Raw genomic sequence first — 56,231 nt, 5'->3', positions numbered from 1 at the left:
ATATTGTTCCGAATGTACAGCTATACGGCTGAAATGTTTCCCGGGAAGCCTCTGACAACCTATGCTTGTGAATTGATCGGACGTACGGGAGGCACAGCGATGGGGCTTTCATACATTTTGTTTTTTATGTTTTTGACCAGCCGAAGCCTGCGCGATGAGACAGAACTGATTCGTATTTCTGTGCTGGAAAAGACGCCGAGCCTGATCGTGGCTTTTCTGATGATTTTGTGTGTGATCTATGTCCTCTGGCTTGGTTTCGAAGTGTTGGCACGTACAGGTCAAGTGTTGCTTGTTGTAGTGATGCTGGTCATTTTTTTAGGCAATACGTTACTCATCATATCGGGGAGCATCCACCTGGATGAGCTGATGCCCGTGATGATCGATGGTGTTAAGCCTGTGATTAGTTCAGTCGTTCGGGAACATTTGGCGTTTCCGTTCGGGGAGCTGATTTGCTTCATGATGTTTATCCCCTGTGTGAAGAAGCCGTCGCAGATGACCGGGGCAGGCTATGTGGGGATTATTGCAGGTGGCCTCGTTTTGGCTGAAGCTGCGATACTGAATGTAACGGTTATGGGGACGAACGTTACAGAGCGCTCCATCTTTCCCTTGCTGAGCACGTTTGCGAATGTACAGCTTTCAGAGTATTTGCAACGTTCGGATGTGATTATCCTGATGTCTATGATCATTGGTGATTTTTTCAAAATCGCCTTGTTCTTCTACGCCGTTGTGATAGGGATCTCCGATATTTTTGGACTGGCTTACCGTAAAACATTGCTTTTCGCCGGGTTCATTGTTTTGCTGTGGTCTCAGATAGAAACGCCCAGCTTGAGCGAGCATCTTGCCTTTGGGCGGCTGACCTTTATTTATATTCACCCGTTATTTGTTTACTTCTTTCCCTTGCTGCTCCTGTTGGCTGCTCTTTTCCGACGAAGCAGAGCTAGGGGAGGGAGCGGGGACTCTCAGAAGCCGTAACCACTGTGAGAAAAAGAAGTGCAGCACATGTCTGATTTGCTTTTTGCCCACAGATATGAAAATGAGCAGTAGCATGCCTGCCAGGACAATGTATTCGGAAGGCCGCATGGTGTGAAAAGCTGATAAAGCAGCCTCCCAAGGAGTTCGACTGCCGAATAGCCAGTTCACCAGCAGGTTCGTTCCGAGCATGAGCAGCAGGAAGAGCGTGAATATCCATAGCATTTTCATAAAATATACCTCCGGTCTGTATGAGCTGAATGTATGCCACGTATACATTGTGATGCAAATTGGCTCAATTTATCCGATCCCATTGACTTGAAATGAATTAGGATTTATACTTATTCTAAATTAATTTTTGTTGTGATTATAAGTTGAGAATAAATATAATCTGCGTTCGTTAAGGGAGATGCGGTATGAGAACTTTGAATTTAACTTCGCAGCGTCAAGCAGTGTACGATGTGGTCCGTGAGGCCCACGATCATCCCACTGCGGCTGACGTTATGAACCGGTTGATGGAGCGCGGATACAATCTTGCCTATGGAACGGTCTATAATTCACTGCGTTATTTGACGGATAAGGAATTAATCCGCGAATTGAAGCTGGGGGAAGCTGCCAGTCGTTATGACGGGCGAATGGATGATCATCAGCATATTATTTGTCAGGTATGTGGACGGGTAGATGAAGTGATGAGCGAGGTTCCACATGATTGGATCGAGACGGTTGCGCATGAAACGGGATATACCATCGCCCATGCCCATGTCGTATTCGGAGGAGTGTGTAAGGAATGCCAAAGCAAGCGAATCAAATAACGAATCGTTTCAAAGCAGCCGAGCTGCCTAAACGGGTGAAGGGTAACTGGACAACGATGTTATCCGCTCCCTCCGCCCCTGCGTTACAGACGGTTCCTTCCAATGAGCCGTTGTACTGCCCGACTACACGCCGCATCGTTCTGATCAGTTCGGTTCCGGGTGTCGTTCATGGTTTGGTACGTACGCTGTCAGACGCGTGCTTTGACGTGATGGTTTTCCATCGCTGGGAGCCTGAAGTACAACGTCATCTGGGAAGCGATCTGTTGATTTACGATTTGACCGCTACGGATACACGGAGTGAATTACTGGATATCCGTAATCGTCTTGAGGCGGAACAGATGAAAGACACACCCGTCATGTATGTGATTCAGGATCGGATGGCTGTACGTGCGCATGAGCTGCTTCCTTCGGAAGAAGTTCTGGTATGGCCGCTGGCTTCCAATCATATGGTTCATGATATTGAACGGATGATTGTACGTCATCCGGCAGCTTCCCGGCAGGCAGTGCAAGGCAGCCGTCGCACGGTGTTCAAGGATATCTGGATTGACCGTGATAAAATGTTAGTATATAAAGAAGAGAATCAATTGAATCTGACCAAAACGGAATACGACTTGCTCTTGAAGCTACTGGATGCTCAAGGCAAAGTTATTTCTCGTGAGCAGATGATGCATGATATCTGGGAGACGGATTTTGTAGGTGGCAGCAATGTCGTGGATGTGCATGTCAAAAGCTTGCGCAAGAAGCTGGGCGACCGGCCTGCGGAGCCTGAATATATTGCAACGGTAAGAGGTGTAGGCTACAGATTGGCGGATTGAGCTGAAGCGGATCAGGCCATGAATTGCCGCCGGATGGAGACATTCGGCGGATGAAGATAAATCCCTTTAAAGAAACTGACATAACGTGTGACGGTTGACTTTATCAGGAAGTGTACACTACAATCGGTAGTGTGAGGTGCTTCTTATGAAACGACTGAATTTTAAAACTGGCGAAACCGGACTCAACCGATTTTTCGGACCTCTGGAAGCCAAAATTATGGATATTTTATGGTCCACTTCGGATCAGAGCATCAAAGAAGTGCAGACCGCGTTGGAGGGGGATCGGGACTTTAATTTCAATACGGTGATGACCGTGATGAATCGTCTGGTGGAAAAGGGAATACTGAGTAAGAGTATACGTGGGAGAACGTCTTTGTATCGACCGGTTTTGAGCAGGGAAGAATTCAGGGATGAACAGTCCAAGGAGTTAAGCCACGAACTGGTGGATGAATTCGGTCCACTCGCTGTAAATCATATGATTGATGCTCTGGAGGTGGCTGATCCTATGCTGATCGAACGTCTGGAACAAAAAATTAAACAATGGAAAAAGGATATATAGACGATGTGGAAAACACGTTCTAAATTACTGTTTACAGCAGGCGCCTTTATTTCGGGTTTCGCCCTTATACAAATGGGTATGTACGCCGGGCAGCATATTTTCGGCTGGAAATTGGATTTTAACGTGTTTCAGATTTGTAGAAGTCTGTTGCAAAACTACGGGATTGGTTACATGGTGGATGCACTCAGTGGATTGGTCTTCCTTACCTTCGGCATTGCTGGTGTAGAAGCGATACGGCAGTGTATGGCCACAAGGGCGGCTTTCCGCAGACTGCGCCGGATGCGTGACCTGCCGCTGACGGAGACACTGGGTGAACGATATCGTGAACTGGGAGCCGACCGGATTTGGGTCATTGATTATGCCAAGCCTGCCGCTTTCACCATGGGATTGTGGAAGCCACGTATTGTGCTGTCCTCCGCATTGCTGTCAGTACTGGACAAGCATGAGGAGGAGGCAGTTGTATACCATGAGGCGTATCATATGAAGCATTATGATCCGTTGAAGACCTGGCTGCTGCAAATGTGTGCTACATTGCTGTTTTATTTGCCTGTGCTGCGTCATATTACCAAGCTTTACAAGACAGCCCGCGAAATTTTGGCTGACAATGCAGCTATTAACCGAACAGGTTCACCGATGGGAATTGGAAGTGCATTGCTCAAACTGCTAAGTATGACGCCCGCCAATGCCCAGCTGGTGAATTCCGCCGCTTGTTCCTCTTTTGCAGAAACGTCCATTAATTATCGGATCTCACGTATTTTGGACCCTCAGCAAGAGCCGGTAATCCAACTGCCCTGGCGTTCGATTATGTTTTCCGGTTATGTGCTGGTGATGCTGACGCTTATGTTTGGACTGGCTATAGTCTAGTTCTGGCAAGATATGTTCTAACGGGTGGCGCGCTCTGCGCTCCCGATTCTTCATACGTAATACACTACAGAGTGTAGTTTATTACATAACCATACTACAAATCTTAGAGGGAGATGAGTTTATGAATCAAACACTTACGAATATTGGATTGTTGCTGGTACGCATTTTTACAGGGGTCATTTTCATTGTTCACGGGTCACAAAAATTTCAGGGGTTAGACGGAACCTCGGGTTTCTTCCAAAGTATCGGGCTTCCCGGCTGGTTGGCCCCTGTGGTCGCTACAGTTGAGCTGGTTGGAGGTATTGCACTGGTTCTGGGTATCGGAACAAGAATCGCCGGAGCAGCATTGACGATCGTCATGATTGGTGTTCTGTTAACTGCTAAAAAAGGACAACCTTTTGGTTCTATTGAATTTGATCTTTTGGTTCTGTTCGCCAGTCTTCAGCAAGCGTTGGTCGGCGCACGTTTTCTTTCGCTAGATCAGTTGTTTAGTCGTAAAAAGCCTGAAAGTAATAGCGCCCAGGTCTAAATGATCATAAAACCGCACCCTTAGTCGCATGGGGTGCGGTTTTATTTTGCTTGTTTGTGAAAATTTTCTGTAAATCATTTGCTTCCTCTAACCGATATAGTTTTCATGAGTGTATTTTAAATACATAGCTTTTCAAGCAAAGGGGAAAAACACATGGAAAAAACGCGAAAGAGGAAGACCATTTGGACACTCAGGAGCAAGCTCAGTTTAGGTTTTCTGCTTATCTTGTTAATACCGAGTTTAAGTATTGCTATTGCGACCTACAAATCGTCCTACAACGCCGTTGAGAAGCAGCTCTATAGCAGTGTAACTCAGGGCGTAGCGACGGCTAACTCGATTATTGAATATGCAATCGCCAGTAAAATCAAAGATGTGCGTTATTTGGCGGAGCGTATGGACGGCTCCATGATTGATGGACGGAACAGCCCTCTGATTCAACCAAGGTTGATCGAATACAAAGGTTTGCATGAAGATGCGACGGATATTTTTGTCGGTACACCGGAGGGATTGATGATCCGCGGCGTACCCAAGGAGAACGAAGGGACATTTGATCCCCGCAAACGACCATGGTACATCGAAGCGATGAAGCAGCCCGGTAAGGTAATGATCACTCCTGTCATAATCAATTCATCGGGAATTCCTGTCATAGTGGTATCTCAAACGCTTTCCGACCAGTCCGGCGTTATCGGGATCTCTCTGAATCTGGAAAGTGTACGTAAACTGGCTTCCATCAAAGTGGGTCAGGAGGGATATATCGTCATTTTGGATCATACGAAAAAATTTGTGGTCCACCCTACGGCTAAACCGGGGACATCACCTCAGGACAGTACCCTGGATACGATGTATAATGCGCCAAGCGGGCACTTTAACTATATGCATGAAGATCATGAGAAGTATTTGACCTATGTAACGAATGAGGATACAGGTTGGAAAATCGCGGGTACATTCAATCATTCCGAGATTAGTGATGCGGCCGCAGGCATGCGTAATGTAACCATTCTCGTGCTGACAGCCTCGTTGGTAATTGCACTTATTGCTATTTTCCTGATCACCCGTTCGGTTCTGGTGCCGATCCGTAGGCTGCAAAAATCGGCAGAGCGAATCAGTGAAGGAGATTTGACGGGAGATCTGGAAACCGGAAAAACAGATGAGGTTGGCGAGTTATCTTCCCATTTTCAAACGATGGTGGACAGTTTACGCACGATGATCCGAAGCGTACACGAAACAACAGATCGGGTAAGTTCCTCGGCAGAGGAGCTGGCTGCGGGTGCAGATCAGACGACCAAAGCCATCGAGCATGTCACCATTGCTATTCAGGATGTAGCCGTAGGCAGCGAACGTCAGGTTCAGAGTGTAAAATATGGGTCCGGGCGTATGGAGGAGCTTGCCCGGCAGGCTGAGAATGTATCTGAGCGAATGATGGGCGTATCTGAGAATGTGAAGCGAAACGCCGAGTCAGCTCAAGAAGGCAGCAAGGCAGCTACGCAAGCTGTACAGAAGATGCATGACATCGACGAGACGGTTAATGATCTGGGACAGGCGATGGATTCTCTTAGCGAGCGCTCCGGTGAAATTGTGAATATTATCAGCGTTATATCCGGAATTGCTAAACAGACGAATCTGCTGGCACTGAACGCGTCCATTGAGGCGGCACGCGCCGGGGATCATGGTAAAGGGTTTGCTGTAGTTGCGACAGAGGTACGTAAGCTGGCCGAGGAATCGGCCAAATCGGCTACCTTGATTTCGCAGCGTATTGATGCGATGCAGGTGGATATGAACCATGCTTTGGCAGCTATGTATCAAGCACGGTCACGGGTTACGGAAGGCATTGATTCAGTAAGCACGTCGGAGCAATCCTTTGCAGAAATTAGCCATGCTGTGGAAAGAGCGATGGAGCAAATCAATGATATTACCGGAGTGACACAGGAGATGGCTCGGGGAGCAGTAGGTGTCGTTGGCATTATGAGTGACATTTCCCAAATTTCGAACGAGGCAGCGGGCAATACCGAGTCGATCTCAGCCGCTGCTGAGCAGCAGCTCGCCTCTATTGAGGAAATTGCTTCTTCCTCAGCGGATCTGAGCCAAATGGCAGAGGAACTGCGCGAACTGGTCGGACGTTTCCAAGTGGAAGGAAAAGATCAATAAAACGTTAAAAGCGCCCGGATACATGAGTTTATCTCATGTCCGGGCGCCTTTTTTGCAAGCATTTTGCCACAACTTCTTTGTTGTAGATTTAAAGATTATCTTTGGAATGACTTGCGACGATCCAGCCGAAAACGCATGCGGTGCGGACTGTCGGAAGTGCGTAGAGAACTTCTCTGATACATATTGTTGAGCAGCAATGCGAAAATGACCAGCAATGTCCCGTACAGCTCAAAATGGCTGATGGTATAGCCTTGGAAATACATAAGCACCAGTGTGGTAATCGGTACAAAGTTAATAAACAAAATTCCGTTCAGTGGTGACAGCATTCGGATTCCGGCATTCCAGCTCAGCAAGGCTGCCAGCCCCGGAAGCAGGATCATAAAGCTCATTTCATATTTGACCGACCATACATGCTGCCAGTCTGGTACCGCAACCCAGTTGAAGGCGGAGGCGGTTGCAACGACTACAAAGGAAACCAGAGTTCCGAGCAGGCAGGTTAAAGTAGAGTATCGAAGAGTGGACCACCCTGCAAAATGGCTGCCTCCCATGGAATACACGACCCATCCAATCACCCCTACAAAAATGAGCAGCAGCGGCAGCAAATGCTGTCCGGCGAGTGTGAAGAAGGCCCATTTTCCGTTCGTAATCACGAGTACAGCTCCAGCCAGTGCGATCATCATACTGATCAATGTGTATTTTGGCGGCATTTTGCGAGTCATGACCCATACCAGCGCAATGGAGATCATCGGCATCAGCACTTCCATAATAGATGCAACAATCGTACCTGCTGCACCCATCGCGTGCTGTCCCTGAAAAACGGCCATGTTGTAGATGGTAAATCCCATCGTACCGAAGAACAGCAACGTCTTGCCCTTGCCCTCAAAGCGAAATGCAGCCCGTCCCTCCTTGAGCCACAGCAGGACAATTAATATGAGCGTAACCGAGAAATAACGTAAAAATGAAAAGTACAGCGGATTGACTTGTTGCAACGCAATGTGCGAAACCGGAAACATGGCTCCCCAGGACATACTGGCGATCAGGCACAATAAAGATCCGGTCATGATTTGTCTATTCATGGTGAAAGAAAGCTCCTCCTTGCCGGCCACAGCGGACATATCTTATGGACACATCATAATGGATAGGGAACTGATGGTAAAATGATTGAAAATAAACGTTATCATCATTTAAAATGATGATAAGTGACAAGGCGCGTTAATTTTGATGGCCTTGCCCTTCACAATAAGGGGGAGCAGTAGTGGATCTGAATGATTTAAACATTTTCCAGACGGTGGCTGCTCAGGGCAGTGTCAGCAAGGCGGCAGCGGAGCTCAGCTATGTCCAGTCCAATGTAACGGCCAGAATCAAGCTACTGGAAAAGGAGCTGCAAACGCCTTTATTTTATAGACATAAGCGGGGCATGATCCTCAACGCGGAGGGCAAGCGTCTGTTGCAATATACGAAAAGCATTTTGTCGCAATTCGAGGAAATGAAACATGCGTTTCAGAGTACCTCAGCGCCTTCGGGGGTGTTGGAGATAGGGATCGTGGAGACGGTGATCGCTCTCCCGGCGATTTTACATGCTTACTATAGCAAGTACCCGGATGTCGAGCTGTCCCTCAAGGCAGGGGTTACCGAGCACCTGGTACAGGAGGTTGCGGAGATGAGGCTGGATGGTGCCTTTGTGACCGGACCGGTGAAGCATCCTCTCATTGAACAGTTGGATGTGTTTCAGGAAAAGCTGGTCCTTGTTTCCCAAGGAGATGACTTTTCCGTTGAGGATGTAACGACCCGTCCGCTCCTTTTATATAAAAAGGGCTGCGGCTACCGTGGGCGGCTGGAAACCTGGCTCAAGATGGAGGGTATTATCCCCAAGCAGATTATGGAATTTGGGACATTCGAGACGATTATCGGCAGCGTGGCGGCTGGCATTGGAATGACGGTTTTTCCTGAATCCTCGATCAGCGGGCTGGCTGCCCAGGGTCTGGTGCATTGTCATGCAATGCCTGAGCCGTACAACGAAGTGACAACGGTATTTATCCGTCGTAAGGAAGCCTATGTGACCAGTACCTTGCAGTCTTTTATGGATGAAATTATCGCCCAGACGGGGGCATAGCTTTATCGTTGGGGCTCGGGTACAATGAAAAAGATTTGATCTCATTTTTCTTCCTGAAGGAGGGCTACTATGTTCACAATATATCCGGCTGCTTCCCGATTCAGCTTCGATAAGGGATGGCTGCGGGGCAGTCACAGCTTTTCATTCGCGGAATATCAGGATGAGAACAATACAGCGTTTGGTCCCATGCGTGTCTGTAATGACGACGTGATCGCACCGGGACGGGGATTTGGGGCGCATCCGCACAGTGACATGGAGATTGTCTCCATTGTGCTGTACGGTGAGCTGCGTCATGAGGACAACCGTGGGCATGTGGCGGTAACGAATTTTGGAGGTATCCAGCGGATGTCCGCAGGCCACGGGATCATCCATACGGAGCACAACGCTTCGCAAACAGAGGATGTCAGTCTGCTGCAATTGTGGTTTAGCCCGCTTACGAGAGGACTGGAACCGTCGTATGAAGCTACTGCGTTCAACCCGGATCGTTTGCATGGTCAGCTTCTGCCTGTTGTTGCCGGGAAGCGTGTTCCAGGCACAGATGGCGAAATAGCTGCGATTAATCAGGATTTGACGATTTATTTAAGCAAGCTTCAGACCGGAGAGCGTGTGGAATTCACACAGTCCGAGGGGCGACGCGTGTTCTTGTTTGTTATTGAAGGCTCACTGCGTGTGAACGGTGAACATATGCTGAACGGGCGCGATTCGGCCCGCATTGAGCAGGAGCCGAAGCTGTCGCTGGAGGCACAGGAGCCTGTCTTTTATATGCTGATTGATTTGCCCTAAAAGGAGGTGCGCGCAATGGCGCAGCAGGAAACATGGCTGATCAAGCATGCCGTCACGGGTCGCAGCTTTGCTGACAGCCGCAAGCAGACTTTGGATTGCCGTTTGGAATCAGCGGACGGCGTGTTTCGCTTCACGCTTCAAGAGCTACCGCGTGAGGCGGCAGAGGTGATTGTGCGTTATAGTGGGGAACTGAATGTATTCCGTTTTGTAATGCCGGAGAACGGAGCTGTTGTGAAGCATTGGTATTACGTCACCCCGGAAAGCGTACAATACGATGATCAAACCGGCGAGCTTACGTTCGAAGCCGGTTCTGAGATTGAGTACCATCCTGACGAATATTGGGGAGATTAATCCCTAATTTATTCACTATTTTATAATGATGTTTTCGGAGACTCTGCATAAGTGCAGGGTCTTTTTGTCATCTGTTCAACATGCTGAGCCCGTTGGATACATAATCCTGTGCGGGTTGGTACATCCTACATGTTATATTACCTATCCGGCTCATTCGTAAAGGGGGAAATAACGATGAAGAAAGGACACTTTCCCAAGTTGCCGAGATTGCCATGGAGTCGAAGGGCGGTTCCGGCCCCAGACCGCAAGGCGCGAGATTCCCGTGCTCCCAAGGGCCAGCCTGAACCGCCGTGGCTGGAACAGCCGTTGCGGAGCAGTCTGGAAGACAATTTGACCGCATTGCGCGATATTTTCAAGGATTGCTCTGATGTTGTCTATCGCGAGCTGATGATTTCTCCTGACCGCAAAGGGCTGTTGGCTTATTTAGAAGGCACGGTGAAATCGGAAGACTTGCAGGATCATATCCTGCGGCCTGTCATTTTGGGCATGATGCTCAAGGACCCCGAAGTAAACGGCCAATTGGAGCCGCTGGATGAAACTCGTATTTCCATGTCCCAGACCAAAACGATGGATCAATGGAATAAGGTATCGGAAGCCATATTGGATGCCAATGCAGCTCTGTTCGTGGAGGGTACGCCCCGTGCTTATATATTCAGCGCCAAGGGAGGCGTTCGTCGTGGAGTGGAGGAGCCGCAGACCGAGTCGGTTATTCGTGGTCCACGTGAAGGTTTCACGGAAACGCTTCGCGTTAATACGGCACTGCTACGTTTCAAGCTAAAGACGCCGATGCTCAAAATGTACAGTATGACGCTCGGTACAGAGACTAAAACAAGCGTAGTGCTTACCTATATTGAAGGCATTATAGATCCTAAGCTGGTAGAGGATGTAAAGAACAGGCTTACTGATATTAAGATTGATGGTTTATTGGAGACTGGATATATCGAGGAACTGATTGAAGATCATCCGTTTTCGCCGTTTCCGCAAATGGAATATACGGAACGGCCGGATACCGTCACTGCGCAATTGCTAGAGGGACATTTTGCCATTTTTGTGGATGGGACACCTTTTGCCCTGATTGGGCCAGTGACGATGTGGCAGATGCTTCAGGCCAGTGAAGACTATTACGAGCGCTTTTTTATCAGTAATATGGTGCGCTGGATTCGTTTTCTTTTTCTCATACTGGCCCTCTTTCTGCCTGCATTATATGTAGCGGTCACGACCTATCATCATGATATGTTGCCGACGACGCTCATTTTGAGCATTGCGGCGGCGCGTGAATCCATTCCTTTCCCCGCCTTGGTGGAAGCATTGATGATGGAGATTTCCTTCGAGGCTTTACGAGAAGCAGGGATTCGTCTTCCCAAAACGGTCGGTCAGGCTGTCAGTATCCTCGGCGCGCTCGTCATTGGACAGGCATCCGTACAGGCGGGGATCGTATCAGCACCGATGGTCATTATCGTGTCGCTCACAGGTATTGCTTCGTTTACCATTCCGCGTTTTAACTTTGCGATTACGATTCGTCTGCTGCGGTTTCCGATCATGATGATGGCGGGGGCGTTCGGGCTGTTTGGCATCATTATCGCGACAACGCTGATTGCTACACATTTAACCAAGTTAACATCGTTTGGCGTACCTTATATGAGCGGATATAGTCCGTACAACCATATGGATCAAAAGGATATCGTCATTCGTGCGCCTTGGTGGAAAATGACCAAACGTCCTTCATGGATTGGAAAAGACAACAAGCGGGCGAAAGAAAAGATGAATGGATCGCCGACAACCGAGGAGGGATGGTGATGAAGCCTGAAGGCCCTGATACAGGGAAAATACGTAAAGTGGCTGTGATCAGCTGCCTGCTGCTCTGTTCGGTTCTTTTGGGGGGATGCTGGGATCGTCGTGAGGTGAACGACGTGGCCTTTGTGATGGGAACCGGGCTGGATAAGGAAGGCGATCAATACCGGATAACGATGCAGATTGCGCTCCCCGGGCAGCTCGGCTCCTCGGGAAGCACAGGAGGCGGGGGAGGGACAAGCGGAACCAAATCCTACTATTTGGAATCCAGAACAGGCCCCAGCTTTCGGGGCGCAAGTACCGAGGAACAGCGGGGCGTTTCACGAACGCTAAATTATTCCCATCGCCGGGTGCTGTTGTTCAGCGAGGAGCTTGCTCGGGAAGGAGTCAGCAATATGATGGATGTATTGGCACGTATCCCGCAGAACCGTCTGTCTTCTCTGGTGGTCATCACAAAGGGATCGGCGCTGGATGTGCTTCAGGCGGATGCACCAATTGAGCAATATCCGGCAGAAATGGTGCGCGAGCTGAACTACTCCTATATGAAAAAGCCCCGTTCTATCAAGCTGCTGATGAATTCTATTCTGCTGGAGGGCATTGACCCGGCTGTGCCAGTGATGTCCCTGGTGAGGAACGGCCCCTCTACCTTGAAGGACAAAAAGACGAATATTCAGGTTGATGGGTTGGCTGTATTTCGTAAGGACAGAGTAACCGGCATTATAGATAACCATCTAAGTCGTTTTTTGCTGCTGGGTATGGACCAGGCCAAGGATACGGAAGTATTTATAACCCCTCCCAAGGGAAGTGGCTATTTGTCCGTGCATCTCATCGAAAACAGCGTTCATATCAAACCTTATGTTCATGGGGATGATATCCGGATGACCATTCAACTGAACTGTAACGGAAATGTAAAGGAGAATGAGACGACTTTCGATATTTCCAACGAAGCAAACTTGAAGTGGCTGGAGCAGCAGGTAGTACGTAAGATCAAGGAGGATTTGGGAGAGGCTGTCCGGGTTATTCAACAAAAATATCGTTCTGATGTGCTTGGTTTGGGCCGGGTGATCATTACGAGCCTTCCTAATGAATGGAAACGGATTAAACCTCGCTGGGATCAGTTGTACCCCAAGGTGGAAGTTACCATAAATCCGATTGTGCATATTGAAAATATCGGTGCGGTTACCAAGCCATTCGGGATCAAGAAGGAGCAAATCCAGGATGAATAAAGTGTTTCTGCTGCCCTTGGTGCTGGCGATTATCTTCATGTATCTGATTGACCGTAAAAGCCTGAACGCCGCACCTGCTGTCAACCGCTGGATTTCACGTGTATTGTACGCCCTTAGTATCGGCATCTGGATCTACGGAACGTCGACAAAAAGTACTGTCTATGTGGCTACATGGCTGACCCGGTTCATTGATATGTGGCTGCCCCCTACGTTGTAACGAATGGTAATGATGCTTGTGGAAAAAAGGAGACGCACCTCATGAAACAATTCACAACCAGACAAATGGTGCTGCTCGGTGTGTTGCTGGAGACGAATATAACCTTGATACACGCTCCGTCACAAGCGGTGGCGTATGCGGAGCAACATGCCTATGGTACTTGTATCGTAGTAGCTGCGGTATTGTGCTTGCCAATTTGGGTATTGTTGAAGCTTGGGCAGCGTTTTCCCGATCAGGATCTGTTTCAAGCTATGGTCAGCTCCAGTCCGGTGATCGGGCGTGTACTGCTGCTCCTGTATTTTGCCCTGTTGTTGATCGTATTTGGTCGGGATCTGTGGATTATTAACGATTTGGTAAAGGCGGTTTTATTGCCGCAAACTCCTTTTTTCGTCATTTCACTTATGATACTGTTAACCGTCGTTTATATGGCTAAGGGCGGTATGAACATCATCGTGAACATGAGTGAGATTTTTATACCGATATCCATTTTGACACTGTTGACGATGCCGTTTTTCTTTGGCAGAAATATGGATTTCTCAGAGCTTAGGCCGTTTTTGCATCCAAGTATGGCCGGAATCATGAAAGGAAGCTGGTACATGTTTTCGTATATGGCGGACATTTTGATGTTGCCTTTTGTGCTTCAGGGAAAAAACTATCGCCCGCAGGGTGCATGGTGGGGCCATTTGATAGGGACTGCTTTTATGGTCTTCATTGTTATACTTATGCAACTTGTTATGGGTGTTCCGATTCTGGCGCGATTTTTCTATCCATCCTATGAACTGGCACGTCAGTTGTATTTAACGGATTTTCTGGATCGGTTTGATTTATTTGTAGGGGGATTTACGATACCCACCCTGCTTATAAAACTGGGGCTGGATCTGTATATTCTCAGTATGACTGTCAAACGTCTGTTCCCTCATGTACAGGGTGCTTTGATGGTTTGGCCTGTGGGCTTGCTGGGATATGTCTGCTCCTTTGTTGTTTTTTCGAACAGTATTCAAATTTATGATTTCAGCCGGGAGTGGACGGTAGTGATGATGTTGTTCTTTATCATTATGCCCTTGGTGCTATGCCTGCTGCTGTGGCCCAAGAGTAATGGGAAAGAACGGGGAAAGCGGAATGAAGCGAACCTTGGCCATGACCCGGTGCATTGATATGTAGATCCGGCTGCGCTGTAACGCGTGTCATGATGCCTGTGGGCAAAAGGAGATGTACCTGCATGAAACAGTTCACAACCAGACAAATCGTGCTGCTTGGTGTATTGATGGAGGTCAGTATTACCCTTGTACATGCTCCGGCGCAGGCAGCAGATTATGCGCATCAGCATGCCTATTGGACCTGTGCGGTTGCCGCCATTGTGTTATGCCTGCCGATCTGGGCGATGCTGAAGCTTGGGCAGCGTTTTCCCGATCAGGATATGCTTCAGGCCGTGGTGAGCTCTCATCCCGTGCTGGGGCGTATGCTGCTCTCGGTGTATCTCATCCTGTTCCTGATCATTTTTGCACGGGATTTGAGAATTATTACGGATCTGGTGGAGGTTGTGCTTTTACCACTGACTCCGCTAGTCGTGATTTCCCTGATTTTGCTGCTAACTTTAGTGTTTATGGCTAAAGGGGGGATTAGCACTATCGTAAATATGGCGGAAATCTTCGTGCCAATTTTGATTATGACCCTGCTAACCCTGCCACTATTTTTCGGTCGTAATATGGACTTTTCGGTGCTAAGACCGTTTTTACATCCGGATGTAGGCGGAGTTGCCAAAGGAAGCTGGCGCATGTTGGGTTATATGGCGGACATCATGATGTTGCCCTTTGTGATTTCCGGACGAAATTACAATCCCCGCAGTGCGTGGCTTGGACATCTGACAGGAACTGTTTTTATGATCATGATTGTGATGCTGACAGAGCTGATAACCGGTATTCCCATTTTGTCACGGCTGTTTTATCCTACGTATGAATTGGTACGTCAATTGCAGCTAACGGATTTTCTGGATCGGTTCGATTTGTTTGTAGCTGCTCTTACCGTGCCAACCTTGCTTACGAAAATGGGGTTCGATCTGTACGTTATCAGTTTAACTGTAAAGCGCATGTTTGCTCCTGCCTGGGGGAGTTTGATTGTATGGCCGGTCGGTTTGTTGGGGTATGTCTGTTCCTTTATGCTGTTCTCCAACATTGTCCAAATCTATGACTTTAGCCGGGAATGGACCGTGGTTATGATTATTTTCTTTGTGCTTATGCCCTTTGTGCTATGGCTGGTGATCAGGCCCAAAAGTAAAGAACAAAATGACGGTGATGAGCCATCTGGCGGTGAGCAGGATAAGAGGAAACAGGGGAGCCAGCAGGGAAGTCGAGAAAGACAAGCCGATTTATAAGCTTACTACATCTATCGGAAAAGTAATTCTTATTTGTCTTTTAGCCCCTTAATTGTATACTTGGTAGAAAGGAGTACGATTTCTACAAGGGGGGGAAACAGAATGGCCCAACGCATGGCAGGCAAGAGAGTTGCCCTTGCTGGTCCCCGTAAAGCAGACGAAATGGCGCTGCTGGTTACAAAAATGGGAGGCGAGCCGGTGCAGCGTCCGGCCCAGGGCACGGTTTTTCTGGACGATATCGAGCTGCGTAACGCTATTGTATCGTGGGTGAAGCAGCCGCCGGACTGGAACATTTTTACGACAGGCATGGGGCTGGATGCGCTGTTCGATATGGCAGAGGATATGGGTGTGGCCGAACAGATTATGGAGCTGTTACATTCCTCGAACATTGCAGCGCGGGGCTACAAAACGGTCAATGGACTCAAAAAGCGCGGCTTCACGCCCGCTGTACGGGACGAGGACGGAAGCTTGACCGGGTTGATGCAGGCTTTTGCTCCGTACGATCTGAAGGGGAAGGAAGTGCTGCTGCAGCTACATGGTGATCCGGCCCCCCGGCTGGTGAAGTGGCTGGACGAGCAAGGCGCAGTTACCCGGCAGGTGCTTCCCTATAAGCATATTCCGCCGGAGGAGGCAAATTTGCAAGCATTGCTACAGGATATCCTGAACCGCAATGTGGATGCAGTTACGTTCACTAGCGGTCCGCAGATCCGCTTTTTGGCTCAATATGCGAGGGAACAGAACCAGATGGAAGACGTGCTGGAAGCTTTTCGCCATGATGTGATCGCTGTGTCGGTAGGCAAGGTGACGGCGCAGTCCATTTTGGAGGAAGGGATCGAACGGATCGTGTTTCCAGTGGAGGAACGTATGGGCGCGATGATGGTGGAGCTGGGAAGATATTTTGAGCATAGCGCTTCGGCGCACGGCTGCGGTCTCGAAGTTGTGAACTGAAAACTAACCCATATCCTTGCGATAAAGGGTAAAATGAAGATAAGGGCCTACAGGGTCTTTATCTTTTTTTGTTGGAAATGCATCGACAGAAGTTTTTGTTATAGCGAAAATATTTATTTAATATAATGAAAAAGCCTCGATGCGGGATACCAGAACAGGAGCTGAGACGTTATGAATTCCATTTGTGTATTTGCCGGGTCCAGACCCGGACATTCATCGGTATATCTTCAGGAGGCAGGCAAGCTTGGAGAGGCTATGGTGAGACACCGTGTCCGTTTAATCTATGGAGGCTCCAGCAAGGGGCTGATGGGTGAGGTCGCAGATGCGATGCTGGCCGGGGGCGGTCAGGTCACCGGGATTATGCCGACCCTGTTATTCGATGCAGAGATTATTCACCGGGGAGTTACCGAATTTATTGAGGTGGCGAGCATGCATGAACGCAAAGCGGTGATGAGCGAAAAGGCTGACGCATTCATTGCCCTTCCGGGCGGATTGGGAACATTTGAGGAGCTATTCGAGGCACTGTGCTGGGCGCAAATCGGCATTCATCGCAAGCCCATCGGGCTGCTGAATGTGAACGGATATTTTGACCCGTTGGCGGAAATGGTGCGTCATAGTGTGCAGGAGGGCTTTACCGGAGTTGACCATCCAACGCTGCTGAGTATCTCTGCGGACCCGGACGAATTGTTGCATATGTTAAAAAATAAGGCAGAGAACTTGAAATAAAGCGTTTTTCATGCTTGCGCAACTGATTGAGCCAAGGTTATGATAAGACCCATAATCAAATAGCGGACAGACAAGGTGCCTTTGTGATAGCGAAGGGTAACAGGGAATCGGGTGCAAGTCCCGAGCGGTCCCGCCACTGTAAGGAAGAGGATTTTTTCAGACGTCACTCGTGAGAAAACGGGGAAGACGAAAAAATCTGTTGATGCCGAGCCAGGAGACCTACCTTGATCTGTATGCACCGTTAACCTTCGCGGAGAGGATGGGTGTACGAAATCAGGAAATCAGGCGCACGCTGCTTTTTCCATGTTGGTTGCAGGTTTGCGTGGATCTGAACGTGCAGAAGCGTTTCAAGCGTGAACAGGCAGATGGAAAGCAACGGCACGATGGCGGAAGACAAGAAGTGTCTTCTTATGCTGTGTCCGTCTGATGATACGATGCGTACATAGGAAACCCATCCGGGCAGGATGGGTTTTTTTGAGTTACAGGATGTCCATATATAAGTGAAATAGATAGAAGTGTGGAAAACATAGCCTAGATTTAAGAAGGAGGATAACGATGAGCCCATTAGGAAAATTGCTCGTGATTGGATTCGGACCGGGGGATATGGAACATATCACAAAACGAGCGCTGGACGCGCTGGCCGAGAGTGAGGTCATAATCGGCTACAACACCTATGTGGATCTGATCCGTCCGTTGTTGAACGGACAGGAGATTGTGCGCACAGGCATGACAGAGGAAGTGAGCCGTGCGCAGGAGGCGGTTCGACAGGCGGAGATGGGCAAGAAGGTAGCCGTCATTTCCAGTGGAGACGCAGGCGTATATGGCATGGCCGGGCTAGTGTACGAAGTGCTGATACAAAAGGGCTGGCGTCGTGAGGACGGGGTTGAGGTAGAAGTCGTGCCGGGAATATCGGCGATTCAGTCCTGTGCTTCGCTGTTGGGTGCGCCCGTCATGCATGATGCATGCACGATCAGTCTGAGTGACCATTTGACCCCTTGGGAAACGATTGTGAAACGTGTAGAAGCGGCAGCTTCGGCGGATTTTGTCATTGCACTGTACAATCCGCGCAGTGGTCGGCGTACACGCCAGATAGTTGAGACGCAGTCCATTTTGCTGCGCTACCGTGATCCGCAGACTCCGGTAGGGCTGGTCAAGAGTGCTTACCGTGACCGTCAGCAAGTCGTAGTGACGACGCTGGAGGACATGCTGAACCATGATATCGGTATGCTGACGACCGTCATCATCGGCAATTCTTCGACGATGGTGTATGACGGTCTGATCGTGACGCCGCGCGGGTATCAGCGCAAGTATACGTTGGGTGCGACCGAGCAGGCGCTCAAGCCGCATCAGCGGCTCCGCACGGAAGCGGAGCCGTGGTCGTTGGGCGCACAAGAGGATCGCGCGCTGAATGCGTCGCAGGCAGGCGCAGCACCCACAGTGCCAGCCTCTGCGGGTGCTGGCGGGACCGCGCCCGCGCCTTCCGCGAGCGGCGCTGCTGCGGTGGCAACGCAGGCACGCCCGCAAGCGGTGGCTGTCGTGCAGGCCGCGCCTGCGGCGCAAGCCGGGGCGGCCCCGGCATCGCTGGCAGCGGAGGCGCTGAGCCGCCTCGCTGCGGGCGGCAAGCTGCCGGGCGAAGCCAGCGCGCGCTGGAACGGGCAAGCGCCCGCCGTGAGCGCCGCCGGAACGGCAGCCGTGGCCGGAGCGGCGGCTACGGCCGGGACAGCGACAGGCAGCTTTGGCAAGCCTGCGCTGTTTGAGGTGGGCGTTTCCCCCGGCGTGGGAAACAAGAAGTTCACCGCTCGCCAGATGGCGCTGCTCGCGGAGGTAGCGGGTGATGAAGGCGAGCTGGAGTACACGCCGGATCACCAGATCGTGCTACGCGTGCCGTGCGCGGACCCGGAGGAGCTGGTAGGGCGGCTGCGGGATGAACGATTCATCGTGATGCCGATTGGCGATGTGTTTAAGGTGAAGGCGTGCGACTTCTGCAATATGGAGAAGGATGACGCTGTGCCTGTGGCAGAGCATCTACAGGTTGTACTGGGCGGATTACAGGCACCCAAGGAAACGAGCATTGCTTTGAACGGCTGCGGTATGGCCTGCTATGGAGCGGTGCTGGAGGATATCGGAATTGTCTATCGCAAGGGCGGATACGATCTTTTCCTCGGCGGCAAAAAATTTGGCCGCAACGCTCATGCTGCTCAACCTGTGGCAGAGGGCATTCCGGGGGATCAGATTACGGATATCGTTGAGAACGTCATCGCTGAATATAAGGAAAAAGGACATCCAAACGAGCGTTTCCATAAATTTTTCAAGCGTGTAGGCGTGGTAGCGGGTTTTCGGCATGAAGATGCGCCTGCAATAGTGGAAGTGAATGCCGTCTGTGGCGATTAATGGGCTAGAAAGCCTGTTTTTATGGATGTAAGCATATAGATAAAATAGGGCGTCTTGCAGGTCATCCCTATTTTGATGAGGAGGAAAATACAGTAGTGAATGCAATATTGTTGGTTGGACATGGAAGTCGGGACCCGGAGGGTAACCGGGAGCTGCTGGAATTTGCACAGGCGGTGGCAGATCGCGTGCCGGATATGTGTGTGGAAACCTGTTTTTTGGAGCTGACACGGCCCAGCATTGCTGAGGGTGTGCAGGCATGTGTGGAACAAGGGGCGACGCGGGTCGTGCTTGTTCCGATTATTCTGTTCGCGGCGGGACATGCCAAAATTGATATTCCGATGGCGATTGATCGTGCGAAGGCTAAATATCCTCAGGTGGAATTTGTATATGGACGTCCGATTGGCGTTCACGAAAAAATTGTCAGTATTCTGCAAAGCCGCTTGAAAGAGGCCCGTCCGGTTGCGGTTCCAGCCGGTATGGATAGCGCTGTGGAGGCTTCTGCCGAGGTGACGGATGAAGAAACGGCTGTGCTGGTGCTGGGACGCGGAAGCAGCGATCCGGATGCGAACAGCGACTTTTTCAAAATTACCCGTATGCTGTGGGAAAAACTCCCGTATACGTGGGTGGAGAGCAGCTTTATCGGTGTGACACAACCCTCATTTCCAGATGGCTTGGAGCGTTGTCTACGTCTAGGTGCCAAAAAAATCATCGTGCTTCCATACTTTCTATTCACGGGTGTGCTGATTAAGCGTATCGGAGAAATGACGGAGGAATTTGCGGAGTCTCATCCTGAATTACACGTGGAAATGGGCGGATATTTTGGGTTCCATCCACAATTGGTCGAGCTAGTGCTGGAGCGTGCCAACGAAGGCTTGGTTGGCAAGGTGATGGCCAATTGCGATAACTGCCAGTTCCGTCTGGAGGCGCAGGAGCACCACCATCATCACCACGACCATGATCACGATCACGGACATGACCACGATCATCACGATCACCATCATGATCATCACCATCATGACCACCATGCACATGGACACGATCATCATCATGAGGAACACTCACATGATCACAACCACGAGCACGTGCATGAGCATGTACATGCGCACAGCCATGATGACCATGATCATGAACACCACCACGATCATTCACATACACCGTCTGTGGTGAACGGGAGCGGCATTTCTGGCAGCGGGCAGGTGAAGGGCTCATGATATTCATGCTATGCGGAACGAGCGATGCTCGGGAACTGGCGCTGCAAATCCGTGACAACGGCTTCAAAGTATTGGCCTCCGTCGTAACAGAAAGCGCGGCAGCGAGCCTGTCCGAAGTGGGGCTGGACGTACGTACAGGCCGAATGACAGCCGATGAAATGGCAGCAGTGGTTCGGGAACAGGGAGTACAGGCTATCGTTGATGCCAGTCATCCTTTTGCAGAAGAAGCACATGCGAATGCCATGACAGCCGCCCGCGAGTCTGGGGTTCCTTATGTTCGCTATGAGCGGGCAGGGCTGGTGTATGACAATCATTCGTTACTTCACATCGTACCTTCCTATGAGGAAGCCGCATTGGAAGCGAAGCAGCTCAAAGGCTCTGTAATGCTTACGACAGGCAGCAAGACGCTCGGCACGTTCACCAAGCATTTGCTCGGAGATCCGGAGATTCGTTTGGTTGCCCGCATGCTCCCGCGTCTGGACAATATGGAGAAATGCGGCGAGCTGGGCATGGAGCAAAAAAATATTATCGCCATGCAGGGACCTTTTTCCCGCGAGATGAACGAAGCATTGTACAAGCATTTCGGCACGATGGTAATGGTCACCAAGGAAAGCGGACGCACGGGAGCCGTAGATGAGAAGGTTCAATCTGCGCTGGAGCTGGGGATTCATGTCATTTTGATTTCCAGACCGGAAGTGGAATTTGGCACCGTATTTGATCATTTTGACGGAGTGATCGACGCACTGCGCACAACCAAAGTGGACCCTTCGATCTGAACTATGACCCTGTGAATCTGATCGAGCCAGGTAATTAACAACCCAGTCAATCCGATAAATCCAGAACTTTTTCTGACGTGTATTTAAAATATAGTCATCTTAAAATGCGTATATAAACTAATTTTCCATAAAGGAGTAGTCGAAACGATGGATTTTAAAACAGATTTCAAACCGTTAACGGTGCAGCCGCAGGAGATTGAGGGCAAAAGCTTCGAGATGATCACGGAAGAACTGGGAGAGCATCCTTTTACAGAAGCGCAATATCCAGTCGTACAACGTGTGATTCACGCGTCTGCTGATTTTGAGCTGGGCCGCAGCATGGTGTTTCATCCGAAAGCGATTGAAGCCGGGGTTGCAGCCATTCGCGCAGGGCAGCAGGTCGTTGCTGACGTGCAAATGATTCAGGCTGGTCTGAGCAAGGATCGTATCCGTCAGTTTGGCGGAGATGTGCATGTGTACATTTCGGACCCGGACGTGATGGAGGAAGCAAAAAGACTGAATACGACACGCGCCATTATTTCGATGCGCAAAGCGATTCAGGCAGGTGAAGGCGGTATCTATGCGATTGGTAATGCGCCGACAGCGTTGCTGGAGCTGATTCGTCTGGTGAAAGAAGGAGCGGCCAAGCCAGGCCTGATTATCGGAATGCCTGTCGGCTTCGTATCGGCGGCAGAATCGAAGGACGAGCTGCGCAAGCTGGATATTCCGTTCATTACGAATATTGGGCGCAAGGGTGGCAGTACCATCGTCGTGGCGGCATTGAATGCGATCTCCTTAATGGCTGTCCGCTAGATGCGGTTGCCCGTTTGCTGTATCATGAAATGAATTGGAGCATGAACAGCATGAGAGGTTAAGGAGGAATGGGTATGGAAAAGGAAGCGGCGTCCGCCGACAGACCCAAACGGATGAAAAGTGGTGAAGCCCCCGCGCCGGACAAGCCGATGCGGTCAGGCTTTACAACCGGAGCCTGTGCGGCTGCGGTTGCCAAGGGAGCGGTGCAACTGCTCATCACGGGCATTCCGCCGAAGGAAGCGGTGATATCGCTGCCAGCGGGATTCGATCATGCGTTTGTGCTGATCGAGCCTGTGTTGGACGCGGACGAGGCTTCCTGCACAACGATCAAGGACGGCGGCGATGACCCGGATGCGACACATCAGGCGAGAATTATCGCGTCTGTTAGCTGGCGAGAGGAACCGGGCATTGAGCTCGACGGCGGTATCGGCGTGGGGCGGGTGACGAAGCCTGGCCTGCCTGTACCTGTCGGGGAAGCAGCGATCAATCCGGTGCCGCGCCGGATGATTACGGAGGCCGTCACTGACGTGCTTGAAGAGCATGGATCGGCCAAAGGTGTCCGTGTCGTCATCAGCGTACCGGACGGCGAAGAAATCGCCAAGAAGACGCTGAATGGGCGACTTGGTATTCTTGGCGGTATTTCCATACTGGGTACGCGAGGTGTGGTAGTTCCATTTTCCACGTCGGCTTATAAAGCCAGTGTCGTGCAGGCCATATCGGTTGCGCAAGCGATGGATTGCAAGGAAATTGTCCTGACCACAGGCGGCAGCAGTGAAAAATATGCAATGCAAATGTATGATCAGCTCACGGAAGAAGCCTTTATCCAGATGGGCGATTTTGTCGGCTTTGCGATCAAGCATGGAAAACGGCTGGGAATGAAGAAAATCATTCTCGTCGGCATGCCCGGCAAGCTGTCGAAGGTTGCTCAAGGTGTCATGATGGTTCATTCCAAGAGCGCCCCGGTGGATTTTGGCTTTTTGGCCGAGGTCGCGCGTGAAGCGGGTGTGGACGAATCGCTTGCAGCGGCGGTGGCTGAGGCGAATACAGCTACACAGGTGGCGGATATGATGACCGAAGCGAATGCGTTGAGCTTTTTTGAAAAGCTGTGCACCTATGGTTGTCAGCATTGTCTGGAGCATGCAGGTGGTGGAATCGTTGTAGAAATGGTACTGGTAACGATGAAAGGGAATGTGCTGGGGAGGGCGAGAGTCGGTGAGTAGAGTGATCCGTGTCATTGGTATCGGTGAAAATGGAGCGGCAGGTCTGTCGCAGGAGACGCTGGAGCGAATCAAGCGTGCGGACGTGCTGGTTGGCGGAGAGCGCCAACTGGCCTTTTTCAAGGCAGCCGCAGGGGAAAAAAGAACATTAAAGAGCGGCTTCTCCGCCGTGGTGGAAGAATTGGGACGTTTGCGTGAGGATAAGGATATTGTCGTGCTTGCGTCAGGCGATCCGCTTTTTTTTGGCATCGCAGGGTATTTGTCCGCCAAGCTGGGGGCTGAGCATCTGGATATTTTGCCGCATCTCAGCTCGGTTCAGTTGGCATTTGCACGTCTGGGAGAGAGCTGGCAGGATGCGGTGCTGGAAAGCATACATGGCCGTCCGATAACCGGACTGGCACAGCGGATCGACGGACAGCACAAGGTCGCGCTGCTGACGGACGATCAGAATCATCCCGCCGCAGTCGCTGCCTATCTGCTGCATTACGGCATGACGGAATACGATGCCTTTGTTGGCGAGCATTTGGGTGGACCGGATGAGACGTATCGGCATTATACGCTGGAAGAGATGGCGCAGGGAACGTTCCAACCACTGAATGTGGTTATTTTGCGCCGCCGTAAGGGTGCGGACGTGCTTGCGATTCGTCGGGGATTTGGCTTCGAGGATGCGGAATTTCACCAGCGCAAGCCGGAAAAAGGGCTGATCACGAAGCGTGAAGTACGCGTATTCAGCTTGTCCGAGCTACGTCTGACAGAGCGAAGCATCGTATGGGACATTGGCGCAGGGTCCGGCTCTGTAGCTGTGGAGTGTGCGCGGCTGGCGAAGTACGGGCAAGTGTTTGCCATTGAGAAGAATGAAAGTGATCTCGCCAATGTGGAAGCGAACAAGATCAAATTCCGCACCGATTTTCCGGTCATTCACGCCAAAGCGCCTGCCGGACTGGAAGAGCTGCCAGACCCGGATGCGGTGTTTATCGGCGGGAGCGGGGGAGAGCTGGCGGAGCTGATTCGGCTGTGCGCTTCCCGTCTGCGTACGGATGGACGAATTGTAGTGAATGCCGCAACGATTGAGACGCTGCATGACGGCATGAAGGCGATGCAAGAAGCGGGGCTGGAAACCTCGGTGACGTTACTGCAAACAGCGCGTAGCAAGCCAATTTTGAATATGACGCGTTTTGACGGACTGAATCCGATATATGTCATTACAGGGCGGCCGTCGGTAGAAGCGGCTGACGAGGTAGCAGGGGAGTAATTTGGTAGATCAAGAGGGGGAGAGACAGCATGAATACGGCGGCAACAGGAACACTTTACGGCGTAGGCGTGGGGCCGGGTGATCCCGAGCTGATTACGGTCAAGGCGTACCGCATGCTTCAAGAATGCGCAGTTGTGGCTTATCCGAAGAAACGTCGGGGAGGCAAATCGTATGCCCATGAAATCGTGGAGCTGTACGTAAACCCGGAGGAAAAAGAGATGCTGGGGCTCATTTTCCCGATGACCAAGGACCCGGTTGTACTGGAACGGGAGTGGAACAAAACGGTGGTTGCCTGCTGGGAGGCTCTGAGTCAAGGCAAGGATGTAGCCTTTGTCACCGAGGGGGACCCGAATCTGTACAGTACCTTTATTCACTTGGCGCGTCTCATGAAGGAGCTTCATCCCGAGGTGCCGATTGTATCTATTCCGGGCATTTCCTCCGTTTTGGGAGCAGCGGCGGCACTGGAGTTGCCTTTGGCAGACGGAGATCAGCAGGTCGGTATTATTCCGGCTACAAATGATAAGGAAGCGATGAAGCGGGCGATTGAAAATCACGATACGGTCGTGTTCATCAAGGTCGCCAAGGTGCTGGATCTTATTTTGGATGTGCTGGATGAACTGAATCTGGGGGATCGGGCGTCTGTTATTACCAAGGTCACTTCTCCTTATGAAATGGTATGGCGTAACGCACGTGAGCTGCGCGGACAGGAGCTTGAATATCTAAGTCTGATGGTGGTGAGCAAATGAGTTTGGAGCCGAAAGTATATATCGTAGGAGCGGGTCCCGGCGACCCGGAACTGATTACCGTCAAGGGTTCTCGGATTTTACGTACAGCCGATGTTGTGTTGTATACGGATTCACTTGTGAACGACGAGCTGATTGCCACGGCCAAGCCAGAGGCGCAGGTGCTGCAAAGCTCAGGCATGGATCTGGAGCGACAGGTCGAAATTATGAGCGAGGCTGTACAGGCTGGACGCAGTGTAGCTCGTGTACATACGGGGGACCCGGCAGTGTACGGCGCGATTTTGGAGCAAATGGTGCTGTTGAAGCAGCGCGGAGTTGCTTACGAAATCGTGCCGGGTGTCAGCTCAGTCTTCGCTTCTGCTGCCGTACTTGGCGCAGAGCTGACTGTGCCTGACCTGACGCAGACCGTCATCCTGACGCGTGCCGAAGGCCGCACACCTGTACCGGATCGGGAAAAGCTGCGCGACTTGGCATCCCATCACTGTACAGTGGCGTTGTTCCTTAGTGCAACGTTGGCGAAGAAGGTCGTTGTCGAGTTTCTGGCGGCTGGCTGGAGCGAGGACACACCTGTAGCGGTTGTACAACGTGCAACCTGGCCAGACCAAAAGATCGTGCGCACAACGCTCGCTCAATTGCCTGCCGATCTGCGCGCAGCGGGAATTACGATGCATGCGATGATTTTGGCAGGCTGGGCGCTCGATCCGGGGCTGGTGGACAAGGACGCGCATCGTTCCAAGCTGTATGATAAGTCGTTCACCCACGGCTACCGGAAGGGAGTGAAGCCTGGTGAGTAATCCATTTGCCGCTGTGGCGATCACGAAGCACGGAGTGGAGATGGTTCGTAACTTAGGAGCCAGCTTTCCGGGAACGGATGTGTATTACATGTCCAAGTTTGAGCGGGGCGACGAGCAAGAGCGCGGTATTGAATTGTTCGAAGGCTCAGTTAAGCTGATTTTGCCGGATTTATTTAAACAATATAACGGTATTATTTTATTTATTTCCCTTGGTGCGGTCGTTCGTATGATTGCGCCGATTCTCGTGGATAAAAAGGTAGACCCGGCGGTGGTCGTCATTGATGATCGCGGGGAGCATGTCATTAGCGTACTGTCCGGGCATTTGGGCGGTGCTAATGAACTGACCCGTCATGTGGCTTCGGTACTCGGCGCGCTCCCGGTGATTACGACCGCATCGGATGTGCAGGGCACGATTCCGGTGGACATGTTCGGTCGGGAATTGGGTTGGGTGGTCGACAGCTTCGACAAGGCAACTCCGGTGAGCGCGGCTGTTGTGAACGAGGAGCCTGTGGCGCTTGTGCAAGAGACAGGCGAACGGAACTGGTGGCGTTATGACAAGCCTGTGCCTGCCCATATCAAGGTATATGGTTCGATGGCAGAAGCGTCACAAGAGCCGTTTAATGCGGCCTTGCTCGTTAGCGACCGTCTGCTGGAGCCGGAGGAAGAGGAACAGTTCCTAACGAATGGCGTGCTGTATCGTCCGAAAAGTCTGGTGCTCGGCATCGGCTGTAATCGGGGTACTGCTGTGGAGGAGCTGGAGGCTGGCGTGCTGGACACCTTGAATGAGCTTCGCTTGTCTGTGAAAAGCGTGCGCAATATTGCCACCATTGATCTGAAAAAGGATGAAGAGGGCTTGCTTGCCCTTTGCTCCAAATATGGCTGGGAGCTGGTGACGTATACGCCTTCAGAGCTAAACACCGTACAGCTTCCCAATCCATCGGAAACGGTCTTCAAGTACACAGGAGCGTACGGTGTCAGCGAGCCTTCAGCTCTCTTGTCTTCCGGTGCAGATCATTGGCTGCTGGAGAAGAAGAAAAGCGGTAACATGACCATTTCCGTAGCACGGGTATCTTATGACTGACCGCAATAAGCAGGATGTGCAGACGGATCAAGCCGCTGGCGCGCGGAGAAGCCGTATCGTCGTGGCTGGAACAGGCAGCGGCGCGGGCAAGACGACCGTTACCCTTGGGCTGATGAAAGCTTTTGCCGATAGCGGTCTGCGGGTGCAGGGCTTTAAGTGCGGGCCGGATTATATTGATCCGACCTATCATACCGCCGCGACCGGAACGCCTTCGCGTAATCTCGACTCATGGATGACCTCGCCGGACACGGTGCGTGAAACCTTTATCCGCGCCTCCGAGGGTGCGGATATTTCCGTAATCGAAGGCGTCATGGGGCTGTATGACGGCAAGGACCCGCTCAGCAACACCGGGTCGACCGCCGAAATCGCCATGCTGACGGATAGCCCTGTGCTGCTGGTCGTTGACGTACGTAGTATGGCACGAAGCGCGGCCGCTATTGTACTAGGTTTCCAGCGTCTGGAGCCGAAGCTGCGCATTGCGGGTGTGATCGTGAACCGCTGCGGAAGCCAAGGGCATTACGGCATCGTCAAAAAGGCAATCGAGCAGGAGTGTGGCATCCCCGTGCTTGGCTGGCTCCAACGCGACGACGGGCTGGACATTCCCGAGCGTCATCTGGGCTTGGTCCCGGCTGTCGAGCGCGGTGAGCTGGAGCCGCTGTTTCAACGGGCGGCAGAGCTGATCCGCATGGGTACGGATTTGGACGCGCTGCGGGCACTGGCGGACTCGGCTCCGCCGCTGTCTTTGCCAGCGCAGCCGTTATTTGCCGCGGATCGGCTTTCGTCAGAGCCGCAAGCCGACGCCGGGGAACGTCCGGTTATTGCCGTCGCCCGAGATGCGGCGTTCAATTTTTACTATCCGGAAAATTTGGATTTACTGCGTCAGTCGGGAGCTGAACTTTCCTTTTTCAGTCCGCTAGCGGGAGAACGCGTACCTGAGGGTACAAGCGGCCTATATTTGGGCGGCGGCTTCCCCGAGGAGTTCGCCGCAGATATTGCTGCGAATACGGGCTTTCTGGAAGATATCCGCAACGCGGTAAACCGGGATATGCCTGTATTCGCCGAATGCGGTGGTTACATGGTGCTGGCGCGTACGCTTACAGATCGTTCCGGTGCTGTGCATAGCATGGCGGGGGTCATCCCGTCCGATGTGCGAATGCAGGACAAGCGGGCCGCGCTCGGATACCGGGAAGCAACTGCATTACAGGATTGTCTGTTGCTGGAGGCTGGAGAGACAATTCGGGGACATGAGTTTCATTATTCCGTGATGGTCTATGATGAATCAGCCTCCCGGTACCCTTATGCCTATCAAACCAAGGGGATGCGCGGGCTCCAGAGCGAAGGCTATGCGAAGGGTAACCTGTTGGCAGCCTACACGCATATTCACCTCGCCTCTTTTCCCAAAGCAGCAGCACGCTGGGTGGAAAAGTGCAGGGCATACGGTCAGTAATCCGCTATAGCACCCGTCGCAACTGTAGTCCCTAACAGGATAAATGAAGAATTTGATATGTACGCAAAAAGGCCGGTTCCCTTTATCACAAGGGTCCGGCTTTTCTAAACTTAGGCAAGATTCAACCTTACATTACATGGAAGCGTATTCATTACTCTTGTGATGATTCGTTCACATGAGCTTCTTCAACTGGGAAATCCTTCCCTGACTCACGCCTAGCATAGAAGCCAGTTGTTTTTGTGAGGATGCTGGATTCTCTTCCATAAGCTCTCTCATTTTTTCCAGAATAACATCTGTACGCTGATAAATCTTTTTCATATGCATATTTTGCTTGATTGGAGCCGAATTGGTTTCGGCCGAAGTGACTGGAAGCAAATCTTCCGTTTTCATTGCGGCTGCACATTCGTCACAAATAAACTGGTCCTTAAAATAGGTGTTTGTATCAACCGCACCGCAAAATATGCAATTGGTTGATTTGTACTTACGGAGCATGAGTGTCTGGTCTTCAATAAAAAACTCTAATGGATCGCCGATGTCAATCTCCATCGTCATGCGCAACTCTTTAGGAAGCACAATTCGTCCCAAGCTGTCCAAAGGCCGGGTCATTCCAGTCCTCTTCATTCATGCAACCTCCCCGGTTTTTAAGATTCATAGAATGTATAAGTTTTTAAGCAAAGCTTAACAATTCTACAACCGCAAGCATAAACTTCACTAAAAAGCGATCCAGCCTTTTAGAAAACGCATGGATACGCTTTTTTTCTTACGAGTATACCATAAACCGATTAATTCGCCAGCGTTCACGCATATAAATTTTTTGAGTATGTTTATTCCGATCAAATATATATGCTATAATCTTCTGCTAAAGGATTTCATAGCCCGCCTGTAGAATTATTTATATATGCCGTAGCTCGGATGATGATGGCGGTGTTATGCGCAACGGGTGAGGGCTAGTTGGAATTTTTGAGCCCAGAAACCACACAAATAAGAACAAATGACACGGGACATCGCCTTTAAAGTCCTTATATACAGATTAGCAAGGAGGATTCATCATGGAAAGAAGAAAAGCATTGTTGTTAGGAGATTATACGTATCCGGAGTTTCACCCGCTACAAGGGGTGGACGGAGAGATTAGTCATATTTTACAGGATTGGATGACGGTACAATGCAGCGAAAATCGTAAAATGCTGCTCAAGGAAAACCTGGCCTCATTTGATTTATGCATCTCGTACTGCGACAGCCGCAAGGAGGTTCTGTCTCCCCAGCAAACAGCAGGGCTGCTATCCTACGTCAGTGGCGGAGGTGGACTGCTCGTACTGCATAACGGAATTACGTTGCAAGGTCGGTATGAAATTGCACAGCTCATGGGGGCGCGTTTTTTGCGGCATCCTGCTGCGGGTCAGTTGTCCTTCAAGGTGACGGAGCCGGACCATCCGATTATGGAAGGGATTGAACCATTTGAGATCGAGGAGGAGCCGTATCGGTTTGATTTTGATCCGTTTACTAAAAAAACACTGTTGATGGAATACGAACACGAGGGCCAACGGTGGCCAGCAGCTTGGTCGTTGTCCTATGGCTTGGGTCGGGTCGTCTACTTGATGCCTGGACACAATCAGCCAAGCTTCCAGCATGAAGGATATCGCAAGCTGATTCTTCAGGCTGCCAAGTGGGCTGGACGCTTGCCGGGCTAACATAGCTGATGTCGTCAAACTAGGGAGGGGAGCTGCAGACTTTATGCGGTTCCCCTTTTCGGGTTATACTATAGGTAATCACAGGTAGGGGAGGATATATCATGAGCGATCTGTTCAAAAAAGCCATCTCATTGGGATTGGGCCTCACCATTGTCAGCAAAGAAAAGGTGGAAAAAGCCGTCGAGGATCTTGTGAACCGGGGAGAACTTGCACCCTCGGAATCCAAAGCGCTGGTTGATCGTCTGATCGAACGGGGCGCAGAGGAACAGGGACAGTTCAAAACGGTGATCCGCGAGCAGGTTAGCCGCATTTTGCAGGAGCTGGATGTACCTACCGAAAATGATGTCGCAAGTTTGGAACAACGTGTGGCATCCCTGGAAAAACAGGTAGCGGAGCTGGAAAAAGAAAAGGCGGCGCTTACGGGTTCGAGCGATGCTGAGGAAGGGAATCGACTGGATTAAAATGGCGGTTCGTATAAAGCACGCCGGTCGTTACCGGGAAATTGCCATGGCGCTGGCGCGTCATGGCTTTGGCTATATGGTGGAGGAAATGGGCCTGTTCCAGCTATTATCGCTGCCCCGCAAGTGGCTGACGAGAGAAACACCAGAGTCCAAAACGCTGGGCGAACGGATCCGACTGGTGCTGGAGGATTTGGGGCCTGCGTTCATTAAGCTTGGACAGTTGGCAAGCACGCGCACAGACCTGCTGCCGGAGCCGATTATCCGTGAGCTGGTCAAGCTTCAGGATCAGGTGCCGCCTTTTTCCTCTGAAACCGCACGTGGCATTTTGGAACAGGAGCTGGACACGTCATTGGAGGATATCATGGCCCGCTTTGACGATGTTCCGCTGGCTGCCGCTTCCATTGGTCAGGTGCATCTGGGGAAGCTGCACAGTGGAGAACTGGTCGCCATTAAAATCCAACGCCCTGGCGTTAACCGCATCATTCGGCGGGATCTGGATATTTTGAGGGAACTGACTGCAATGGCGGTCAAACGCTGGGAATGGGTGGAACGCTATCAGCTTAGCCAGATGGTGGAGGAGCTGGGCAGATCGCTCATTCAGGAACTGGATTACAACCATGAAGCCCGCAATACGGAGAAAATCTCGCTCCAGTTCGAGCAGGACCCGCATATTCATATTCCGAAAATATATTGGGACCATACCTCCTCACGTGTATTAACCATGGAGTTTTTGGATGGTACTCATCTGGGCAATCGCGAAGAACTATTACGTCGTGGATATGATTTGAAAGACCTGGCGCAGCGGCTGGTAAACAGTATGCTGCATCAAATATTTATTGAAGGTTTTTTTCACGCCGATCCTCATCCGGGAAATTTACTTGTCCTAAAAAATGGCAGTCTCGCTTATTTGGACTTCGGCATGACCGGGCGGCTGAGTGAAGAGATGAAGAATCATCTGGCCTCGCTCATTATTGCGCTGATGCGCAAAAATACCGATGCCATGGTTCGGGCAATCGAACGGCTGGGGCTGGTTGAGCCAGATACGGATATGAACGCGCTGCGTGCCGATCTGGATAAGATGCGCGAAGATTACTCGGACGTTCCATTCTCGCAGGTCAGCATTGGGGATGCCCTGAACGACCTGTTCGGCGCAGCACAGCGCCACCGGATCGGCATGCCTTCAGACGTCTTGCTGCTCGGCAAGTCGCTGCTGACGCTGGAAGGGGTAGTTGAGCATCTTGACCCTGATCTTAGTATTCTCGCTCTGGCGGAGCCTTTTGGCAACAAGCTGTTAAAGGAGCGCTTTAGCGGCCGTCGTATCCGGGGCAAGCTGCTGGGCGGTGCGACCGAGCTGGTCGAAACGCTGATGGAGCTACCAGGGCAGGCAAGGCATCTGGCTTCGATTATCAGCAAAGGCAAGCTCAAGCTGGAGGTCACCGTGCCGGAGCTGGAAATGCTCCTGCGCAGGCTGGATCAAATCAGCAATCGCCTGTCATTCAGCATTGTACTGCTGGCGTTCAGCATTATTATGGTCGGCCTGATTATCGGCTCATCGCTGAATCATCAGGCGACCATGCTGTGGAATGTGCCTGCGATTGAGATTGGCTTTGTCGTCGCACTCTTAATGGTTGCTTTTTTGCTATATTCTATTTTTAAATCGGGAAGATTTTAGATACCGATCGGAAAGGATGAGCCATGGATAATCATGAGATCAACACCATCCCCATTCATAGTTTCCAAATCACCGATGTGCCGTGGCACCGTCTGACGACCCCATATGGCAGGGGTACCGAGCTGCCGCAATTGATATCGGACGGAAAATATGATGACATTGCTAATCTGATTGAGCATCAGGGCACATTGTGGCAGGTTACGCCGTGGGCTCTGCTTTTCTTATTAAGAAATATACATGCGAGAAAAGTGAATGGTATCACGCTAGAGGAAGTAGAGTTATATCATGCAGTTATTGAGGCATTGGACATGGAGAATGCACAAGCCGACTCACAGAAGTCTGTCGAATCCCTGACCATGCTGTTGGATGAAAAATATTTGTGGCCAGAAGACACCGATCCTGAAGAAGATGAACTGGAATGGGAAGAGGAAGAAGCGCGAGGCTATGATCCGGTGGCCTTTTGGAGCTATTACGATTATAGCTTTCGGCTATTGAAACGGGCATTACCTGACTTTGAGAGCATGCTCCAGCATAGCTCCGACCCGGATATCTCTGACGCCCTATTGGAGCTTGTGCAGGAGTTGCAAAAATTTTAAATATAAGAAAACGAATCAAGCGAGCTGGTGTTCAGCACTCCAATATCAGGTGGACCATGCTGGAAACTAATTTTTGCTAAGGGGTGTTTCTGGTGGCAAAGAAATTAACGGATATACATCGTATACGCCTTCTAAGTCTCCTTCGGGATATTGGGTTCGACCCATCTAAGGTTACTATAGAAACTAAGGAAGGCGAAACCGAGGTTATTGATTTAGAGCCTTCATTACCTAAGGGACTGCAAGCTGTTTTGAAGTCGCGAGGCAGCTTAAGTAAGGAACAATTGCTTGAGATTGAAGAGAGCGTCAAGCAATCCAGGGAGAATTGGGAATAGATGGGGTACTTATTTGATACGAATGCAGCTATTGCCCTTCATAGACTTGATTCTTCCTTGGATGAAGTAATTCGACAGGCTGAGAAAGATAAAGAAAATATTTTCTTTTCAGCTATAACCCAGTCCGAGTTTATAGCTGGGTTACCTACTGATACCGACTTAAATTCGATACCTTTTCTTGGTGGGGATTTTATTTCAGTTGACTCAGAGATTGCAATTAAAGCGGGTCGTATCAGAAGAGAACAAAAAGATAAGTGTGGGAGAAAGCTTAAGACCCCAGACGCTTTGATTCTTGCCACAGCTATCATAAACAAATTGATATTGGTTACGGCGGATCAAGATTTGCAGTTCGCGGAGTTCGAGTATGAGGTTAGAGTGATAAATTTTAACAAACCGGAGTCTCAGGAATTGCGAAAATTTTAAATATAAGAAAACGAATTAAACGAAGGAAACAGGCGATATTCCAAGGAAACGCCTGTTTTCTTTTTCTAAACAGCCTCTTACCTGACTCGTTTCTGCGAACCCCTTGCGTTATAATGATGGACTGAACATAACGGGCGGGTTCGTGTGAGAGAAACGAGCCGAATCATAGGAGAGCCTATGCGATTGGCCGCTGGACGGAGACCCGGAACGACACCGGGCTGCGAGTCAACGCGCTGTTCTCCGTTAATAGGAGGCTGGAACGAGACTGTATGAATCTTAGACAACAATGGTTCGGTAATATCCGGGCTGATATACTTGCAGGTATGACCGTGGCGCTGGCGCTGATCCCGGAGGCGATTGCCTTCTCGATCATTGCCGGTGTCAATCCGATGGTCGGACTGTACGCCTCCATCTCAATGGCAATTGTTATTTCTTTTGCAGGCGGACGTCCGGCGATGATCTCGGCAGCAACCGGGGCTGTAGCGGTATTGGTCGTCGGTTTGGTGAAGGATCATGGCGTGGAATATCTGTTTGCGGCTACTATTTTGGCGGGTACTATTCAGGTGCTGCTGGGTGTTTTAAAAATAGGACGATTTATGAGCTTTATTTCGCAGCCGGTCATGACCGGGTTTGTGAATGCCCTGGCGATCCTCGTCTTTATGGCACAGCTCACCCACTTTCATGGAGCCAATTGGATTATGTATGCAATGGTAGCAGGTACGCTGCTCATTGTGTATATTTTGCCAAGGTTTGTGAAAAGCATTCCCGCTCCATTGACGGCAATCATTATCATGACGATCATCACGTATGCGTTCGGGTTAAATGTCAAAACCGTAGGCGATATCGGTACGCTGACCAGCTCACTGCCTTCATTCCATTTGCCGCAGATTGAGTGGTCTTTGCATACTTTGTGGATTTTACTGCCGTATTCCTTTACGATGGCGCTGGTGGGACTGCTGGAATCGCTGCTGACAGCCAGTATTTTGGATGAAATGACCGAAACGAAAAGCAATAAAAACCGGGAAGCCCGCGGGCAAGGAATTGCCAACTTTGTAAATGGCTTTTTCGGCGGTATGGGTGGTTGTGCCATGATCGGACAATCTGTTATTAATGTTAGCTCGGGAGGTAGAGGGCGTTTGTCCACCTTCACGGCAGGGGTGTTTCTGGCCTTTCTGCTGCTGGTGCTCGGCGGGGTTGTGAAGGAAGTACCGATGGGCGCACTGGTGGGAGTTATGTTTATGGTGTGTATCGGGACAGTGGACTGGAATTCGCTCCGAAATATCGCCAAGGTTCCCAAGGCGGACACATTTATCATGGTTACGACGGTCGTCATTGTGGTGGCTACGCATGATTTGTCCAAGGGTGTTATTGTGGGCGTGCTGCTGAGTGCCCTGCATTTTGGCTGGAAAATGGCTAAAATCCGCATCAGCGCGACAGAGGAAAACGATGAAAAGGTGTACCATGTTAGAGGTCCGATGTTTTTTGCTTCGACGACTCATTTTGTCGACCATTTTGAACCTTCGGATGATCCGAAGCGCGTGGTGGTGGATTTCAGTCAATCGCATATTTGGGATCACTCCGCGGTAACCGCCATTGGGAAGGTGCTGCAAAAGTACACGAAATCCGGTAAATTGATTACCCTGCGGGGACTGAACGAGGAAAGCCGCTTGATTGTGGAAAAGCTCGGCGGCCCTGTAGTTACGGAGCCACTGGTGTGATAAATCGTATAGAATAGATCAAAGCCTGGAATGGAATTTAACCATTTCAGGCTTTTTTGCATGTATTTCTGAAATGAAATAAAGGTTTTCTTCCTAAATCATAGATAAATATGACAAATTTTTGTCAAAGTATTGACGTAATAATTGGGCTGGAATACAATCATTGTTATTAAACTTACAAAATACATAGGATTAATCGAAAATTGAAAGGTATGTACATATGAATCTAGACTGGGAGTTTATCGTAGAGAGCTTACCACTGTATGGTGAGGCGATGTGGCTTACATTGAAGATTGCTTTTTGGGCCATCCTCTTTTCGCTGATCGTCGGTTTGTTGTGCAGTATTGTGTTGTATTACAAGGTGAAGGGAATTAGCGGCATTATTACAGCGTATATCGAGCTTTCCCGCAATACACCATTGCTGGTACAACTGTATTTTCTGTATTATGGCTTTACCAAAATAGGTCTGCATATGAGTGAAATGACGTGTGCCATCGTCGGTATGACCTTTTTGGGCGGAGGGTATATGGCAGAGGCGTTCCGTGGCGGAATTGAAGCGGTGAGTAAAACGCAGACGGAATCCGGGCTTAGCCTGGGATTGTCCAAGGTGCAACTGGCGCGATATGTTATTTTGCCACAGGCCTTTGCTATCAGTGTTCCATCATTGGGTGCGAATGCGATTTTTCTGCTCAAGGAAACCTCCATTGTTGGTGCCATTGCTCTGCTAGATATTATGAATGTGGCAAAAGACCTGATCGGCATGTACTACAAAACGGCGGAATCGCTGATTCTGCTGGTGCTAGCTTATCTCGTCCTGCTTTTGCCTTTGTCGATGCTGCTGACATGGGTGGAAAGGAAGGTGCGATATGCAGAATTCGGGGATTAATGTGCTTTTTGAAGGTTCCAATTTTGAGCGTCTGTTAGGTGGATTACTCGTTACGATGGAAATTGCATTTATTTCGATTGTGATCGGCACAGTGCTGGGCATCGTAATGGGGCTATTGCGCACTTTAAAGTCGGGACCGATTCGATTTGTATTACGGCTCTATCTGGAGACGTTTCGCATTATTCCGATTTTGGTTTGGCTGTATGTGGTGTACTTCGGCTTCACGCCTTTGCTGAATGTGAACATTAGCGGGGAGCTAACGGCAATTATCGTGTTTAGCTTATGGGGTGCGGCGGAGATCGGTGACATCGTTCGTGGTGCGCTCGAATCGTTGCCCAAGCATCAAGTGGAATCCGGGCAAGCGCTCGGTCTGACGTATGGACAATTGTACCGTCATGTGCTCATTCCTCAGGCGGTACGCCGAATGCTGCCGGGTTCTATTAATCTGGCGACACGGATGATCAAAACGACGTCATTGGTGGTGCTGATCGGTGTGGTAGAGGTGGTAAAGGTCGGACAACAGATTATTGAGCTTGGTGTGATTAAAGCGCCAGCGGCATCCTTTTGGGTGTATGGTTTTATTTTTATACTATATTTTCTCGTATGCTATCCGTTGTCCAGACTTTCCAAGAGATTCGAACGCAGATGGCAAAATTAGCAGGATGGGGTGGGCGTCATGGCAGAGGCTGTGGAGGTTTTGCTGGAGATTCGAGGGCTGGACAAAAGCTTCGGTGACCGAAAGGTACTCCAACAGATTGATCTGGAGGTAAGAAAGGGGGAGGTTGTGGTTGTTCTTGGCCCTTCGGGCTGCGGAAAAAGCACACTTCTGCGATGCCTCAATGGTCTGGAACCAGTCCAAGGCGGAGAAATCCGATATAGAGGACAGGATCTTACGGACAAAAAAGTGAATTGGCGGGAGATACGGCAGCATATCGGGATGGTATTTCAGAACTATGAGCTGTTTCCCCATATGACCGTCTTGGAAAATATATTGCTAGGCCCGCTTAAAGTGCAGCGGAGAAACAAGCAGGAAGCGCTCAAGCAAGCGGAGCAATTATTGGAACGGGTCGGTCTGTTGGATCGCAAAGATGCGTATCCGAGAGAGTTATCAGGCGGACAAAAGCAGCGGATTGCGATTGTACGCGCACTGTGTATGAACCCTGAAATTATGCTCTTTGACGAAGTCACGGCATCCTTGGACCCGGAAATGGTCAGGGAGGTGCTGGATGTGATGCGAGAACTGGCGCGACAGGGAATGACGATGATTATCGTGACGCATGAGATGGGATTCGCCAAGTCGGTGGGGGATCGTATCGTTTTTATGGATCAAGGACAAATATGCGAACTGACCACGCCACAGCAATTTTTTACCCAACCGGAAACAGAGCGTGCCCAGCACTTTCTGGATATATTTCAGTATGAAACTATATGAGCATTTTGCATCAATCCTATGAGCGACTTCCAATCATAATATAGAGATCGAAATGTTTCTATTCGTCTCTATATTGCACCCAGAAGTGAAAGAAACCGAATGATGCAAAATGCTGATAAACAGGGGGATGAATACGATGAAAAAAGGGTTGAAGTTAACGGCATTATTGCTGGCAGTAAGCTTGTTGCTTATCGGATTGACGGGCTGCGCGGGAGCAGGAGGCAATGCCAACGGCAATTCTGGCTCGGCAAAATTTGCTTCGATTGAAGACATTAAAAAGAACGGCAAAATCCGAATTGGTGTTTTCGCGGATAAGCCACCTTTTGGCTACGTGGATTCGGAAGGGAAGAATCAGGGCTTTGACGTGTATATTGCGAAACGATTTGCCAAGGACCTTCTGGGCGATGAGTCCAAGGTAGAGTTCGTGCTGGTGGATGCCGCGAGCCGGGTCGCTTATTTGCAATCCAACAAGGTAGACATCATCATGGCTAACTTTACCGTAACGGACGAGCGCAAAGAAAAGGTCGATTTTGCCAACCCGTACATGAAATTATCCTTTGGCATTGTATCACCCGACAGCGCTCCGATCACCACGATTGATCAATTGAAGAACTCGGATCAGAAGCTGATTGTCGCAAAAGGAACGACGGCTGAGACCTATTTTACGAAAAATTATCCTGACATCAAGCTGCTCAAATTTGATCAGTACACGGAAATTTTCTCAGCCCTCAAAGACAAGCGCGGCGCGGCCATCGCTAACGATAATACAGAGCTGATCGCCTGGGCGAAAGCCAATCCCGGCTTCACCGTAACCATTCCGGCCTTTGGCGGCCAGGATACCATTGCCCCCGCAGTAGCGAAGGGAAATAAAGAGCTGCTGAGCTGGATCAACAATGAGCTGGATACGCTGGGTAAGGAAAACTTTGTCCATCAAGCCTACAAGGACACACTGACCTCCGTTTACGGAGAAGGCTTCACAGACCAATTGGTCGTAGAAGGCGGCAAAGTGGAATAATCGTTGTTTCATACATGAAGGCATTAAGGAAGCGTTGGGGGAAATGAACCCGGCGCTTTTTATTATTAAGAAAAAATGGGCCTTTTAGCAATTTCAGCAGTACAGTAGAATTAGAGAGTTGTATTTATTGAATCGAGTCATTTTATTTATAAAATAAGAAATAAGGAGTTACGCGAAAGTAAATGATTTTAATTTTTATATCGCGTGTGGTATAATATGATAAAGATTGAATTCGCTCGTGACGAATCCGGAAATCAGCCAGTAGCTGATCACCTTCGTCAGTTAGCAAATCAGGTAAGAAAAAAGGATAAAGATGCTGCGTGGATCCTTCCACGTATAGTACGGGCATTAGAATTTGTAAAAAAACATGGAATTCCTGATGGGCTTAACCGAATTTTAGAAGCAACTGATGACAGCGGGACTCCTTTTACTTTAGCTAACCCTGTTAAAGAATTGACTCATCATCAACCTATTTTTGAATTGAGGGTTAATCGTCAGGGCTACGGCGCGTTCAGAGCGTTATTTATCCCTTATCTGTATGGTGGTCAACAGATATTAGTATTTACTCGTTCCGTGCTTAAACAAGCTAGATCCTCTGTTGATTTTGATCGGATTGTTCATGAAACAGAAGCTATGCTTCCAGATTTCTATCGGTATCCTGAAAAATACATTAATCTTGGGAAGGGTGAATGAATATGGCTAAGGAAACTGGCCAGGATTATACGGAGCTGATGAAGGAACTGCATACTCTTTCAGAAGTAGAAGAGCATTTGAATTCTTTTTCAGTTATTGTTGGAGATCTGGTTTTGGCTCGTCGCATTCATTTGGGTTGGAGCCAGACCAAACTTGCCAATGCAGCTAAGACAACACAGGCTAGAGTTTCCCAGATTGAGGCTGGTTATGATGGAGTGAAAATGGAAACCTTGAGTCGTGTATTTAAAGCTCTAGGGCTGGTTCAAATGAACCCTAAATTTAGTGAGGATGCTGTATGTAAAGAAGAGGTTACTCAACCCGTTTAATAACGATCTGACGTATTCGCAAAAAGGTACTGTATTGGGACAGTGCCTTTTTGTTTTTTTTATATTTGTCTACTTTGACATTAATATCACAGGCAGAATCAATGATTGTCCATTTCATCCTCAGGAATGTACTCAACAATATCAGCAAGAGTAATAGTCCGTGTGAATCTCCGTTGATGGGCAAATTTGTTCAGAGCATCAAGTATGTGTGCTAGTGTTTCGAGTTCGAGTCTTTTAGTTTTTCCATTTACCATACCAATGACGGTAGCCGGACGTATTTTCGCTTCTACGGCCAGTCTGTTACGTGTAATATTGAGTTCCTCCAAGATGCTACCAAGTTTAAAATGATATCTCTCATGAACATTCATGATAAAAATTGCTCCTTTATAAGTATAGATTCTAGTTATGTACTCAGAAATGGTGACAACAATTATTCTAAATAACGAGGATAAAAATATCCCTGCCGAAGGCAGAGATATAAAGTGCAGCGGACTATTCTATGAATGAATTAGTGTTTCTCTGATTCATCTTCAGGTATATATTCGAGAACATCGTGCAGGGTTAACGGGCGACCAGAAAGACGAATCAGCGTTTCCATCACTGTATTAAACGTTTTGAATTCGATCCGTTTGGATGTATTGTTACACATTTCATAGATCGTATTGGGTCTGATCTTGGCCTCACGAGCAAGAGCATTTTTAGTAATCCCGATTTCTTGAAGCAATTCTTCAAGTTTAAAAGTAATTCCCATACATACACCTCATTAAAAAATTTAGATAGAAGAATATTAACTATTGAAGTTTATCCTGAAAAGATATAAAATAACTACAAAGGTTGTACTTTAAAGGCTTAATATATTAGGGATTCAACTCAACAACCTCTTATAGAGGACAATGTAAAAGATGTGAAGGGAGCTAAATTCTAATGTTGAGGGATATCTGATCAAGGACCGGTACGTCATGATGATCGACAATAGCGTGCTTACCCTTCGACATGTAAAAAAGGAAAGACATCATTCACATCTATATGTTGATGGCGACACGGGTGGCATCACTCTTGCAAGGCATGTACAACGTGAAGACATAGATGTGATTACTGAGTTGGTCGAACGATTGCGCAACATGGATGCATTAAGTTTTCTTACAGACGAACTGTTATGGAATACATGTCGGGAAGATATAGACTTTGATTTAGTTCGGAATAAAGGACTATGAAAAAATGGCGAACGTAAATTCTGATTTGAATTTTTGTTCTCGCTTTACTTATATAATGTAACACAGAAGCGTAAAAGGGTGAAATAAACTCCACCATACGCAAGCTACATATTTACTAATATCCTTTAGGTGCATGCGAGCTTAGAAGCCCGAACAAGGTAACTCGCAGACGAGTTTTGAGAACAATCAAAGCTGCGAAGCAGGCGAAGTAGTAGGTTCAGCGTTAACTGCAAATGGCAATACCAGTGTCAAGTTTTCAGTTCTCCTCATTTCATATTGCACCTGCACTCCTGATGGTGGTACACAGGAAGGCAGGTACTTTTTTTTAGATAGCAAAACAGCGCCAGACGGGTATCGAACCGCCTGGCGCTTTATTTTTAGAGGTATATAAGCCAAGTTCAAAAATGAACATATAAACGGAGTAGGCGGAATAGTGCTGTACAAGCGAAGCGGTCGCTTTAAAAGCTTTCCGTAGGAAAGCTCGCTTCGGAAGCATCACCTCCCCGGATTTCTACCCTTGTGAAAGGCTTTATTCAAGAAATCCGGGGGCGGTGGCGATGGGAAGCACTATCCGACTGCGTAGTGGCATGATATGAAACTTTTAAGTTCGGTTTATATACAAACATCATTTTATTTCTTTTGTGCAAACAGCCACTCAATCATATCCTGATTTTGCAAAGCGGGAACCCATGAGAAGTGTCCTACAGGTTTGATAATGCCTGCCTCATATTCAGTAAAATGAATGAGATTTCCGTTTTGTGCTTGAATGGCAGCTACCATTTCTTGCGAGTTTTTAGGGCTTACCGAGGTGTCGTCTACGGCATGGAAAGCCCAAATAGGGACGTTTTTCAGTACTTCGACGTGTTTAGGATCAACAGGAGCATACATGTTAACGGCTTTCTCATAGTTGGTCAAACCGGCAATCGGCACACCTGCGGCGAACAAATCAAGATTTTTCTCCAACAATCTCCACGTTCCCATAGCTCCTTGAGAAATACCAACGATATAGATTCGGTTAGTGTCGATCGGATATTTTAACGCCGTTTCACGTACCAGATCGGCTACAGCGCTGTTGCGCGGCTCATCCGCCCAAATGAATTTATGCTCCAGGTCAATCGGGCTTTGTGGAGCGATTACGAAGGATGGGTGTTTGGCTTGCTGCTCAGGAGAAGCCCAAGTAACAGCACCAGCATTCGCCAGCAGGTTCACTCCGTTTCCGTCACCACGTTCGCCGTTTCCGTGCAGGAACACAACCAGCGGGTAGGTTTTGCCAGACTCTACTTTAGGCTCAAACGTAAAGTAGTTCAGCTTGAAGCCGTCTTTATTTTCAAAGGTGTTTTTTTGGAAATCGTCCACGATAGGTGTAACTTTATCGGTTGCTTTTACAGTCTGTACAGTGGCTGGAATGACTGCTTTCTTTTGAGTTGCAATGTCTTTCTTTTGACTAATGTAATAATTCAACGTGTTGATGCGGTTGACGCCACTCGTTGCATCGTAAGTAAGGGTACTTGCATTTTTATCCTGTGTATCCAGTTCGATCACGACATATTTGCCATGAGTACTGCGGTTGGTGATGATTCCAGAATCGTTGGTATACACACTAGTCACGGTTCTGTCTGTGTATACATCATTGAGTACAGATTGTACCTGAAAGCTGGATTTGGACAGGGATGCCCCGTCGATATTGGCGCTATATTTCAGTACAACGGCAGAAACGACTTCACCTAAAGGCTGTACCTGGGTGAGCAGGGTGGCCTGTGGTGCTGGAACATCGGATGCTGCGGCAGAGCTGGAGGACGGGAAAACGATCGTGAGCAGGAACACGAAAGATAGTAAAACAAGGGCGAAACGTCTTCTTTGCATGAAATTGATCTCCTTTGGTGTCATTTTTTAAAGCGCTTACACATGCTTGGGATGGTCGACTGTATAATGCTGCATCGATATAAAATCAAAAAAAGGCAAACTCCGGGTACACAAATGTACTCGGGTTTTGCCTTTTCAGTAACAATCCCACTTGCAGGATAGCATCTTCATTGAAATTTGACAAGTGAAAGCGCTACAATTTTGGATGTTTTTTGTATTATCTCAACTTTTGCAGCTGTAATAAGAGCTAAATTTCTTATGTTTTGATGGTTAGCCCCGGCAGATAACCCCAAAAACCGGGGCTTCCCAAATGTAATGTTGTGGGTTATAATCCCTTTAACTTAACAGTGTTAATTTAAATAACAATGTTAACAAAGGAGATGAAATCATGAACAAGTATGATGTTATCGTCATCGGCGCAGGTCTGGGCGGCTTGTCCTGTGCAGCAAGACTCTCCGCACTCGGTTACCGAACGGCTGTTTTTGAAAGTCATACCCTGGCGGGCGGCTTTGCAACTGAATTCAAAAGAAAGGGTTATACTTTTGACGTATCCCTGCACGGTGTTGGCGGACTCGAAGAAGGCAGCTTCGCTCAGTTGCTGAAAGATTGCAAAGTGGACGGACAGGTCGTGCCTCTCCGCAAAAAACACCCGTATTCCATTCGTTGGGAAGGGCAGATCGTTGATATCCCGTCCGATGTGCAGGAATATGTTCAGCTCCTCAAAAACATGTTCCCTGCTGAGCAGGCAGCCATCGACAGCCTGTTTGCTGGTATTCGCCGTTTTGAGGAAGGCTTCTCCGTCTTCTCTTCCTCTTCCCTCACTTCCTGGCGCAAGGCGGCTGGCCTACTCAAAGCAGGAACCTTCTTCCGCTGGACGCAAATGACCACTTGGGAGGCTGTAAGTCAGTTCGGGCTGTCTGAGAAATTCACGGAATTTTTCACTGCGCTCTGGCCCTATTATGGATTGCCCCCGAAGCGGCTTGCCGCCTTGTATTTTTTCATTCCCTGGATCGGCTATCATTTGGAGGGAACGTATTACATTCAGGGAGGCGCACAGGCTTTATCCAATGCGCTGGTTGCCGCCATTGAGTCAGCCGGCGGAGATGTTCACCTGCGCAGTCAGGTGTCCGAGATTGTGGTTGAAGGTGGTAAAGCAGTTGCTGTACGCCTGAAAAAAGGGGACGTATATGAAGCCGATTGGATTGTGTCCGGCATCAGTCCCCATCATACCTATGGCCATCTGCTGCCAAACCATGATGCTGCCCGCCGTGAGCTGGAAGCCGTCAGCAGGCTGGAGACCGGCACATCTCTCACCCAGTTGTATCTTGGGTTATCATGTGAACCCCATGAGCTTGGCATCACCGAAGAAGACTTAATCCTGCGTAACGAGCCGGATTCGGAGACAGATTATGAAGTCATGATGAGTGGCCAGTATACCAAAGGCAACTGGATGCTCACGAATTACAACGCCATGGACCCCTCGCTTAATGAGCCGGGGAAAGGCGTCATTGCAGTTACATTTTTGGACAGATTGGAAAATTGGCCTGCGACGCGTCCCGAATATAGGGCCCAAAAAGAAGCCGTAACACGGCAGATACTGGAGCGCCTTGAAGGATTGTATCCGGGGTTTGGCAGCAAGGTGGTGGTGGCCGAGTTGGGTACACCGCGGACGATGCAGCGTTATACCGCCAATCCGGACGGGGCCGTCTACGGCTACGCGCAAACTGTCCGGCAGTCCGGCATGAAAAGATTGAAGCGCAAAACGGCGGTGAAACACCTGTCGTTGGTGGGGGCATGGACACAGCCGGGGGGCGGGTTCCAAGGGGCAATGAACTCAGGTATAATGGAAGCTGATCGTATCGCCGCCAAATTGGGGCAGGCAGAAAGGGCTAGTACATTTACTCATGAAACATATCAAACGCCGAGAACGTGAAAACAGTGAGATTCGCCGAAAAATAATCGAGGCCGCCCGTTCGCTTTTCCTGAACCAAGGGTATGCCGAAGTTTCCATGCGCAAAATTGCGGACCAGATCGAATATTCACCAACGACCATTTATCATTATTTTGCCAATAAGGAAGCGATTGTCCGTGAACTGCTGATTGAAGGAAATTCTATGTTTTTCCAGTCTCTTCAGCAGCGTGCGGAAGAAGCACAGGCAGCAGGATTGAATGCCCTGGACGTGCTGAAAACGGTGTCCGACGCTTATGTTCGTTTTGGAACGGCTAACCCGGAATATTACAACATCCTGTTTATCAGCAATCTGGAATCTGTAAGTTTAATCAGCCTTATTGACAGTGAACGCTTTAAAGGCTTTGAACTGCTTGAATCCGGACTAAAAGCTGCTATGAATGATGGCAGCATAACTCAAGGGGATGAGCGCCTGATCGCCACATCTGTGTGGAGCATGCTACACGGATTGACTTCCCTGCTCCTGAATTTTGATTTCCCTACGGCAAAATCAAATGACGAATTAATTTCATTCACTATAGATACCTTTTTCCGGGGGGTAAGCCGCTGATGCAGCGGCTCCAAAAGGCTAACATTGCTCCAAATCAGAAAGCTGCTCCAGCACTGCTTCAATACGGCGTTTATCTTTTTTGAGCATAACAAGCTGCAAAGAAGCATGAAGCAGGTCTGAGATGTTAGCCCAAGTGTCTGCTTCCAGAGTGGGAAGAAAATCCTGTTGAATCATGATATTCAATGCTTCGGTTGTGATTTTCTGATGAAGCTCGCTATCGGATAGCCATTCAAGCAACTGTTTAGTTGTAGGACGGGAATGGGCGAAAAGCGCTGCCCAGCCCTCTACAGGATGATTCACCTTATCCCACATCCAGTCAATGACCTGTGGTGAATGAAAATGCTGTAGCTGCCCGTTAGCGGTGTACCCTTCTAATTTACCATCCACCGGTGAATGCTGTAGCAGGTAATTGCACACGTATGCCAAGCCTTCATGCCCAGGCAGACAGCGGGCGGTCAGGTAGGCACGGGTGGATACAAATGTACCTACAGCAATAGAGCCGCTATTGGGAACCGAAGAAGAAGTCCACGCTTGCACGTTGCCCGGCTGCCATAAGGAGCGGACCCAATCGGCAGCCCCGTCGCCAGCGGTTTCTCCTATAAAAACGGCCCATGTAGCGAGTTGTGTAGGGTTATGCTGAATGCGCTGCTCCCAGGCAAGGAAAATATCCTTCGGATCATAGGGCTGAAAAGCCTGCAAAACGGCAGGATTATCTACGCCATGCATCGTGGCATATTTAATCAAATCTTCAAGCGAATGAGCATCCTCCAGCCTCACATTGCAGAACTCATCCAGCCAGCGTACCCACATTTGTAGTGGGGGACTTTTGAGCTGAATGCCGCGCTTGTCAATCACTGTCGTCCAATCCCATACCCATAGACCGTGCAACGTGAGGATGGTGTCTATATAGGCGGGCAGATTGTCCGCAAGCAAGGTGAATCGATCCTGTTCGTGATCATAGCAGAACACCGCAGGCTCGGTAGTGGATGTCGCCAAATCGAGTAACACTGGATCGCCCGCACCGTTATAGTTAAAAATCAGATACCGATGTTCGTCCATTGCCGCTGGTGAGTCTGTATATTCCCCATAGGATGTGAAATAGCTAATATACTCATGGTTCCAGCCAAACTCACCCGTGATATCGTCGAGTATGTTCAGTCCGTGATCAGAGGTGAAACCATATTCACCTGTACGTCCCGATACATCAGCTACAATGCAATATTGAGGAAGCGACCATAACAGATGTAAGCTGCCGCACCGTTGGATCAGTTCAGACAGGGAGGCGGGTAAAGGTCTCTGTAGTCGTTCCTCCAGCGCAGTTAGCTCACCTGTGGAGATGCCCTTCGTCCACTCGTATTCCACGTCAGGCATTCCGTTTTGTCTCAGACGGTCGGCGATATGCCCCAGCCTCTCAAGGGTTTGCTCAAAATATGCCGTCATTTTCATTCGTCCTCCTCTTACTTTAAAATCCGGCAATGCTGCTTCTGAAAGAATAATAGAATCTCATTCCGGCACTCTACCTATAGGGATAGAGTCCAAAAGTAAATGAGAGATATGCTATAATCAGGAAATAAAATAGTTATAGATTAGTCTATCTTAATTACGTTAGAACTACAATTTGTAAGGGGATGAAGGAGGAGCGCATCGTATGGCATCAGGGGTACAGGCATACATAGATCCGATTTTCGAGGCAATTGATAAGGCGTACGCTTCTGAGCAAAAGCGCATTGCCGAATTCCAGACAAAAAGTGTCCTTCACGAAGGGATTCATGAATACTTAAAAGTGACCTGTAAGGAGGACGGGCTATGGGTGGATACCTATGAACCGTTTGATTGGGATAACCGTAGACCGGATACGAAAATTTCTGGTTTTACGGAGGGGGTAACGCTCCAGCAAGTGCAGGACGAATGGATGCCTGTGTTCAGGGAACGGATAGAGGCTCTATTTAAGTCTGAAGAATCTAGTCCCATGTTCTTTCGTTATCGACTGGAATTTCATCTGGAAGTGGTCTTGGAGAAGAAATCCAGTCATTTTACATTCTCGCTCCTGAACGAAGATAAACGGCAGCACCTGTTAGCCATTATCCAGCAGTTTGTAGAGCAGAAGCTCAACCCTGCCAGCAAAGCTGTGCCGAAGGAAAAGGACGATTTTTTCTTTGTGAGGCACTTGCTCGATCCTCACTTGTACCCTATAGATGCCCAACGGGTGGATGAACTTCTGAATCGAATGGATGCAAAAGTGAAGGTGAGCCGCAATCGTGAGGAAGCATGGAGACATCAGCTCAACAGTGGCTTAAAGCGTTGGGCTGAAGATGAATTTTTGGCGAAGTATGCGGTTCGGGAAAAAAGCTACGGGTTGGATTATACAGTGAAGTCCGATATTCATCCTTCAAATATTCCTGCGCCAGCTATGGAGATGTTCCTGCTCACCGCGATGCGAGTGGGTTCGACCGATGCCGATGCACGGCAGAAATATTTGGAGATCGCTGCACAGCTAGGCTCGGAGCAGGCCGCCCAGTGGATCAAGAGCGGGTCAGGGAGCATTCCAGCACTATATACAAGCAAGCGCGTCACCTGCCAAGCAAATGATATTTTGCAAACGCTGGAGGTTCATATTCTTTCGGAGGAAGAAGAGAGCTACAGGGAAGCGCTCGTATATGTATGCGATATTTTACAGAAAGGCTTTACCAGGGAATACCGCTTGAAGCTCAAGAGCAAGGTGAAAAATTTCCTGCCTGTGCCCAAGCTGGCTAAATCCACGTTGCATCGTTTTTTTGCCAATGCACTGGAATACCCAGCTCTCCACCCGCTACTGGCTGAATATGCAGATATGGTGATGGAAGAGTTCAAGTGGTACAACGATGTGGAGCCAGGAGAAAAATCGGCGATGCCGGGTACCTATGTGGTGATGGGGCTGGGCCTGAAAGGAACGGACTATTTTTCATTGGTGATTCGCTATATGAAGTTGGTGGATACGGAGCATCAGTCGGTACAGGATGGCTACGCGGCTGCTTTTGCAGATGCGCATGGACTGACACCAGACACGATTCCAGTTTGGACGAAGATTCTTCTGGCAGGCAACCAAAGTGCTAAGCCGTTGAAGTCGTCTGGAATCGAAAGCGTAGAGCAGGCACAGGTGCTGGTCGAGGAGCTAGAGAAGCTGGAGGATTACGACAAAGAGCTGCTCGTTTACCGAATTTGGGGCGGCGAGAAAAAGCTGAAAAGCAGCCTGAAACAGGCTGATCCTGAGGTGAAAGCGCTGCTGGAGTCTTTTATTCCATAAAAGCATCATATTCGTGGTAATACTGAAGTCCCTGTGCGATGCGGTGGATGTCCGGCTCGTTCCCACTGCGGCGTAGCACTTCAATGACATCCTGCACGGTCGCTATCTCCAGCCATGTCTGTGCTTTATGATCGGGAAGGGACGCAGGAATATTTTCATTCCGGTGATTGGTGACGGTGAGACCTGCATCTTCCAGCTCCCATAGCTCTTCCTCCGGGATAATATAATAGGTGGCATCGACAGGACTGCTCCGAAAATGTTCCAGATTGGTGAATACCCATTCATTCATATCTGTTTGGCTAACGGCTCGAACTAATGCTTCTAGGTTGTCAAAGGTTTGTATACTCACGCTCAGAGCTTCCTCCTTCGGATGCTTGCTTATGCTGTAGCTTTTGTAATATTTTTAAAATGGCCTGGCGATTCTTCGCATCCTTAATGTATTTGGGGATCGAGTGAGAAGCTGTGCGCATCATGCCGCTCACGGGTTTCTCCCGTAGCCCGGCAGAGATATAAGAGAGCAGGTAATTCAGATGCGCCCGATTGAGCGCCCAGGCAGGCTTACCCCGATAATAGTCAAGATAGTATAGCTGAAGATGAAAAACAGGGTCCTTTCCATCCTGAATTATGTTTGTACGCCATTCATGCGAGGCAACGCGATGTACGGGAACCTGGTTACGTGTCTCACAGTGAGGGCAGTCTATATTCGTATATTTGTGCGTGGCTGTTCTGTCATTGTGAATCTCTATATTAAAATATCGCTCGCAATGGCTGCATACGCCGCGTGCATCGTATTTAAATGATTCCGGTTCCTGACAGGCATAGTAGCAATGGGAGCATCGGATGACGTAGTAACAGTCTTTTTTGGATTTGGAGATAAAAGCTTGCTCTTGGCAACGGGGACAATGAACAGCTACCTGTTCTTCTCGCCAGATCACGGCGCCAAAGTCATATTTATAGCCGTATTCATCCTTGAAGCGTTTCTGTTCCATCGTCGTTCCTCCTTTTCGGAAAGATTGTAAAAACGTACATTTCATTTGTCATATGCTATAATATTCCTCAACAACAGAATGGCTTAGATGGTGGTCGAATAGTCTCCTGATTCTTTCCTTCCATAAAAAGAAATAGACCGCCCGTGGTAGGAACCGGTCTATTTCATATTCCGTAAACTTGCAGACACCGCCCTTAAAAGCGGCTATTGCCAAAAAGTGAGGATGTTGACGCATCTTCACTCTTTTTTAGAATATACATCTTATTCCTATTTTAACACTTGAAAATGGCCTTTTCAATGCGCTGAAGGGTGAAAAGAGGAATACGTTGTACAGGGGAGAACGCTAACATGAGCATTTTCACAGTGACCTGACATATCGCAAATCGGCCGTCATGCATAGGGATGACAAAAATATCGCCTTCCTGATGCTTGATTCTTTTGAACCTGATCGTGGCTCCTTTGGCTTTGCAACCTCGTCAGGCCAGCTCTTCCTGAATGATCTCTGTTTTCAGACCTTTGGCGCTGGTAATCGTAATGCTGATCGCATCAAAGCCGTTTCGCTTCACCTCTTCAAAATCGCATAGCTCACCGTTGATCAGTTCAAGCTGCCCATCCTCATCCACATCGTCTGAAAACTCGTCATCCCAATCGACATTATAATAAGCGGTCACGTTTACCTCAAAGGTACCTTCACCGTCTTCATCTAAATAGGGCAAAAGGGGGGTCCGATTGTTCTGCTGTTCCTCTGTATATACTTCGCATAGTAGTGCATCGTATCCATGTTGGGTTCCATCAAAAATCACGATCCGTTCACTCGTAACCGCATCCTCCGCAATGATGAGCTGGGGTGCAAATTCAGTCACGGCGATTAGCTCGTCCATCAACTCTCCATAGTAAAAAATGTGGAATTTGGTATGTCCGGCCTGTGAATGGAGCTTGCCTGTCCACTCCTGCTCGATCCATGCCTCCGGGTTTTCGGGTACAGCCCATCTTTCCAGATAAGCGGGCCCCAAACGATATTGTTGTGTTTCTGTCATAAGTAAATCATTCCTTCCTATCTTTATGTGCGCCGTTCCGTAGAAGTCTAAGTATGACCTGTCTATTATTTTAGGTAAAGAAGGTTGGCATCCTGTTCGTTGAGCAGTTCGATCACACGATTCAAAAACGTTATAAAGTCCATCGCCACCAAATATAAATGTCCGCATTCATCCTGCTCTGCGATATCATAGTGCAGTTTATCGTCATAGGCATGAAGGTGCGTCCGATCCCAGTAGTACACATAAGGAGTATGTTCACTGCAAATCACAACGTAAAAATTATCACCCGCATCTGCACCAACGATTAACGCATTATCAACATGACTGATTTCATCCAGAAATTCATGGTTAAGCGCCAGAAGGTCATGATTTTTATTGTCCACCTCGTAACCGAATAGACAAGTCATATCAATGTCTCCGTTATCCACTTTATCGAAGGGAACATTGCAATAAAAAGGGGAGGCTACATAAAAGCCGTTATATTGTGAAAGGAAACGCTTGTAGCCTACAGGCAATATGCGCTGTGTCTGTTCCTCCAAAGCCGTGATTGCGGCAGGCGTAAGCCCTGACTCCATTGCGAATGACATCAACAACCATCCTCCTCGAATCTAGCAATACTATGAAACCTTTATTTTTTATATCATGGATAGAGTAACGATTTTGTTGTCCTCGTCTACATCTACTTTTACGGTAATTCCCAGCTTGTCCTTGAACAGCTTAGTAATATTGATATAGTTATCTTTCACCTGACTGCTTGATCCACCAGAGCTGCGAGTCATACCTGTAGTGATGATGGAGCGAACATATGCCTTGTCAAGTCTGGCTTCGGGGTTATAAGTATAGATGACTTGTTCCTGCTGGTTATAATAATGCTGTAACTGGCTGTAATCGTTGGCGTTCTTATATTTCTTCTCTTGCCGGACGTAATCGGGATGATCCATGGTGTAGTGAATTCTTCCGTCCAGAAAAGGATTTTCTTTGGAGGGCCTGAGTTCATATTGTCCATAGGCTAACTGAAACAGGTACTCCAAGCCGGCGCCTTTCGCCTGATAGTAGAGCTGACGGTCGACGCCTTTTTTGTCTATAGCGGTAAAGCTGCTGATGACAGGCCAGGCATCATACTTTTCACCCTCCACGTCCACGGCAACCTTGTACTGTACAAGTACCTTTTCATTTTGAAATAACCCGAAGCTGCTCATGATGAAATAGGCGGGAACACATATTACCCCGATAATAAGTATGAATATAAATATTTTGACTCGCATGAGTAGGTTGATTCTCCTTTGGATGTCGATTATCTTGACAGTTCCCGCTTGGCAGACACGCCGAATTCTTCATGTTGCAGCAATTGCTTCAGGGCATGTTGTGCGAAAGGCAGGTGTTTATGTGAGCACAGCAGCGCGAAGGCTGCTTCCTTGACTAATATGTATGCATCACTGTGAATCAGCTTCAGAGCCAATCCGAGCTCTGCTTCCGAGCAGGGCATCCATGCCAAAGTTTGCAAAGCTGCTATTTGCACATCATCATCTTCGTCAGGCGTGACCAGCAGCTCGCAAATTCCCTGTGCAACAGTCGACTGCTGGTTGCCATCAGTGTACAGTCCGATGACCTTCAGCGCCTCCATACGAATAAGCTCATCCTCGGACGACTGCTGCGCCAACTGCAACAGCAATATAGTGGTTTCCGCCACCGGGACGGGCATCGCTGTGAATCTGCGCAGGGTTTCCAGCTTTTCTTCATCTGACAGTACGGGGAAAATAGACAGGAATGCCTTTCCGTCATCTTCAGCTTTCATGGATGCAATATTCTCCTTTCTTGAGGGGGGATTTCAGGTATCTATCTGCTTGTCATTCCCGGATACCTTTTCTCTATAGAAACAGAAAGCTTCTTTGACCTCGCCCCCTCCAGAAGCACCATCACCGTATAGGAAATGGTATCTACCCAATTGTCGAGTGTGTTAATTTGCTCTGCGGTCAGCTCCCGAGACTCCTGTTTATTCATTCAACTCTGCAATCTCCGCACGGATGCCTCTGCACAGGAAGCTGCCTGACAGTCCGGTCAGTGCATCAATATCAATGACCATGTCTGCCTCCTCATAACGGAAATCAAGCTGTAAAATGATATTTTCCGTTTCCATAGCGGTCAGCTCGTGTTCCTTTGTCTCTAAAAAAGTAAAAGTCACCGCGTAACGGGGTACAGTTGCCGTTGAAGACGTGGAAAGCGAAGGCTGTTCAGCCGAAGGAGTCAGATCGGGTGATTTGGGTGACAGTATGGTAACGGGTGATAGTTCAATCGTTAATGTTATCTGGTCTTTTGTGATATCTGCTGCTGTAATTTGGTCATAATGAAAGGGAGGGAAATATCCGAGCTTTTCCACGATTTTATCTGCTCCTTGAATGGAGACGGTCGGTGAGAAAGCCAGTTCAAGCCCGATGGAGCCTGCCAACTGGCTCTCATATTGCGGATTGATACGTAAAAGAGTCTGTTCCGCCCCTACCTCCACAATCGTGCCGATAAAATACTGCTTGCCATGAATCAGAACAATATCATGCGGAACGAACGGCAGTGCGCCTCCGGCTTTGTAATGAATGAGATAATCGTTTTCTTTTTTTTCAACGTTTTGAATCTGAATATGCATAAGTTTCAACCTCCTGATGTTTAGTATAATGGATTTCTTCAAGTATGTGGTAAAGAAAAGCGATTCCATGATTGGAAAACATAATTCATATCGGGGGTATCCTGTTCAAGCATAAACGGATGAATATCCATGATGGAGCGGGCTTTGCTGCTGGCATGAAAGTTGCGCGAGCTGTACAGCAGCTTGTCTGCATTCAGCCGTTGGCTCAGATGAATCATCATGGTTTCAACGGCTGTTTCGCCGATGTTTTCATATATATCCTGACGAATGGAAACAAGCGAACCGCAACGGCCGGAAGATTGGCGCAAGGGATCATTGGACAGATAAATGTATACTTCTGGTGTCGTCCCTTTGCCATATGACGATTTGATGCTGGGGGCCTCGATGATAAGCATAAGTGGGGTCGAATCTTCTTCTGTTACTATGCGGAGCAACTCCTCTTTGTCCCAGCGAATTCTGCCGTGTTTGGTCTTTTTTGTTCCCGATTGGTATACGGATACGCGTGTGTTGCGAATTCCGGACAAATTCAGGAGCGTTTCGAACACATCGAACAGATTGGAAAAACGCTCTTCAGCAAATACAGTGCGTTCTTCGGACAGTCGGCCTGTCATTATAAAGTTGTAATGCAGGTTGTTGACCACGGGCATCATTCCTTTTTTCATGAATTACCGTTTCTACTATCATAATATATGACAGGGCAACTAAATTCACCTTTTGCAACTGTTCATTAAAATGGTTTGGAAACCCGTTCATATTCGCGTATACTAGGAAAGTCATATATGGAACGGCCTGAGCCGCATTGCGGCCGTATGTTTTGGTTACATGAACAGAATCAACGATAACGGATAAGCTCCCTTCCTGAAAAGGGTTGAAAGAGAACCGATACAAAAATGGGAATTCTGAACTATGGAACGATGGATGTCATATGGCACATGAACCTATTTTACGTGACACATATTGAATACAGATAAGGGAAGTGAATACCACTTGAAGAATTTTGCAGCATTAGGCGTAGAGCAGCATTGGGTAGACGCCTTGAAAGAGCAGGGAATTACAGCACCAACACCTGTACAGCAGGAGTCCATTCCGCTGTTGATGGAAGGTCAGGATGTTATTGCCGAGGCGCATACGGGAACAGGTAAAACGCTTGCGTTTTTACTGCCGATTTTGCAAAAAATGAATCTGGACAAGCGCCATCCGCAGGCGCTCGTGATTGCTCCAACGCGTGAGCTGGCGCTCCAAATTACACAGGAAGCGAACTTATTGGCGGCTACGGAGCCAAGCTTGTCGTTGCTGGCTGTTTACGGAGGACAGGATGTAGAGCGTCAGCTTCGCAAGCTGAAGGGCGGCGCACAGTTGATTATCGGTACACCCGGACGATTGCTGGATCACCTGAGACGCGGCACGCTGGATCTGAGCGGTGTTAAAATGCTGGTGCTGGATGAAGCCGACCAAATGCTGCACATGGGCTTTTTGAACGATGTAGAGACGATTCTTCAGGAAGTTCCGTACCGGAGGCAGACGATGCTGTTCTCTGCTACGATGCCAGCAGGTATCCGCAAATTGGCTCGTGTATATATGAACGAGCCTGTGGATGTAAAAGTGAAGTCCGCTTCTTCCGTTCCGGTGAGTCAAATCCGTCAGGTCGTTGTACAGACGACGGATCGGGGCAAGCAGCAGGCATTGGTGGACATGCTGAATACAGATCGTCCGTATTTGGCTGTAATTTTCTGCCGTACGAAGCGCCGCGCTGCTGCGCTAAATGAGCAGTTGCAAGAAATGGGCTTCCAGAGCGGCGAGCTGCACGGGGACTTGTCCCAGAACAAGCGTGAGCAAGTAATGAAGGCGTTCCGTGAAGCGAAGCTTCAACTGCTCGTAGCGACCGATGTAGCCGCACGCGGCCTGGATGTGGAAGGCGTAACGCATGTCTTTAACTATGACATGCCGCAGGATGCCGAAAGCTACATTCACCGCATCGGGCGTACCGGCCGTGCCGGAGGCAAAGGTGTGGCGGTAACGCTCGCCACGCCACGGGATGTTCCAGAGCTTCGGAACATCCAGAAGGTTGCTGGTGTTACCTTCACCAGCAGCGAGGGCGGCGGACAGCGTAGACCTGCTGCCAATACAGCTGAGCGGCAGGGCGGAGAACACCGCTCAGGCAGAAACGACCGCCGTTCCTTCGGCGGCAACGGTTCCGGCGGCGGACGCCGGGGCAGCGGCCGCGAACAGGCGGGTCGCCGTGACGGCGCAGGCCGTGGCCGCACCGAGCGGGAGCAGCCGCGCGAAGAGCGCGCTGCATCCGCAGGCGGCGAGCGTCGCTCCAGCCGCAGCAGCGGTGGTCCCACGCGCGGAGGCCAAGGTCGCTCCGCAGGGCAAAGCAGCGAACGCGGCGGGTATGACCGCAGCAGCGGTGGTCCCGCACGCGGAGGCCAAGGTCGCTCCGCAGGGCAAAGCAGCGAACGCAGCGGATATGACCGCAGCAGCGGCGGTTCCACACGCGGAGGCCAAGGTCGCTCCGCAGGGC

62 protein-coding genes and 1 riboswitch (1 of these 63 only partly in view) are annotated in these 56,231 nt (G+C 49.2%); of the genes, 46 read left to right on the top strand and 16 right to left on the bottom strand.

Annotation, left to right across the window (positions count from 1 at the left end; genetic code table 11):
• Positions 1–972 carry the 3' portion of a GerAB/ArcD/ProY family transporter gene (locus ACWXW9_RS03055; RefSeq protein WP_494928233.1) on the top strand. Its footprint begins 159 nt before the window's first position, so 972 of the gene's 1,131 nt are visible here — the last part of the coding sequence; its start codon lies off the left edge, out of view; it ends in the stop codon at positions 970–972.
• On the opposite strand, the gene ACWXW9_RS03050 is transcribed toward ACWXW9_RS03055, so the two are convergent.
• Entirely contained in the window at positions 877–1,194 is a 318-nt protein-coding gene (locus ACWXW9_RS03050) for a YczF family membrane protein (protein WP_494928508.1), read from the bottom strand. The two genes, ACWXW9_RS03055 and ACWXW9_RS03050, sit on opposite strands and share 96 nt — an antisense overlap.
• Before the next feature lie 191 nt (positions 1,195–1,385).
• Here ACWXW9_RS03050 and ACWXW9_RS03045 point away from each other — a divergent pair, with 191 nt between their 5' ends.
• The 6 genes from ACWXW9_RS03045 (at position 1,386) to ACWXW9_RS03020 (ending at position 6,693) form a co-directional block, all read left to right on the top strand.
• On the top strand, positions 1,386–1,781 hold the full coding sequence (locus ACWXW9_RS03045) for a Fur family transcriptional regulator (RefSeq protein WP_044644373.1): 396 nt from the start codon (positions 1,386–1,388) through the stop codon (positions 1,779–1,781).
• Positions 1,757–2,596, top strand: a complete 840-nt coding sequence (locus ACWXW9_RS03040; protein WP_494928232.1) for a winged helix-turn-helix domain-containing protein — start codon at positions 1,757–1,759, stop codon at positions 2,594–2,596. Before ACWXW9_RS03045 ends, ACWXW9_RS03040 begins: the two co-directional genes overlap by 25 nt.
• A 145-nt stretch (positions 2,597–2,741) precedes the next feature.
• Positions 2,742–3,155, top strand: coding sequence for a BlaI/MecI/CopY family transcriptional regulator (locus tag ACWXW9_RS03035; protein ID WP_137060660.1), 414 nt, complete (start codon positions 2,742–2,744; stop codon positions 3,153–3,155).
• A gap of 3 nt (positions 3,156–3,158) precedes the next feature.
• Positions 3,159–4,019: a M56 family metallopeptidase gene (locus ACWXW9_RS03030; protein WP_494928231.1), complete on the top strand. Its 861-nt coding sequence runs from the start codon at positions 3,159–3,161 to the stop codon at positions 4,017–4,019.
• 121 nt (positions 4,020–4,140) lie between these two features.
• On the top strand, positions 4,141–4,548 hold the full coding sequence (locus tag ACWXW9_RS03025) for a DoxX family protein (RefSeq protein WP_494928230.1): 408 nt from the start codon (positions 4,141–4,143) through the stop codon (positions 4,546–4,548).
• 153 nt (positions 4,549–4,701) lie between these two features.
• Entirely contained in the window at positions 4,702–6,693 is a 1,992-nt protein-coding gene (locus tag ACWXW9_RS03020; protein WP_494928229.1) for a methyl-accepting chemotaxis protein, read from the top strand.
• Positions 6,694–6,788: 95 nt separating this feature from the next.
• Here ACWXW9_RS03020 and ACWXW9_RS03015 read toward each other — a convergent pair whose 3' ends face one another.
• Positions 6,789–7,769 carry a DMT family transporter gene (locus tag ACWXW9_RS03015; RefSeq protein ID WP_494928228.1) on the bottom strand — a complete coding sequence of 327 codons (981 nt, stop codon included), beginning with the start codon at positions 7,767–7,769 and terminating at the stop codon, positions 6,789–6,791.
• 179 nt (positions 7,770–7,948) lie between these two features.
• On the opposite strand from ACWXW9_RS03015, the gene ACWXW9_RS03010 reads away from it, so the two are divergent.
• From ACWXW9_RS03010 to ACWXW9_RS02910, 21 genes are all read left to right on the top strand, one after another.
• Positions 7,949–8,806: a LysR family transcriptional regulator gene (locus tag ACWXW9_RS03010; RefSeq protein ID WP_494928227.1), complete on the top strand. Its 858-nt coding sequence runs from the start codon at positions 7,949–7,951 to the stop codon at positions 8,804–8,806.
• A gap of 69 nt (positions 8,807–8,875) precedes the next feature.
• Positions 8,876–9,589 (top strand): pirin family protein, encoded by a 714-nt coding sequence (locus tag ACWXW9_RS03005; RefSeq protein WP_494928226.1) that lies wholly within the window; start codon positions 8,876–8,878, stop codon positions 9,587–9,589.
• A 15-nt stretch (positions 9,590–9,604) separates the two neighbouring features.
• The gene (locus ACWXW9_RS03000; protein ID WP_494928225.1) at positions 9,605–9,940 is read left to right on the top strand and encodes a hypothetical protein; all 336 of its coding nucleotides are present in this window, start codon (positions 9,605–9,607) and stop codon (positions 9,938–9,940) included.
• 174 nt (positions 9,941–10,114) lie between these two features.
• Entirely contained in the window at positions 10,115–11,737 is a 1,623-nt protein-coding gene (locus tag ACWXW9_RS02995; RefSeq protein ID WP_494928224.1) for a spore germination protein, read from the top strand.
• Complete coding sequence (locus tag ACWXW9_RS02990) at positions 11,737–12,957, top strand: Ger(x)C family spore germination protein (protein ID WP_494928223.1); 1,221 nt, start codon at positions 11,737–11,739, stop codon at positions 12,955–12,957. Before ACWXW9_RS02995 ends, ACWXW9_RS02990 begins: the two co-directional genes overlap by 1 nt.
• Positions 12,950–13,174, top strand: coding sequence for a hypothetical protein (locus tag ACWXW9_RS02985; RefSeq protein WP_494928222.1), 225 nt, complete (start codon positions 12,950–12,952; stop codon positions 13,172–13,174). The genes ACWXW9_RS02990 and ACWXW9_RS02985 overlap by 8 nt, the downstream gene beginning before the upstream one ends.
• Before the next feature lie 41 nt (positions 13,175–13,215).
• Positions 13,216–14,328, top strand: a complete 1,113-nt coding sequence (locus tag ACWXW9_RS02980) for a GerAB/ArcD/ProY family transporter (RefSeq protein WP_494928221.1) — start codon at positions 13,216–13,218, stop codon at positions 14,326–14,328.
• Between the two features lie 65 nt (positions 14,329–14,393).
• Entirely contained in the window at positions 14,394–15,545 is a 1,152-nt protein-coding gene (locus tag ACWXW9_RS02975; RefSeq protein ID WP_494928220.1) for a GerAB/ArcD/ProY family transporter, read from the top strand.
• A 102-nt stretch (positions 15,546–15,647) separates the two neighbouring features.
• Positions 15,648–16,493 (top strand): uroporphyrinogen-III synthase, encoded by an 846-nt coding sequence (locus tag ACWXW9_RS02970; protein ID WP_494928219.1) that lies wholly within the window; start codon positions 15,648–15,650, stop codon positions 16,491–16,493.
• A 171-nt stretch (positions 16,494–16,664) separates the two neighbouring features.
• Positions 16,665–17,219, top strand: a complete 555-nt coding sequence (locus tag ACWXW9_RS02965) for an LOG family protein (protein ID WP_494928218.1) — start codon at positions 16,665–16,667, stop codon at positions 17,217–17,219.
• A 57-nt stretch (positions 17,220–17,276) separates the two neighbouring features.
• Positions 17,277–17,460: riboswitch (cobalamin riboswitch) on the top strand.
• Positions 17,422–17,646: a hypothetical protein gene (locus tag ACWXW9_RS02960; protein ID WP_494928217.1), complete on the top strand. Its 225-nt coding sequence runs from the start codon at positions 17,422–17,424 to the stop codon at positions 17,644–17,646. Its footprint overlaps the riboswitch before it by 39 nt.
• A gap of 128 nt (positions 17,647–17,774) precedes the next feature.
• On the top strand, positions 17,775–19,610 hold the full coding sequence (cobJ, locus tag ACWXW9_RS02955; RefSeq protein ID WP_494928216.1) for a precorrin-3B C(17)-methyltransferase: 1,836 nt from the start codon (positions 17,775–17,777) through the stop codon (positions 19,608–19,610).
• 95 nt (positions 19,611–19,705) lie between these two features.
• Complete coding sequence (locus tag ACWXW9_RS02950; RefSeq protein ID WP_494928215.1) at positions 19,706–20,821, top strand: sirohydrochlorin chelatase; 1,116 nt, start codon at positions 19,706–19,708, stop codon at positions 20,819–20,821.
• The gene (cobK, locus tag ACWXW9_RS02945) at positions 20,818–21,597 is read left to right on the top strand and encodes a precorrin-6A reductase (RefSeq protein ID WP_494928214.1); all 780 of its coding nucleotides are present in this window, start codon (positions 20,818–20,820) and stop codon (positions 21,595–21,597) included. Before ACWXW9_RS02950 ends, cobK begins: the two co-directional genes overlap by 4 nt.
• Before the next feature lie 147 nt (positions 21,598–21,744).
• The gene (locus ACWXW9_RS02940) at positions 21,745–22,389 is read left to right on the top strand and encodes a precorrin-8X methylmutase (RefSeq protein WP_014278561.1); all 645 of its coding nucleotides are present in this window, start codon (positions 21,745–21,747) and stop codon (positions 22,387–22,389) included.
• Between the two features lie 74 nt (positions 22,390–22,463).
• Positions 22,464–23,609 carry a cobalt-precorrin-5B (C(1))-methyltransferase gene (locus ACWXW9_RS02935; protein ID WP_494928213.1) on the top strand — a complete coding sequence of 382 codons (1,146 nt, stop codon included), beginning with the start codon at positions 22,464–22,466 and terminating at the stop codon, positions 23,607–23,609.
• On the top strand, positions 23,602–24,858 hold the full coding sequence (gene cbiE / locus ACWXW9_RS02930) for a precorrin-6y C5,15-methyltransferase (decarboxylating) subunit CbiE (RefSeq protein WP_494928212.1): 1,257 nt from the start codon (positions 23,602–23,604) through the stop codon (positions 24,856–24,858). Before ACWXW9_RS02935 ends, cbiE begins: the two co-directional genes overlap by 8 nt.
• 29 nt (positions 24,859–24,887) lie before the next feature.
• Entirely contained in the window at positions 24,888–25,604 is a 717-nt protein-coding gene (gene cobI / locus ACWXW9_RS02925) for a precorrin-2 C(20)-methyltransferase (RefSeq protein ID WP_494928211.1), read from the top strand.
• Complete coding sequence (cobM, locus tag ACWXW9_RS02920; protein ID WP_134912100.1) at positions 25,601–26,395, top strand: precorrin-4 C(11)-methyltransferase; 795 nt, start codon at positions 25,601–25,603, stop codon at positions 26,393–26,395. The genes cobI and cobM overlap by 4 nt, the downstream gene beginning before the upstream one ends.
• A complete protein-coding gene (locus ACWXW9_RS02915; protein ID WP_494928210.1) occupies positions 26,388–27,476 on the top strand; it encodes a cobalt-precorrin 5A hydrolase in 1,089 nt (362 codons plus the stop codon). Before cobM ends, ACWXW9_RS02915 begins: the two co-directional genes overlap by 8 nt.
• Positions 27,469–28,923, top strand: coding sequence for a cobyrinic acid a,c-diamide synthase CobB (locus ACWXW9_RS02910; RefSeq protein ID WP_494928209.1), 1,455 nt, complete (start codon positions 27,469–27,471; stop codon positions 28,921–28,923). The genes ACWXW9_RS02915 and ACWXW9_RS02910 overlap by 8 nt, the downstream gene beginning before the upstream one ends.
• Positions 28,924–29,094: 171 nt before the next feature.
• Here ACWXW9_RS02910 and ACWXW9_RS02905 read toward each other — a convergent pair whose 3' ends face one another.
• Complete coding sequence (locus tag ACWXW9_RS02905; RefSeq protein WP_431086269.1) at positions 29,095–29,544, bottom strand: AbrB/MazE/SpoVT family DNA-binding domain-containing protein; 450 nt, start codon at positions 29,542–29,544, stop codon at positions 29,095–29,097.
• 428 nt (positions 29,545–29,972) lie between these two features.
• Here ACWXW9_RS02905 and ACWXW9_RS02900 point away from each other — a divergent pair, with 428 nt between their 5' ends.
• The 13 genes from ACWXW9_RS02900 to ACWXW9_RS02840 all read left to right on the top strand — a co-directional run bounded on the left by ACWXW9_RS02900 (position 29,973) and on the right by ACWXW9_RS02840 (position 40,165).
• Positions 29,973–30,611 carry a ThuA domain-containing protein gene (locus tag ACWXW9_RS02900; protein ID WP_494928208.1) on the top strand — a complete coding sequence of 213 codons (639 nt, stop codon included), beginning with the start codon at positions 29,973–29,975 and terminating at the stop codon, positions 30,609–30,611.
• Between the two features lie 101 nt (positions 30,612–30,712).
• The gene (locus ACWXW9_RS02895) at positions 30,713–31,072 is read left to right on the top strand and encodes a phasin family protein (RefSeq protein ID WP_494928207.1); all 360 of its coding nucleotides are present in this window, start codon (positions 30,713–30,715) and stop codon (positions 31,070–31,072) included.
• Between the two features lies 1 nt (position 31,073).
• Entirely contained in the window at positions 31,074–32,744 is a 1,671-nt protein-coding gene (locus tag ACWXW9_RS02890; RefSeq protein WP_494928507.1) for an ABC1 kinase family protein, read from the top strand.
• A gap of 23 nt (positions 32,745–32,767) precedes the next feature.
• The gene (locus tag ACWXW9_RS02885) at positions 32,768–33,340 is read left to right on the top strand and encodes a hypothetical protein (protein WP_494928206.1); all 573 of its coding nucleotides are present in this window, start codon (positions 32,768–32,770) and stop codon (positions 33,338–33,340) included.
• A 92-nt stretch (positions 33,341–33,432) separates the two neighbouring features.
• Entirely contained in the window at positions 33,433–33,672 is a 240-nt protein-coding gene (locus ACWXW9_RS02880) for a hypothetical protein (RefSeq protein ID WP_494928205.1), read from the top strand.
• Complete coding sequence (locus ACWXW9_RS02875; protein ID WP_494928204.1) at positions 33,673–34,095, top strand: type II toxin-antitoxin system VapC family toxin; 423 nt, start codon at positions 33,673–33,675, stop codon at positions 34,093–34,095.
• A 269-nt stretch (positions 34,096–34,364) separates the two neighbouring features.
• A complete protein-coding gene (locus ACWXW9_RS02870) occupies positions 34,365–35,813 on the top strand; it encodes a SulP family inorganic anion transporter (protein WP_494928203.1) in 1,449 nt (482 codons plus the stop codon).
• Between the two features lie 220 nt (positions 35,814–36,033).
• Positions 36,034–36,699 (top strand): amino acid ABC transporter permease, encoded by a 666-nt coding sequence (locus ACWXW9_RS02865; protein ID WP_431086276.1) that lies wholly within the window; start codon positions 36,034–36,036, stop codon positions 36,697–36,699.
• Complete coding sequence (locus tag ACWXW9_RS02860) at positions 36,680–37,357, top strand: amino acid ABC transporter permease (RefSeq protein WP_044644408.1); 678 nt, start codon at positions 36,680–36,682, stop codon at positions 37,355–37,357. The genes ACWXW9_RS02865 and ACWXW9_RS02860 overlap by 20 nt, the downstream gene beginning before the upstream one ends.
• Positions 37,358–37,375: 18 nt before the next feature.
• Complete coding sequence (locus tag ACWXW9_RS02855) at positions 37,376–38,131, top strand: amino acid ABC transporter ATP-binding protein (RefSeq protein WP_494928202.1); 756 nt, start codon at positions 37,376–37,378, stop codon at positions 38,129–38,131.
• Positions 38,132–38,267: 136 nt separating this feature from the next.
• Positions 38,268–39,146 carry a cysteine ABC transporter substrate-binding protein gene (locus ACWXW9_RS02850; protein ID WP_494928201.1) on the top strand — a complete coding sequence of 293 codons (879 nt, stop codon included), beginning with the start codon at positions 38,268–38,270 and terminating at the stop codon, positions 39,144–39,146.
• A gap of 216 nt (positions 39,147–39,362) precedes the next feature.
• Positions 39,363–39,839, top strand: a complete 477-nt coding sequence (locus tag ACWXW9_RS02845; protein ID WP_494928200.1) for a hypothetical protein — start codon at positions 39,363–39,365, stop codon at positions 39,837–39,839.
• Between the two features lie 2 nt (positions 39,840–39,841).
• A complete protein-coding gene (locus ACWXW9_RS02840; protein ID WP_494928199.1) occupies positions 39,842–40,165 on the top strand; it encodes a helix-turn-helix domain-containing protein in 324 nt (107 codons plus the stop codon).
• A 98-nt stretch (positions 40,166–40,263) separates the two neighbouring features.
• Here the strand turns inward: ACWXW9_RS02840 and ACWXW9_RS02835 are convergent, their stop codons facing one another.
• Positions 40,264–40,533, bottom strand: a complete 270-nt coding sequence (locus ACWXW9_RS02835; protein ID WP_494928198.1) for a helix-turn-helix domain-containing protein — start codon at positions 40,531–40,533, stop codon at positions 40,264–40,266.
• 140 nt (positions 40,534–40,673) lie between these two features.
• The gene (locus ACWXW9_RS02830; RefSeq protein WP_494928197.1) at positions 40,674–40,916 is read right to left on the bottom strand and encodes a helix-turn-helix domain-containing protein; all 243 of its coding nucleotides are present in this window, start codon (positions 40,914–40,916) and stop codon (positions 40,674–40,676) included.
• A gap of 208 nt (positions 40,917–41,124) precedes the next feature.
• Here ACWXW9_RS02830 and ACWXW9_RS02825 point away from each other — a divergent pair, with 208 nt between their 5' ends.
• Positions 41,125–41,379, top strand: coding sequence for a hypothetical protein (locus ACWXW9_RS02825; protein WP_494928196.1), 255 nt, complete (start codon positions 41,125–41,127; stop codon positions 41,377–41,379).
• 630 nt (positions 41,380–42,009) lie between these two features.
• On the opposite strand, the gene ACWXW9_RS02820 is transcribed toward ACWXW9_RS02825, so the two are convergent.
• A complete protein-coding gene (locus tag ACWXW9_RS02820) occupies positions 42,010–43,242 on the bottom strand; it encodes a peptidase (RefSeq protein ID WP_494928195.1) in 1,233 nt (410 codons plus the stop codon).
• Between the two features lie 388 nt (positions 43,243–43,630).
• Here ACWXW9_RS02820 and ACWXW9_RS02815 point away from each other — a divergent pair, with 388 nt between their 5' ends.
• The gene (locus tag ACWXW9_RS02815) at positions 43,631–45,175 is read left to right on the top strand and encodes a phytoene desaturase family protein (protein WP_494928194.1); all 1,545 of its coding nucleotides are present in this window, start codon (positions 43,631–43,633) and stop codon (positions 45,173–45,175) included.
• A complete protein-coding gene (locus ACWXW9_RS02810; protein ID WP_494928193.1) occupies positions 45,147–45,761 on the top strand; it encodes a TetR/AcrR family transcriptional regulator in 615 nt (204 codons plus the stop codon). The genes ACWXW9_RS02815 and ACWXW9_RS02810 overlap by 29 nt, the downstream gene beginning before the upstream one ends.
• 18 nt (positions 45,762–45,779) lie before the next feature.
• Here ACWXW9_RS02810 and ACWXW9_RS02805 read toward each other — a convergent pair whose 3' ends face one another.
• Entirely contained in the window at positions 45,780–47,201 is a 1,422-nt protein-coding gene (locus tag ACWXW9_RS02805; protein ID WP_494928192.1) for an SMI1/KNR4 family protein, read from the bottom strand.
• Positions 47,202–47,409: 208 nt separating this feature from the next.
• On the opposite strand from ACWXW9_RS02805, the gene ACWXW9_RS02800 reads away from it, so the two are divergent.
• Positions 47,410–49,044, top strand: a complete 1,635-nt coding sequence (locus ACWXW9_RS02800; protein WP_494928191.1) for a DUF6138 family protein — start codon at positions 47,410–47,412, stop codon at positions 49,042–49,044.
• Here ACWXW9_RS02800 and ACWXW9_RS02795 read toward each other — a convergent pair.
• The 9 genes from ACWXW9_RS02795 to ACWXW9_RS02755 all read right to left on the bottom strand — a co-directional run bounded on the left by ACWXW9_RS02795 (position 49,034) and on the right by ACWXW9_RS02755 (position 54,369).
• Positions 49,034–49,393 carry a DUF7716 domain-containing protein gene (locus ACWXW9_RS02795; protein ID WP_494928190.1) on the bottom strand — a complete coding sequence of 120 codons (360 nt, stop codon included), beginning with the start codon at positions 49,391–49,393 and terminating at the stop codon, positions 49,034–49,036. The two genes, ACWXW9_RS02800 and ACWXW9_RS02795, sit on opposite strands and share 11 nt — an antisense overlap.
• Positions 49,374–50,033: a hypothetical protein gene (locus ACWXW9_RS02790; protein WP_494928189.1), complete on the bottom strand. Its 660-nt coding sequence runs from the start codon at positions 50,031–50,033 to the stop codon at positions 49,374–49,376. The genes ACWXW9_RS02795 and ACWXW9_RS02790 overlap by 20 nt, the downstream gene beginning before the upstream one ends.
• A 475-nt stretch (positions 50,034–50,508) precedes the next feature.
• A complete protein-coding gene (locus ACWXW9_RS02785) occupies positions 50,509–51,069 on the bottom strand; it encodes a hypothetical protein (RefSeq protein ID WP_494928188.1) in 561 nt (186 codons plus the stop codon).
• 65 nt (positions 51,070–51,134) lie between these two features.
• On the bottom strand, positions 51,135–51,656 hold the full coding sequence (locus ACWXW9_RS02780; protein ID WP_494928506.1) for an SMI1/KNR4 family protein: 522 nt from the start codon (positions 51,654–51,656) through the stop codon (positions 51,135–51,137).
• A 48-nt stretch (positions 51,657–51,704) separates the two neighbouring features.
• A complete protein-coding gene (locus ACWXW9_RS02775) occupies positions 51,705–52,334 on the bottom strand; it encodes a hypothetical protein (protein ID WP_134912123.1) in 630 nt (209 codons plus the stop codon).
• A gap of 29 nt (positions 52,335–52,363) precedes the next feature.
• Positions 52,364–52,864: a HEAT repeat domain-containing protein gene (locus ACWXW9_RS02770; protein WP_494928187.1), complete on the bottom strand. Its 501-nt coding sequence runs from the start codon at positions 52,862–52,864 to the stop codon at positions 52,364–52,366.
• A 41-nt stretch (positions 52,865–52,905) separates the two neighbouring features.
• Complete coding sequence (locus ACWXW9_RS02765; protein WP_494928186.1) at positions 52,906–53,070, bottom strand: hypothetical protein; 165 nt, start codon at positions 53,068–53,070, stop codon at positions 52,906–52,908.
• A complete protein-coding gene (locus ACWXW9_RS02760; protein WP_494928185.1) occupies positions 53,063–53,707 on the bottom strand; it encodes an immunity 50 family protein in 645 nt (214 codons plus the stop codon). Before ACWXW9_RS02760 ends, ACWXW9_RS02765 begins: the two co-directional genes overlap by 8 nt.
• Positions 53,708–53,745: 38 nt before the next feature.
• Complete coding sequence (locus ACWXW9_RS02755; RefSeq protein WP_494928184.1) at positions 53,746–54,369, bottom strand: hypothetical protein; 624 nt, start codon at positions 54,367–54,369, stop codon at positions 53,746–53,748.
• 325 nt (positions 54,370–54,694) lie between these two features.
• Between ACWXW9_RS02755 and ACWXW9_RS02750 the strand changes: the two genes are divergently transcribed.
• Positions 54,695–56,231 (top strand): DEAD/DEAH box helicase (locus tag ACWXW9_RS02750; RefSeq protein ID WP_494928183.1); only part of this gene is annotated, 1,537 nt, incomplete at its 3' end.

This window comes from Paenibacillus sp. LT-B23, assembly GCF_059417685.1.
This window is presented reverse-complemented; position numbering and strand designations above follow the sequence as displayed.

Excerpts from the sequence above, each read along its gene's own strand:
- ACWXW9_RS03050 (WP_494928508.1), bottom strand. The coding sequence starts at position 1,194 with ATGCTATGGATATTCACGCTCTTCCTGCTGCTCATGCTCGGAACGAAC.
- ACWXW9_RS03045 (WP_044644373.1), top strand. The coding sequence starts at position 1,386 with ATGAGAACTTTGAATTTAACTTCGCAGCGTCAAGCAGTGTACGATGTG.
- ACWXW9_RS03040 (WP_494928232.1), top strand. The coding sequence starts at position 1,757 with ATGCCAAAGCAAGCGAATCAAATAACGAATCGTTTCAAAGCAGCCGAG.
- ACWXW9_RS03035 (WP_137060660.1), top strand. The coding sequence starts at position 2,742 with ATGAAACGACTGAATTTTAAAACTGGCGAAACCGGACTCAACCGATTT.
- ACWXW9_RS03030 (WP_494928231.1), top strand. The coding sequence starts at position 3,159 with ATGTGGAAAACACGTTCTAAATTACTGTTTACAGCAGGCGCCTTTATT.
- ACWXW9_RS03025 (WP_494928230.1), top strand. The coding sequence starts at position 4,141 with ATGAATCAAACACTTACGAATATTGGATTGTTGCTGGTACGCATTTTT.
- ACWXW9_RS03020 (WP_494928229.1), top strand. The coding sequence starts at position 4,702 with ATGGAAAAAACGCGAAAGAGGAAGACCATTTGGACACTCAGGAGCAAG.
- ACWXW9_RS03015 (WP_494928228.1), bottom strand. The coding sequence starts at position 7,769 with ATGAATAGACAAATCATGACCGGATCTTTATTGTGCCTGATCGCCAGT.
- ACWXW9_RS03005 (WP_494928226.1), top strand. The coding sequence starts at position 8,876 with ATGTTCACAATATATCCGGCTGCTTCCCGATTCAGCTTCGATAAGGGA.
- ACWXW9_RS03000 (WP_494928225.1), top strand. The coding sequence starts at position 9,605 with ATGGCGCAGCAGGAAACATGGCTGATCAAGCATGCCGTCACGGGTCGC.
- ACWXW9_RS02995 (WP_494928224.1), top strand. The coding sequence starts at position 10,115 with ATGAAGAAAGGACACTTTCCCAAGTTGCCGAGATTGCCATGGAGTCGA.
- ACWXW9_RS02990 (WP_494928223.1), top strand. The coding sequence starts at position 11,737 with ATGAAGCCTGAAGGCCCTGATACAGGGAAAATACGTAAAGTGGCTGTG.
- ACWXW9_RS02985 (WP_494928222.1), top strand. The coding sequence starts at position 12,950 with ATGAATAAAGTGTTTCTGCTGCCCTTGGTGCTGGCGATTATCTTCATG.
- ACWXW9_RS02980 (WP_494928221.1), top strand. The coding sequence starts at position 13,216 with ATGAAACAATTCACAACCAGACAAATGGTGCTGCTCGGTGTGTTGCTG.
- ACWXW9_RS02975 (WP_494928220.1), top strand. The coding sequence starts at position 14,394 with ATGAAACAGTTCACAACCAGACAAATCGTGCTGCTTGGTGTATTGATG.
- ACWXW9_RS02970 (WP_494928219.1), top strand. The coding sequence starts at position 15,648 with ATGGCCCAACGCATGGCAGGCAAGAGAGTTGCCCTTGCTGGTCCCCGT.
- ACWXW9_RS02965 (WP_494928218.1), top strand. The coding sequence starts at position 16,665 with ATGAATTCCATTTGTGTATTTGCCGGGTCCAGACCCGGACATTCATCG.
- ACWXW9_RS02960 (WP_494928217.1), top strand. The coding sequence starts at position 17,422 with ATGCCGAGCCAGGAGACCTACCTTGATCTGTATGCACCGTTAACCTTC.
- cobJ (WP_494928216.1), top strand. The coding sequence starts at position 17,775 with ATGAGCCCATTAGGAAAATTGCTCGTGATTGGATTCGGACCGGGGGAT.
- cobK (WP_494928214.1), top strand. The coding sequence starts at position 20,818 with ATGATATTCATGCTATGCGGAACGAGCGATGCTCGGGAACTGGCGCTG.
- ACWXW9_RS02940 (WP_014278561.1), top strand. The coding sequence starts at position 21,745 with ATGGATTTTAAAACAGATTTCAAACCGTTAACGGTGCAGCCGCAGGAG.
- ACWXW9_RS02935 (WP_494928213.1), top strand. The coding sequence starts at position 22,464 with ATGGAAAAGGAAGCGGCGTCCGCCGACAGACCCAAACGGATGAAAAGT.
- cobI (WP_494928211.1), top strand. The coding sequence starts at position 24,888 with ATGAATACGGCGGCAACAGGAACACTTTACGGCGTAGGCGTGGGGCCG.
- cobM (WP_134912100.1), top strand. The coding sequence starts at position 25,601 with ATGAGTTTGGAGCCGAAAGTATATATCGTAGGAGCGGGTCCCGGCGAC.
- ACWXW9_RS02910 (WP_494928209.1), top strand. The coding sequence starts at position 27,469 with ATGACTGACCGCAATAAGCAGGATGTGCAGACGGATCAAGCCGCTGGC.
- ACWXW9_RS02905 (WP_431086269.1), bottom strand. The coding sequence starts at position 29,544 with ATGAAGAGGACTGGAATGACCCGGCCTTTGGACAGCTTGGGACGAATT.
- ACWXW9_RS02900 (WP_494928208.1), top strand. The coding sequence starts at position 29,973 with ATGGAAAGAAGAAAAGCATTGTTGTTAGGAGATTATACGTATCCGGAG.
- ACWXW9_RS02895 (WP_494928207.1), top strand. The coding sequence starts at position 30,713 with ATGAGCGATCTGTTCAAAAAAGCCATCTCATTGGGATTGGGCCTCACC.
- ACWXW9_RS02890 (WP_494928507.1), top strand. The coding sequence starts at position 31,074 with ATGGCGGTTCGTATAAAGCACGCCGGTCGTTACCGGGAAATTGCCATG.
- ACWXW9_RS02885 (WP_494928206.1), top strand. The coding sequence starts at position 32,768 with ATGGATAATCATGAGATCAACACCATCCCCATTCATAGTTTCCAAATC.
- ACWXW9_RS02875 (WP_494928204.1), top strand. The coding sequence starts at position 33,673 with ATGGGGTACTTATTTGATACGAATGCAGCTATTGCCCTTCATAGACTT.
- ACWXW9_RS02870 (WP_494928203.1), top strand. The coding sequence starts at position 34,365 with ATGAATCTTAGACAACAATGGTTCGGTAATATCCGGGCTGATATACTT.
- ACWXW9_RS02865 (WP_431086276.1), top strand. The coding sequence starts at position 36,034 with ATGAATCTAGACTGGGAGTTTATCGTAGAGAGCTTACCACTGTATGGT.
- ACWXW9_RS02860 (WP_044644408.1), top strand. The coding sequence starts at position 36,680 with ATGCAGAATTCGGGGATTAATGTGCTTTTTGAAGGTTCCAATTTTGAG.
- ACWXW9_RS02855 (WP_494928202.1), top strand. The coding sequence starts at position 37,376 with ATGGCAGAGGCTGTGGAGGTTTTGCTGGAGATTCGAGGGCTGGACAAA.
- ACWXW9_RS02850 (WP_494928201.1), top strand. The coding sequence starts at position 38,268 with ATGAAAAAAGGGTTGAAGTTAACGGCATTATTGCTGGCAGTAAGCTTG.
- ACWXW9_RS02845 (WP_494928200.1), top strand. The coding sequence starts at position 39,363 with ATGATAAAGATTGAATTCGCTCGTGACGAATCCGGAAATCAGCCAGTA.
- ACWXW9_RS02840 (WP_494928199.1), top strand. The coding sequence starts at position 39,842 with ATGGCTAAGGAAACTGGCCAGGATTATACGGAGCTGATGAAGGAACTG.
- ACWXW9_RS02835 (WP_494928198.1), bottom strand. The coding sequence starts at position 40,533 with ATGAATGTTCATGAGAGATATCATTTTAAACTTGGTAGCATCTTGGAG.
- ACWXW9_RS02830 (WP_494928197.1), bottom strand. The coding sequence starts at position 40,916 with ATGGGAATTACTTTTAAACTTGAAGAATTGCTTCAAGAAATCGGGATT.
- ACWXW9_RS02825 (WP_494928196.1), top strand. The coding sequence starts at position 41,125 with ATGATGATCGACAATAGCGTGCTTACCCTTCGACATGTAAAAAAGGAA.
- ACWXW9_RS02820 (WP_494928195.1), bottom strand. The coding sequence starts at position 43,242 with ATGCAAAGAAGACGTTTCGCCCTTGTTTTACTATCTTTCGTGTTCCTG.
- ACWXW9_RS02815 (WP_494928194.1), top strand. The coding sequence starts at position 43,631 with ATGAACAAGTATGATGTTATCGTCATCGGCGCAGGTCTGGGCGGCTTG.
- ACWXW9_RS02810 (WP_494928193.1), top strand. The coding sequence starts at position 45,147 with ATGAAACATATCAAACGCCGAGAACGTGAAAACAGTGAGATTCGCCGA.
- ACWXW9_RS02805 (WP_494928192.1), bottom strand. The coding sequence starts at position 47,201 with ATGACGGCATATTTTGAGCAAACCCTTGAGAGGCTGGGGCATATCGCC.
- ACWXW9_RS02800 (WP_494928191.1), top strand. The coding sequence starts at position 47,410 with ATGGCATCAGGGGTACAGGCATACATAGATCCGATTTTCGAGGCAATT.
- ACWXW9_RS02790 (WP_494928189.1), bottom strand. The coding sequence starts at position 50,033 with ATGGAACAGAAACGCTTCAAGGATGAATACGGCTATAAATATGACTTT.
- ACWXW9_RS02785 (WP_494928188.1), bottom strand. The coding sequence starts at position 51,069 with ATGACAGAAACACAACAATATCGTTTGGGGCCCGCTTATCTGGAAAGA.
- ACWXW9_RS02780 (WP_494928506.1), bottom strand. The coding sequence starts at position 51,656 with ATGTCATTCGCAATGGAGTCAGGGCTTACGCCTGCCGCAATCACGGCT.
- ACWXW9_RS02775 (WP_134912123.1), bottom strand. The coding sequence starts at position 52,334 with ATGCGAGTCAAAATATTTATATTCATACTTATTATCGGGGTAATATGT.
- ACWXW9_RS02770 (WP_494928187.1), bottom strand. The coding sequence starts at position 52,864 with ATGAAAGCTGAAGATGACGGAAAGGCATTCCTGTCTATTTTCCCCGTA.
- ACWXW9_RS02765 (WP_494928186.1), bottom strand. The coding sequence starts at position 53,070 with ATGAATAAACAGGAGTCTCGGGAGCTGACCGCAGAGCAAATTAACACA.
- ACWXW9_RS02760 (WP_494928185.1), bottom strand. The coding sequence starts at position 53,707 with ATGCATATTCAGATTCAAAACGTTGAAAAAAAAGAAAACGATTATCTC.
- ACWXW9_RS02755 (WP_494928184.1), bottom strand. The coding sequence starts at position 54,369 with ATGAAAAAAGGAATGATGCCCGTGGTCAACAACCTGCATTACAACTTT.